Genomic DNA, 57281 nt, shown 5'->3' with positions numbered 1-57281 from the left:
GAAGCTACTTACGCTCAGTCAGTCCGTACAAACAAAGCGATTGTATCTGTTTTTCGCCAGTTTTTATGATCATGCCTGGTTCAGGCGCGTAGATACCAGCAAAATCGACCTGGGATCGGGTAACCGACAGGTTGTTGTTAATGGCAAGCTGGATACGCAGTACATGATTACTGTGCCCGAAAATTTTACCAGGAAGGGAATAAGCCATGGATAAAACCTCCCCCTACTACCGCCAGGTCTCCCTGCTGGTTAGAGCATTACCCTATGTCGCTAACGAGACCTGTTTTGCGCTGAAAGGGGGAACCGCGATCAACTTATTCATTCGCGATTTTCCCCGATTGTCCGTTGATATCGATCTGGCTTATATACCACTGGAAAGCAGAGAGGTCGCCTTACCCAACGTGCGGGAGGCGCTAAGCCGCATCGCCGCTGAACTGGAAGTAAAAGCCAGGATCAGTGCAGTGCTGCAAACCCATAATCCCGATGAGATGCGTATCATAGCCACTACGGACGACGCGCAAATTAAAATCGAGGTTTCACCCGTTGCCCGGGGAACATTGTATCCACCGCAAGAACGCGACGTCGTGGAAGCTGTGGAAGAAGAGTTTGGTTTTGCCGCGATCCCGGTAGTCTCACTGCCTGATCTATATGGCGGCAAGCTATGTGCTGCGTTAGATCGACAACATCCCAGAGATTTCTACGACGTTAAAATGCTCCTTGATACACAAGGAATCGACCGCGCAATATTCAATGGCTTTATCGCTTATTTGCTTAGCCATAATCGCCCCTTATCCGAAGTGCTTAGCCCACGCTGGAAAGATATTAACGAACCCTTTCAAAATGAATTCAGCGGCATGACCCTTGAGGAGGTCTCACTGGAAGCGCTGGGAGAGGTCCCGGAAAGAATGCTTAGCGCGCTGAAAGCGCATTTCACTCAACAGGATTTCGACTTCCTGATGTCATTTAAACGCGGAGAACCTGACTGGAATTTAGCACCAGAATCCCACATTCAGAATTTACCAGCCGTTCAATGGAAGCTGCGAAATATAGGGCGGATGAATGAGGAAAAGCGCGTGCAGTCGCTGGATAAACTGGAAAAGGTCATGACAGAATGGCTAAGGTAGTTTACTTTTTTTGTTATAGTTAAACCAATAGTGTAACTATATGATTTTAGATAAACCAGAAAATCCCTTTGAGGATAACTTTCCCTCCTACATTTAAAAATAAGACTGCTGTTGGCCTCGCAGGCGATGTGGTTTTCGGGATCTGCCGGTTTTTGATGCAGGCCATAAGTCCGGGTTTGTTTATCATCATGTCAGACAGTAACGGGATTAGCAGTACGTTTTTCGCCCCAATTTATCTAGGAGCCGGGAACGATAATGAGCTGAAATGTCAAATCTATCGTAACAGGGCGTTCTCAAACCAGATGTGAACGCCCAATAACTAAAAAATCATTCAGAGGAGCTATTATATTGAGTCTGTAGAATCTCACTTAACACTTTGCATTCCTTAGGCAGCGGTATCATTCTCAAAAAGGCGATAAAGAAAAGAAACAAAATCACAGCAAAGGTGTATAGCATTAAATGCTCCCAAAAAGGAATGTATTCATGCCTGTAAATAGACAGTATTAAAGATAAAATAGCAAGAAACAGGAATTGAAGTGAAAAAAGAGCATACATAATATTCTCAAACCAGAAAGAAAATCCTTTTTTGAACACAAGATTTCCATCTTCAATATGTAAGAACGTTCTAAACTTCTTGAAGAAGCTGACAGGTATTATATTTCTATGCCCTACGAACAACCGTAAAACAATCTTTTGACTGGCGACATCAGAAATCCCTGTCATGCGATAACTGGTTATTCTTAAAATATCTTCTTCGATACAAATATTCACCTCCTTCGATAGCTTGTAGCTATCCAAAAGGTGCTGCAACTCGTTTAACTTAGAGTTTCTGACTTCATTAAAAAATTCGATAATCCCTCGTATTTTCCAGATAATAAGAGCAAGCGGCCCCGCAATAAAAATAAAAAGTAGAACCTGCTCTGTCTGCAATGCTCCACTTGATACGGCAGCTGCAATCCATCCGTTTACTATATCCAGTATTTTATCCATAACCTATTCCCAAAAAATCCGATACAAGGATAAACAACCCCATATAAATCTGGTAGTTGTATTTTCAATTCCAAGCTGAAATCCAGCAGACCATCACAGATGAGTGCATTGATACGCTCACTGATGACTTCATTATCATTCACGGCACTGAGTTGAGCAGCCTGCTCAGGATGAAGTACAGCCAGTTGAACGGAATGGCTCAACGCATGCACCGGTCGTTCTCAAAGGCACGAACGATGCCGACACGCTGTACCGAACATCTATCCTGAACCTTATTAAGCACTGGACGGTTGTAAATCAGCTGCTGATGTTCCGTGCTGAGCGTGAGCGATGCGCATCCTTTCCGGGGAGCCAGAACCGATCGCAACAAGCGTAAACTCTTATGAGCCGCAGACAAAGAAACTCAACAAAGCCCGGCATGGCCCGGGCTTTTTTACGTCCATTACGTGAGTGCATGTCTATGCTGCCATACTTCTTGCGACAGATGTAAAAGGTGGCGTCGGAAATGGCGTGCTTACGGCAGAATTCACGGGCAGAAACCCCAGCTTCAGCCTCGCGGAGAATACTGATGATCTGTTCGTCGGAAAAACGCTTCTTCATGGGGATGTCCTCATGTGGCTTATGAAGACATTACTAACATCGGGGTGTACTAATCAACGGGGAGCAGGTCACACCCACAAAAATCAGCTCACGGTTTCCACTCATACTTTTGTTCTTTTCCAGAATGGCTAACGCCTGCCGCGACAAAGGAACAAGGTCAGGTGTCCGCATCTTCGAACCTCGCTGAGAATGTTTAACACCTTCCAGTGGTTCACGTTCCCCTGGAATCGTCCACATAGCCGTTTCAAAATCTACTTCAGACCAGCGAGCAAAACGCAGTTCGCTTGAACGGATGAAAACTAGTAACGTGAGTTCGACAGCCAGTCGGGTTAACGGTCTGCCAGAGTAGTGATCGATTCGGTGAAGTAATTCAGGAATGCGGTTAAGTTCCAATGCAGCACGATGCTGTCTTTTCGCCGTAGCAACCGCACCGGCAATTTCTTGCGCGGGGTTATAATCGATTAGGCCGCTCTGCACAGAAAAGCGCATAATCGCTGTAGTACGCTGCTGTAAACGGGCGGCGACTTCAAAACGCCCGGATGACTCCACCGCTTTGATGGGGGACAAGCAGATCCCGTGTATTCAGAGTAGAATTGTTCCGCTAACCGATAGCAGCAAAGAGATTATCCTTCCGGCTTTTCAATACACGAGCACTATGCGATGTGGGCCACTTCTGATTGCTGGTGTGCTAGTCTCTGACGACCACTTCAAACGTTATCGCCAGTTGTCCCTGCTCTACCTTATCGGCTTTCTTGTTATCACTGGGATCGACGCCGTTAGCTAACTACTTACGTGTTTCGTCTCGCCGTGCCCCTGGCAGTCACTAAGGATACTTCAGGGTATTTCCCCAACGCCAGCATCTTTCTTTGCCGCGAAAGCGATAACGCAGTAGCCAGTATTTGGAGCCGTTAGGGTGAACCAGCAAAATCATACCGTTGCCGTCAGTAGGTTTATAAGCTTTTTCTTAGGGATTAGCCGAACGAACCTTCACATCACTCAGAGCCATGATGAGTACCCTTTCAAGGGTTCTGGATGGGTACAAACATTATCGAGCCACGATATACCCGCAGTTTTACCCGCATCAGTAAGTTGATGTAGATTGAATCAGGTTGGCTTAAGTTGAGTGAAAAGAGAGGAAAGGCTTGCGGATACTGGCTTCCAGACACAAAAAAAGCCGCCCTTAAGCGACTCTAATTTGCATACTGTTGGTGCCGAAGGCCGGAATCGAACCGGCACGCCTCGCGGCGGTTGATTTTGAATCAACTGCGTCTACCGATTTCGCCACTTCGGCACTAAAGGGTATGCGGAAAACGTTGAGGATTATACCGTTAACCCCTGTTTCCGCAACCCTTATCCGCAGGCAGAGATGCAACTGCTGAAAAAACCGTCTTTCAGGTTCTCCGGGACGCAGCATGACATCCTTGTCAGAAATTCTTCACTCCCCTCGCCCACTGCAAAGCACTCACGTCAGCCAGCATGTTTCACTGGCATTACGATCTAACCCGAAACAGGCTTCACATCCGTCACCAGCGTCGGCAGATCCCAGGTGCCGCCCGCATGGATATAACGGCACATGCCGGTCCCGCCGTCATAGCTTTTGCGGAAAGCCTTGCCGTCCCATACCCAGTTTTCCTGGCTCATGCAGTCGCCGATGCCACGGCCTTTCTGCACGCTGGTAATCTCGCCCTTGTCGTAATCCGACCCGGAAATGGTCACCAGCTCAGGCTTGCCTTTTAGCTGGTTATCAATGACCCAGTAGCCATAGCCTTCGTTATACGCGGCCCGCCAGCAGAGCGATGAAAGCAAAGCATGTGTATCATCCAGTGGCGTAAGCGTAAGTCCGTCAGTTTCAGGATCGCTGTTTTCTGCCGGTGAATAGAGGCTGTCGCACGTGTCATCGTCATTGTGATTGACCGTTGCAAGCAGCCGGGTTTTCAGTGCGTCGCTTTCCGAAGCGGTCAGCAAACGGGGTTCGCCGCCGAGGGTTTTAGCCGCCTGAATAACCGGTGTAGGCACAGCCTTAGCCACGCTGCTTTCCGGTTTATTGCCCTTTTTAGTAAGCGCACCTGGCGTGCCGATACGGCCCTGCACGTCGTCCGCTTTCAGCAGCACAGCGTAAGCGCCCTCACCGGAAAGCAGAAATGGTTTGGTGCCGCCTTTAAACTCGACTTTACCGCTGCCTTTGACGGCGCTGATGACCGCTGAGGTCTGACTTGCCGACATTCGCCAGTTGTCGTCAGCCGCCACCAGATCACCTGCTGATTTCCCGTTAATCCAGAGCGTCAGCTTTTCCGCCGGTTCGCTGTCATCTTCGGTGTCGCCCAGCGTCACTTCTCCCACTGTCTCAGTTCCAGGTCCAGCGGCACGGGTGAGCAGGATGGAGCCGGAGGGATCCTCTTCTTTGCCATAACCCGCAATGCGGCAGGTCAGGGTGTTATCACAGACAACTTCCCAGTCTTTGTGCTCAAGCGTTTTTCCGCTCTGGGCGGCCTGAGCCGACAGGGAGAGCATCGCCAGCACAAAAAGCATCGGTTTACAGTTCACTTTATTTCCTTATGTTTTATTTCTGACATCAGCACTGGTATCACTCTTACATCACGAGTGCGAGAAAACCAACAGCCATTGTTAATTGCCGCCAGGCTTTAACGAAAGGCTGAGCCACGTTCCTGGGCGATGCAGCTATAGGGTAACTCTCTCTTTTTTGTTACGCGCTTCAACCAGCACACGGTGCAACTGGCCGACTGAAAGGTCGCGGATAACGGGCGCAGGAATGCCGCGCAGACGTCTGCAAAGATAAACAATGCACAAGAAGTCGATGCCTTCACTATGGAAAAGATATTCGTTTTCTTTCAGAGAGAACGTCTTACGGAAATCCTCTTCTTCTGTAGAAAAACTCACGTCGAAAATTTTTTCCGCTTCCTCCAGCAACTCAACACCATCATCGCCGGTAATCCCCAGATCCTTTTCCAACCAGGTATTTTCATTGATGGTTTCACGTTTACATCCTGCAAACTCGCGAACAAAAGCGATAACGTCCGCCATTGAGGGTTCCATATCATTGCTCATGCTAAAGCGCTCCGCGCTATCCTGCCAATTTACAGTCGTCCTAAGGTCATTTCCTGCACCTCAGCCGCTGGATTGGCCTCTTTCACGGCGGCAAGAAAACCGACAAAATCCCGATTAAAAAGGGTGTAGTTGTTCAGGACTCTGAACTCCCTTTCGGTGCTATAAGACCCGGTGACGTAACGAACAAGCCATACCCGGCGATTGCTGACTTCAGTTCCGGTAACTTTTATCCTGATAATATTCTTCAGCGGAACTTTGCAAATCGTTTCGCCTTCGCGCTGCTGATACAGGAAGTCGCAGTCATAGTAATAATCTTCCGTGTTCATGCCCAATTTTTTCAATATCGGCGTATTAGCCGATATCTTTTTCATCTCGCCTGGAGAAGGAGGGAGCCCTTTTTTGAGGGGCAAAGGCTTGAAGCAATACCAGATGAGCAAAATGAAGAAAACTAACGACAGCAGTGAGAAAATAAAATAAACAAACTGATGCATTTAAATGACCCGATCTGTTCGGATAGCTCCTGATTATATCGAAGAAGATATGACGCCGTTATCCGTTTTTATTGCCCTGCCAGCTCATCTTTCAGTGCACTACGATCTGTCTGGCGAGTGCCAGAAACAGGCAGTGCCGAGCGCCAGCCCCACAACTGAGTTGCCTGAATAAATCCGGCTATGACCCAACGTTTTAACCTGAGCATCCTCCCTCAACTTATCTCTTACGCTGATGTTGTCTTGATTGTCTTACAGCGCCTGCTCGCCTTTAAAAACTCCCAAATCCCTCCCCACCTTTACGGTTTACATTTACCTGCATTTGTTATGTGATCCTGTTACATGAATTTCTCGAGCTGTCTCGCAAAACAGGATCCTGCATGCGCTTTTACCAGGCCGATCCCCGCCTCGAAAACTACTGGCGCGGCGTTATTCTTTTTGGCAAAAACGTCGCGTCCTATAAATTTGCTCTTGCCCATGCGCTATACGACCTGAAGCAGCCGGACAACGATTTGATTACGCTGGAAGCGCTGGCCGTGCCTTTTGTCCGGCATTTGTGCGCTCACCTGCGTCATGCGCCAAAGCAGATTACCAGCAAAAGCAGCGAGTTTCTGGAGGCGTGCAGGCAATTCAACGCAGGCGAAATCAACGAAGAACAGTTAATCGCTATTACCGTTAAGCGCGGTTTTGCTAACGTCATCGATGCTTTTCATAATGTGAATCATGCCGAGATCGACAAACGCTTTTTCCTGGATGAACGGCGAAGTCATAAAGGCATACGACTTACGGATAATTTTTATCAGCTGACGGAAAACGAACAGTTCGCCAGTCTGGAAGCGGAAACGGATGCAAGATGGCGGCTGGTTGAAGAAGCCTGGGCGATGAATGTTTCACGCAACCTGATTGCGGTTGATTATGACGATAATGACAAAATGCTTTTCAGCCGCCAGAGTGGTCGCCGCGTCGATATTACCAGCTGTCGCAGCAGCCTGAACGGCTACCAGAAAGGACTGTGTTTTTACTGCTTCCGCGCCATTGGCGTGACGGGCGGCGAAGAGAACCTGGCGGATGTCGATCACTTTCTGCCGCTGATACTCAGCGAGCAAATCGGCAACCTCAACGGCGTCTGGAATCTGGTGCTGGCCTGCCAGACCTGTAATCGTGGCGCTCAGGGTAAGTTTGCGCGCATCCCGTCAATAGCGCTGCTGCAGCGACTGCATGATCGAAACGAATACTTTATTAACAGCCATCTGCCATTGCGGGAGACGTTACTCCGCCAGACCGGCGCAACGCCGATACTACGGCACAGCTTCCTGCAAAACAGTTGGGATACGGCAAAATTTTCCCTGCTCCACGAGTGGCAGCCAGCGGCACAGGGAGGCAGCCAGTTTTGAGCAACGAAGATTATTACCGTCAGAACGCTCAACAGTTTTTTACCGACACGGCAAGTGTGGATATGTCTGCGCTTTACCTGACATTTACCGGTTACCTGCCGCCAGGCGCTCGCATTCTTGATGCAGGCTGCGGTTCAGGTCGTGACGTCAAAGCCTTTAGTGAAATGGGTTTTGACGTCGAAGCCTTCGATGCATCAGCAGAGTTGGTTGCGCTGGCTCGTCAGTGGTCCGGAAAGCCTGTAGCGCAGATGCGCTTTCAGGATGTTGATGCGGTTGAAAAATATGACGGTATCTGGTGCTGCGCATCGGTGCTGCATGTTTCCCACACTGAACTCCCTGACGTCATGGCAAAGCTGGCCACAGCGCTAAAGCCTGGTGGCGTCTGGTATCTCTCCTTTAAGCATGGTCACGGCGAACGGGAAAAGGACGGGCGCAGATTTACTGATATGGATGTAACTGGGTTTCAGAAACTGGTTGAAGGAATGAATACTCCCGGCAGGGCCCCCCTGGCTAAAAATAAGCTGGGGATCATAAAAGAGGCTGGATCTAAGGACGCAACGGGGAACAGGTTCGCTTTTGAAACGGCAAAAATCTGGCAGACCGGTGATGTACGTGCGGGACGCAGCAATGAGATCTGGCTGAATGCGATTATCAGGAAAAGTTTAATTTGATAGCTGGCCTGGGAAATCCCTGACTCCTGCTACAACCTTAATCACTCACCCAGCCCCCAAACGCAAAAGAGCCAACCTCGCGGTTGGCCCTTTCTTGCATCTTGCATGCTCAGCATCGAGTATCAGCGGTGCCCGTTTACAGTTCACTTTATTCTCTCGGGTTGTATTTCTTTCCGGCTAGCACGGATATTTTGTGACTATATCGAAGAAAACAGGTCACGGTTATCCGTAGAAACTTTACAGAAAGTTTTTACATAAAATCATTAGCAGCTGTCCTTTCAGTTCAGCCTGCACTGCCAAAAATTTGCCATGACCATTACAATATTTTAAAGTTAATTCATCAATGGACGCGATTTCCGGGGAAAAGCAACGGACGCAACAATGTTCCCCAGCTCAGTCTTATCGGGCATGGTTTCAGTACCGATGGATTTATCTGGGGCTGGAGCGAACCCTCAGGGCGTAATTTCCCGCGCCTGTGAAGCCTCCAGACGACTTCAGATGCAAAACCCTGAACTGTGGAGAAAACTGCGGGTTAACGACTACGACATGCTCTATTTCATGTTTGAAGAACCCCTGCAGAACTTCATCAAAATGGGTGAAATGTTACGTAAAAACCCCTCAGCCTCCAGAGAATTTATTAATGCTATCGAAACTTATTAGACTTCTTCGTAAGCTCATCGCCGAAGTGTCCGGCGGTCTGGTATTAATGGCTATGGTCGTGGGCATATTTTTGGCAGCCACGCTGAATGAAGGTGCCATGCGCATCATTGTTCCGCTGCTCGTTCTTGTCGCTGGACTGGTGGTTTACGGCCTGACCTGGTTGATTGCTGAAAAGCCAGACCGTCGTTAACCCCGCACTGACTTCAGCCCGGACAACAAGCGTAAGTCGTCATGAGTTCAGACCAGATACCTAACGAACACGCTGTCTTTGCCTCTTGCACAATAGGTCAGACAGGACGTGAATATGGCGATTTTTGCAAGGCTGGATAGTAAAAACCTTCCATCCTCAATTTAATTACGGCATTAAATTCATCAACGCGATTATTATTTCCGTGATGATAAAAGTAAAAAAACAATGAAGACAGTTCGGCAAATATAATTTTAAAGATAGACATTAACCAACCCCAGGCAATCGCTAATAAAATATACCGTAAGAAAAGCGGAAAATTTAATTTAAACCAGTATAATCCATGATAGAAGCAGCAAGGATATTAAAAAATTTATTATATGGGCGTCCTTATCACTGACTTCAGAAAATCACTTCACAGAATAATAACACCCACAACCACCTGAATATCTTATCACTTTTATTACTGAAGATTCCCAAAGCGCTATTTAATGAAGAAAGTCAGGAACGTTCAGCTCCTCAGCTTTTTAGGAAAACTGAATAAGCACATAACGAGGTTGCGATGGAACAAGCACAACGCCGTCCGTGGGGATGGGGACTGGCGGCACTTCTGGTCGCAGGCAGTGCATCAGCGGCGAGCTGGCAGGATCATCAGCTGAGCAGTACAGCGTCGCAGCTCAGCACCGGCACCGGCACCACACAGCAGAATAGCGGTATATCGCTCTCTTCTATCACCAGCAGGCAGCCCGGCCTCAATCAGCGCGGGCCACTCGGATAAGGCACGGATCTGCCAGCGCGATACATTCAGTAAGCTTTCGCCAGCGATAGCGCTCAATGCCAGCATCAGAAGCGTCATGGTCAACAACAGTGTGGCGGCTAAAAAAGCTTTGGAATGATCGCCAGTCCGGTAAATGGCAGACAGGCCAGAAACAGAATTGAGGCGACCGCGTGTAAAGGCAGCACCACGTTTACAAGCCGCAACCATAACCGCTCCCCCCCAAACGCAAAAGAGCCAACCTCACGGTTAGCTCTTTCTTGCATCTTGCATGCTCAGCATCGGGCATCAGCAATGCCCATCATCATCATCTGTTGTTGTCAGGATGAGCGCCTCAATGTGAGTGATCATGCAACTTACTTTCAACCTTGTCCTTCACTTCGCTGGCTTTCTCGCTCACCTTCTCAGTCAGGCTCTCTTTGTGGTCGCGATTATGCGCACCGGGTGACTGCGTCGCTGCACCCGCTGCGGCAGGTCTGCCCGCTGCTGTGGTACCCGGCAGTTCGCTCTCCAGACCGCCTCGTGCATGGTCGATATCCACTTCCTGACGACGCACCGTGTCATTAATGGTCTCGGTACGATCGCTGCCGTCGGTACGCACCACCACTTCTTCTTTCACGTGGGTCGTTTTGTTGATCACCGGCTGCTCATGGGTCTCAGCAACTTCGACGGTTTTCTCGGACCAGTCCACTTCTCCCGCCAGCGCCGGTTCATTCACCGAGCGACGGAAGATGTCAGCGTGCTGTTCATGCAATGAAATATTTTCAGAGACGGTATCGGTCACGGTATAGCGGCGTACGCGGGTGGAGCCTTCGCTTACCAGACGTTTACCCACTTCTACCTGCTCTTCGGCCAGACGCAGAATATCGGCTTCGCTCTCGTCACCGGTCAGTGAGGTGCGTCGCGGTTCAACCTGGCGGTCGTTGGTCTCACCGGCAAACTGCTTACCTGCTGTCGGGTTGATGCCCGGCGCGCTGCTGCCATTATTAACTGAGCTTTGCATGCGTGACGGCACATCTACCGAGTCATGAGAATGGAGAATCGTCATGGCGCGGGCCAGTTTCTCCTCCTCAGTACGGATGGTCAGCACGACGCCGCCCTTATCCATGGCTCTGGTGTAGACATCCGCCTCATCTTTATCGACGTCGTGCCCAAACAGACGCTGCCACAGGCTCGGATGGCGGACAGACTGCCCTTCCTGCTGCAAACGTTCTCCACTGATAAGACTGATGTCCCGATCAGAAAAGCCTGCTTTCACGAGATTTCTTTTCGCGGCCTCTGCCTGAATTGCAGAATCGAACAGTGTTACGATTTTTTCCTGTGCCATGATAGGTTCCTCTCTGTTAGCTAATTTGATCGTCATCTCTTTCAACGTTCACCTGCTGCTTACGTCGGGTCACCACTTCCTGAAAAGGAACATTCTCCTGCACTTTTCGGATGTGGATCTCCTCTTTAAGCACCAGCTTTCTGACAATCTGGATTTCTTCCTCTACTACCGGGACAATCAGTACACCGTTCTCTTCCCTGATTTCGGGCATCGTTTCAACGGGATGCGCTTTTGCTACATGCTCAATCTCAACCTTCTCCCGGTTAAGCAGTGTACTGATGACCTCGTCATGCTCAGTTGTGGAACGGGTAACACGGACATGTCCATCCACAATCTTTTGCTTCGTCAGGGCTATTTGCTCTTCAGCGAGTTTAAGCGTGACGTCTGCATTATTATTGTGCTCTGGCTGTCCAGCCATAATATCGCTCCCGTTAAATTAAATAATTACCACAACTGCCTGACACAGTGATTAAGCATGAACACTCTGGCTGATTTCGCAAGCCGGAATAATAAAAAACTCCGCTAACTCAATTTAATTACGGCACAGACACTTGCATCAAAAACAAGCACCCCGGTTTAAATTACCGCTACGTTAAATATAAAAATTACATGAAACACATGATGTTATATTAAAATAGTTTCTCAGGTAAATATTACCAGCCCAGACGCAAGCGCTTAGAAAGCACTCTATAAGCAAAGCGGTAAATTTAATTTAAACCAGGACGATTCCTGATAAAAAACGTGAGGATATTAAATAATGTTTCAGCGAGAGGCACTTATTACTGCCTTCAGCAAATCACTTCACAGAATAATAACACTAACAAGCATCTGAATATTTTATCGCTTCTATTACAGAAGATTCCCAAAGTGCTATTTAAGACGCTATTTATAAAAGGAAGTCAGGAACTTTCTGCTCGTCAGCCTCTCTTAGCAAAACTAAATAAGAAGATACTGAGGTTAAGATGAAGCAGGCACAACGCAGTGCATGGGTTTTGGGCGTGGCAGCACTTCTGGTGGCAGGCAGTGCATCAGCGGCAAGCTGGCAGGATCAGCTGAGCAGTGCAGCGTCGCAGCTCAGCCAGCAGAACAACGGTAGCACCACCAGCACCACGCAGCAGAATGGTGGTCTGTCGCTCTCTTCTATTACCAGCATGCTGGGCGGCGGCGACAAAGCGGTCAGCGCCAACAGCATGACCAACGCGGCTGGTGTAATGCAGTACTGTGTCGAACACAACGTGGTGAAAAACAATGTGCAGTCGGTGAAAGATCAGGTGCTGAGCAAGCTCGGTCTTAACACCACCACCGCGCAGGAACAGAAAACCGATTACACCCAGGGCGTGGCAGGCCTGCTGAATACCGGAAATGGCCAGCAGCTGAATCTGCAAAGCCTGAGCAACTCACCCATGGGTGAGAAGCTCAAAACCAAAGCCTGCGACGTGGTACTGAAGCAGGGTAAAAACTTTATCTCCTGATCCCCCTATTCATCTCTCCCCTCGCAGCACTGAGGGGAGCATTAAACCCCGCCATGCTGTGATGCCTGACATTCCCATAACCTGGGGTTGAGCGCTATAGTGTTGTTTTGGTTTCTACAGGACAGCACGCATGAAAGGCATCAACATCGCACTTTACTTCGACCCCGATCAGATTCAGGCCTGCGTTCACGAACAGGATGACAGCTATCTCAGCAAAAAATTCGAGTATGACGATGGCGTGATAGAAGAGATCTACCAGTGGCTGGAGCAGTATGAACCCAAACGCACGCACATCTGCCTGATTGAGAACGAAACGGCCGAACTGCTGGCCGATGAGCTGGTCGACAGTGGATTCCGCGTCCATCAGGTCACCATGCATCAGCTGCTGAGCTGGTTCGCCACCGAACCGCCGTCCACGCCAGACGGCACGCCTATGCGCGCCATGCTGCGCTTCCTGGAAGATGAACATCCGCGTGAATATGAGTCCCGCACGCCGCAGACCGAAGCACTGATGGAGATGTTCGACGAGCTGGATGCACTGGAGATGGTCGATGACGCCGACGACGAAGACACGCTGCCAGGCGATCTGCTGCGCGCCATGAAGAAGCACAAAATCACCGCCAGTGCTGCGGCTCAGCGTCTGTTGCCGGACGTCAACGAGCGTATCCGCGAACATCTGATGCAGTACCCCGAACTGATGACGCCGGAAATCCTGCAGGACTTCTTCCCGGAGCTGCTTGAGGCGCTGGAGCGCCCGAAACACTAATCAGGGAGTGCAGACATGCTGGAGCTGATTAAAGCCGTTAGTCTGGGGCTTGTCGTGATCCTGCCGCTCGCCAATCCACTCACCACCGTGGCGCTGTTTTTAGGGCTGGCGGGTGATATGAATTACCAGCAGCGGAACCGGCAGGCGCGCCAGGCGTCAATCTATGTTTTTGCCATCATGGTGGTGGCGTGGTACGCAGGCAGCGCGGTGCTGCATACCTTTGGCATCTCGATACCGGGCCTGCGTATGGCCGGTGGGCTGATCGTTGCCTTTATCGGTTTTCGGATGCTGTTTCCGGCCAAGCCTGCGGGCCATTCGGTTGAAGCAAAGCAGAAACTGGATGAGCTGGATGAAGCCAAAGAGCCGGTGAATATCGCCTTTGTGCCACTGGCGATGCCGAGCACGGCGGGACCCGGGACCATTGCGATGATCATCTCGTCCGCCTCGACGGTAAGAAGTGGCGTTGATTTTCCCGCCTGGGTGATTAGCGTGGCGCCAGTGCTGACCTTCCTGCTGGTGAGCCTGATCCTCTGGATCTCACTGCGCAGTTCGGGAGCCATCATGAAGCTGGTGGGCAAAAGCGGCATTGAGGCGATCTCGCGCCTGATGGGATTTTTGCTGGTCTGCATGGGCGTGCAGTTCATCATTAACGGCGTGCTGGAAGTGGTGCGCACCTTTCACTGATCCGGAATGTCCCCTCTCCTGACTGGCAGAGGGGACTGCCTGATTACTTCAGCGTTTTACGCACCTCAGCAACCTGATCTTTACTCACCGCTGGCGCGGTGTTGCTCCAGCCCTGGCGAATAAAAGTCGCCAGCTGCGCGACTTCATCATCGCTCAGACGCTGGGCAAAGCCCGGCATCGCCAGCGTAGACGGTGCTTTCGCTGTAGAAGGCTGCTGCGCACCGGCCAGAATGGTATGGATCAGACCGGTTGGATCCTTCGCATTCACGATGGTTGCCCCATCCAGCTCCGGGAAGATCGCGGGTGCGCCTTTGCCGGTCACGAAATGGCAGGCACCGCAGTTATCCAGATAGAGACGCTCCCCTTCGCTGAGGTTCTTCGCCGCCGTGAGCTTCGCTTCCGTTGCCTGCTGCGCCTGTACGCTGAACGCCTGCAATGGCGGATTGCCGCCCAGGAACTTCAGGTAGGCCGCGATGGCTTTCAGATCGGCATCGGTCATGTGTGAGCTGCTGTGCTCAACCACCGAGGTCATCTCACCGCCCACTGCCGCTTTATCGTTGCGGCCGGTCTGCAGGTAATCCACGATCTCCTGCTCGCTCCAGTGCGGCACACCGCGCAGTGACGGCACATCCCAGTTGTTCAGGCTGCCGCCTGCCAGGAATTTATCATCACCGCTGTCCAGCGCTTTCTCGTTCATGCCCAGACCGCGCGGCGTATGGCAACTGCCGCAGTGGCCCAGACTCTCCACGATATAGGCACCGCGGTTAACCTCGGCTGACGCGCCACCAATCGGCTGGAACGGCTTGTCAGACGCGAACGCCCAGTTCCAGAACCGCATGCCCCAGCGCTGGCTGAACGGGAAGCTCAGATCGGTTTCCGGCGGCTGTTCTGCGCTTGGCTGCACGCCTTTCATGAAATAGGCGTAGAGCGCATGGATATCAGCATCGCTGATTTTGGCGTAATCAGGGTATGGCATCGCCGGATAGAGATGCGATCCATCCGGTAGCACTCCCTTGCGTACCGCGTCAGCGAACTGCTGCTCGCTGTAGTTGCCGATACCGTGCTGCTTATCGGGCGTGATGTTGGTGGAGAAGATGGTGCCGAGGTTCGACTCAATCGCCAGTCCGCCTGAATAAGCAGGCTTGCCGGGCAGTGAGTGGCACGCCATGCAGTCGCCCAGCCGGGAGAGATATTCGCCCTGCTTAATCAGTTGCGCTTCATCTTCGGCGTGAGCCGGCAGCGCAAATCCACTGGCCAGCAGCACCGCGTTGGCAAAAATAAAAGACTTCAGTTTCAGCTTATTCATGCGCTTATGCCTGTACCAGTGGGCCGGGATTTTTCAGGTAGTGATCTTTGATCGCCTGCGCCGCCATCAGGGTAATTGCACCGATGGTATCGGTCGGGTTCGCCTGGAAGTTCTGCGGGAAGGCATTACCGCCCGGCACAAAGACGTTATGCACATCCCAGCTCTGCAGATATTTGTTCAGCGCCGAGGTTTTCGGGTTATCGCCCATCACCGCGCCGCCCACGTTGTGGGTTGAGACATATTTAGTGAGATCGAAATCCGCGCCCATTGGCAGGAAGCTCATGCTCATGCTGTCCGGGTTCAGCTCTTTGGCGATGTTGCCGACGATGCCTTTCAGATGCTGCTGCAGCTTCAGCTCGTTCTCTTTCCAGTTAAACGTCATGCGCAGCAGTGGCAGACCACGGTGATCGTTGTAGTTGGGATCGAGATCCAGATAGATATCGCGGTAAGACTGGCAGGTGGTGGTGATGCTGATCTTCATCGAATGACCGTACCACTCTTCCAGACCTTCCTTGTAGCCCATGCCCCAGGATGGCGTGCCTTTTGGCAGCGCGGTGCTGATTGGCGTACCGGTCGCCTGGGAGCTGTGAATCTTCGCACCGCCCAGGAAGCCGAGCGAAGGACCGTCGAAGTTGCCTGGCGAGATATCGTTAAACATCTGGCCGGTGGCACCCGCGGTGGCGTACGGATTGAAGTTTTTATCTTTGAAGAACAGCGTCGCGCCGCCGTTCGACAGGAACGCGTAGTTACGCCCTACCACGCCCTCTTCGGTAATCGGGTTGTAAGGCTTGCCGATGCCGGAGAGCAGCATCAGACGCACGTTGTAGAGCTGGAAGCTGCTCAGCACCACAATTTTCGCGGGCTGGAAGCACTCGTTGCCCTGCGCATCGATGTAGATCACGCCTTTCGCGGTTTTCTTATCATCGTTCAGCACCACCTTGATCACTTCTGCGTTGACTTCATACGAGAAGTTCGGCATGCGCTTCAGCGAATCCATGACTGCGGTCTGCGGCGATGCTTTGGAATAGTTCAGGCAGGGATATTTACTGCAGTAGCCGCAGTAGTTGCATGGGGCGATCTGGTTGCCGTACGGGTTTTTCCATGCACGCGACACACAGGCTGACGGGTTCGGGAACGGATGGTAACCGAGTCTGGTCGCCACCTCTTTGAACATTACGTTGTTTAACGTGTCATCCAGTGCAGGCAGCGGATAAGGCTCAGAGCGCGGGCCTTCAAACGGATCGCCGCCTTCCATGATTTTGCCGCGCAGGTTGCCGGTGTTGCCCGACTGGCCGCAAATCAGTTCGAATTTGTAGTAATAAGGTTCGATCTCTTCCCAGCTGAACGGGAAGTCCATTACCCGCATATCATCCTGCAGAATGCCCGGCTTATACGCCTCGTCGACATAGGTCTTCAGTTTGATATCGGTTGGCGTCGGACGGATCAGTACCGCTGTCCAGTGCAGGCCAGAACCACCTACGCCGGTGCCCGGTGCAAACGCGCCCCATTTACGGGTGGGTAATGCGGTCTGGCTGCTGTTGTAGCGTACGGTGACCGCCACTTCGGCGGGCGTTGCAAACACTTTGTTGCGCACTGCATAGGCGTATTCATCCGCCGGTTTTGGATAGGCGAACTCGTCGTAATCACGATCGCCGCCACGCTCCAGCGCGCGCACGTCCAGACCGGCCAGCGCCAGCTCGATGCTCATCAGCGAGCCTGCCCAGCCGAGGCCGCAGACCACGACGTCGACTTCTTTTTTAGTAACCTGTGCCATGATAATCCTGTTTCAAATACCTGATGTGGAAGCGCGTTATGCGCGTTCACCTTTGATGCTGACCGGGCCCAGCGGATAAGGCACGTTGTGCTGTTTCACCCATTCGGTGAAGCTGGCACGCGCGCCCGGGAATCCGATGGCGATCCAGGCTTTCATGCCTTTATTACCGCCGTACATCGGGTCGGCCAGGTAGCCATGCTTGGTATCTGAAAGCAGCTGGCTGAAGAAATGGGAAGGTTTAAGATCGGCTTCGCCCAGCGCGGCAAAATCGATCTCGTTTTTGTTGACCTGGGTCAGCACCGCATCTTTCTCTTCCAGCGTCAGTGCATGAAACGCTTTCTGATGTGTGTTCTGCGACCACTGATTAATCAGCCGGATACCGGTCTGATACATCTGCTGTGGGCGGAACGGAATCTGATAACCCATGGTGGCCGGCGCCTGGGTATTAAAAGGCCCCTGCAGGTAGATTTCGCTGCCAAACGCCTCGCTGTGCAGCTGCTGATCGATAAAGATTGGCACGTTGGTTTCCAGCGCGCCCGGCGCTTTGCCTTTGCCGCCCGCCGGAATCAGGCGGTCGGTAGCAGCCAGAATGAATTGCCACTCATCGGCGCTGAAAAAGATCGGTTTGTAATCGGTTAACTCGGGTGCAGCCATCTCTGCAGCCTGTGCCGCAGTCATGCCTTTCAGGACCAGCTCACTTAATGGCAACGCCAGCAGTGAACCGAGCAAAAATTTACGCCTGGTGGTGGGTTTTTCTAAAAGCATATCCGCACGACTCTCATCTGCTAAATACCCGTTTAATTTGTTATGTCGCTGAAAGGCTGAATAGAGTCAGGAAACTCTCCACAGAGATAAATGCATACAGCACTGACGACGGCAAAACAGACAAGGGCGGGTAAAATTATGGTTCGGTGACTAACGGAACTTATCGGTTAATAACCTGGCAATATTAGGGATATAAATATTTCTGAATGTAAAAATTGAATTAAAAAGATGTCGAAGTGAAAGTTTATCATGGTGTTGCAGAAGGGTTATCGAGAGGTAAAAGATTTACATCGCTGAAATCGGGGATAAAACCGCATAAACATCGGGTATTTGGCTGATTCGACGCAGAATGGAGGGTGTTATTTTCACTCTGTCATCATCACGTCTGCTAACCGATAAAAAAAAATCATACTTCCATACAAGAAAAGCGTTTCTGATCGTTAACACTATAGTGGCTTTATCAGCCGCACAATCAGACAGTGCGCAATTTGTGATCGCATGAGTAAAAGCGTATTAATTTTGTGCATTTTAAAGTAACGACGAAATAATTACTGACAGACACTATCTTATTTTGTCTCTTTGCCCAAATCGCTGCGCAAATATTTGTGCAAAGCTCATAACAAACCGGCATTTTGAGATTATCAGGCGCCCGATAGAGTAGAGCAATCAACGGCTCAGGATAATGCTCAATGCGCAAAACACTCTTGTCACTGGTTACTGCTCTGGCACTGGTTCACCCGGCACATGCCGCCACGCCTGCTGACACTCTGGTGGTCGCTGTGCCACTCGATGGCATCATCAGTTTCGATCCGGCGGAAAGTTTTGAAACCGTCAGTAATAGCAGCCTGCGCAATATCTACCAGACGCTGCTGGAGCCGGATCACCAGAACCCGCAGAAGCTCTCGCCACTGGCTGCCACACGCTGGCAGGCCGGGAAAACGCCCCACAGCCTGGTGTTTGACCTCAACCCGCAGGCTCATTTCGCCAGCGGTCATCCGCTCACCGCGCAGGATGTTGTTTTCTCCTTAACCCGCGCCGTCAGACTCAATAAAGCGCCCTCTTTTATCCTGGGCGAGTTTGGCTGGACGCCGGAAAATATCGATCAGCAATTCACGGTGATCAATGACCACCAGTTTGAGCTGCGCTGGCCCGCGGAGATCGGCAGCGATCTGGCGCTGCGCCTGCTTACCGCGCCGGTCGCCTCCATCGTCGACAGTAAACTGGCGCAGGAACACGCCAGCAGCAACGATTACGGCAATGCCTGGCTGAAGAACCACTCCGCTGGCAGTGCGGCTTATGCCATAAAACAGTTTGTGCCGCTGCAGGCGCTGGTGCTGGAGGCCAACCCCCACAGCACGCAGAAGCCGCATCTGAAGCGCGTATTACTGAAAGGTGTGGCCGATCCCGGATCCCGGCGTCTGCTGCTCCAGCAGGGTGATGTGGATGTCGCCTGTCAGCTCGGCCCGGATCAAATTGCCGCACTGAGAAATACTGCCAATGTGCGGGTCGATGCTTTTCCGTCCAGCCTGATCTATTACCTTGGCTTTAACACCCAAAGTCCGCAGCAACCGGCGCTGGGGAACCCGGCGCTGTGGCAGGCGGCACGCTGGCTGGTTGACTATGACAGCCTGGCAAACCAGTTGCTGAAAGGTCAGTACCGCATCCATCAGAGCTTCCTGCCGGACGGCTTTGACGGTGCGCTGAACAGCACGCCGTTCCATTACGATCTGAAAAAGGCGCAGGCGATACTGCAAAAAGGCGGCATTAAACCCGGCACGCATATCGCGCTCACGGTAGTGAACCAGCCGCCTTATATTGATGTGGCGCAGGCGCTGCAGGCGAGTTTTGCCAAAGCGGATGTGAATCTCGATATCCAGCCGGTGGCGGAATCAGAGCTGTGGAGCAAAATGCGCAGTCGCGACTTTCAGGCAATCTTCACCTACTGGGGCGCGGACTACATCGACCCTAACAGTAATGCCAGTACCTTTGCCTCTAACGTGCCAAACGGCGGTAAAACCCTGGCATGGCGCGTCGGCTGGTCCATTCCGGAACTCAGCGCCCAGACCCGCGCCGCCGCTGGTGAAAGCGATGCTGTGAAACGCCGCAACCTCTATACCGGATTGCAAACCCGCATTCAGCAGGATTCACCCTTTGTTGTGCTGCTACAGGGTGCCGTCCAGGTGGCGGTACGCAGCAACCTTAATCACCTGCAGCAGGGCATCGGTGTCAGCCTGCTGAATTTTGAAGAGGTGCAGAAGTAAGTCCTGGTTTGAGGCCGTTGCTTCACGCAGCAACGGCTTTTTTGGTGAATAGTTCTCCTCCTGTGCCGCTCTGGCTTGCTATCCTTCAGGCATAACCTTCAGCCTGAGAGTGGAAAATCATGACTTCCCCGCTACTGATTGCCCGTACGCCAGATGTCGAACTTCATCTGTTACCGCAAATGGCCAACCGCCATGGCCTGATCACCGGCGCAACCGGTACCGGTAAAACCGTCACGCTGCAGAAGCTGGCCGAATCGTTCTCTGCCAGTGGCGTGCCGGTCTTTATGGCCGACGTCAAAGGCGACCTGACCGGCGTGGCAATGGCGGGCCAGTCCAGCGAAAAGCTGCAGGAGAGGCTGGCGAAAATCGGCGTCACCGACTGGCAGCCGCAAAGCAGTCCGGTGGTGCTATGGGATATCTTCGGCGAGAAAGGTCATCCGGTGCGTGCCACTGTCTCCGATCTCGGGCCACTGCTGCTGGCGCGTCTGCTGAACCTCAATGAAGTACAGAGCGGCGTGCTGCAGATTATTTTCCGCATCGCCGATGACCAGGGTTTGCTGCTGCTGGATTTCAAAGATCTGCGCGCCATGACTCAGTACATTGGTGACAACGCCAAAAGTTTCCAGACGCATTACGGCAACATCAACAGCGCCTCGGTCGGCGCGATCCAGCGCGGATTACTGACGCTGGAGCAACAGGGCGCGGAACACTTCTTTGGTGAACCGATGCTGGATATCGCCGACTGGATGCGCGTCGACAGCAATGGCAAAGGGGTGATCAACATCCTTTCCGCCGAGAAGCTTTATCAAATGCCAAAACTCTATGCCACCAGCCTGCTGTGGCTGCTGTCGGAGCTTTATGAGCATCTGCCGGAAGCGGGCGATCTCGATAAGCCAAAGCTGGTGTTCTTCTTTGATGAGGCCCATCTGCTGTTTACCGATGCACCCGCGGTGCTGCTGGAGAAAATCGAACAGGTGATGCGGCTCATCCGCTCCAAAGGCGTCGGCGTCTGGTTTGTCACCCAGAACCCAGGAGATATTCCGGATCGGGTGCTGGGGCAGCTCGGCAACCGGGTGCAGCATGCCCTGCGTGCTTTCACCCCCAAAGATCAGAAAGCAGTAAAAACCGCCGCCGACACCCTGCGTGCCAACCCGTCATTTAACAGTGTTGAGGCGATTCAGGCACTGGGCACCGGCGAAGCGCTGATATCCTTCCTGGATGCCAAAGGCAGCCCGTCGGTAGTGGAACGCGCCATGGTGATTGCGCCCGGCTCGCGCATGGGTCCGGTTACCGGCGATGAACGCAACGGCTTAATCAACCATTCGCCGCTGTATGGCAAATATGATACTGAAATCGATCGCGAATCGGCATTTGAAAAGCTGCAAAAAGGCGTCCAGGCCGCCAGCGATGAAGCCGGTGCACCACCAGCCAAAGGCGACGAGGTTGCGGCAGACGATGGCATTATCGGTGGTCTGAAAGAGATCCTGTTTGGCCGAACCGGTCCGCGCGGCGGTAAGCACGACGGTGTGGTGCAAACCATGGCGAAAAGCGCCACCCGCCAGATCACCAGTCAGATCATTCGTGGGGTACTCGGCAGCCTGCTGGGTGGCCGTCGCCGATGAACCCGGCTCTCTGCTAAGATCAGGTTATGGATAAACAATACGAACTGAAACGGACGAAACGTCTGGCACTGTTGCTGTTACTGCTCGCCGCAGCCACTTTTATCGTCACCCTTTTTCTGCCTCCTGGCTTTTGGGTCAGCGGCGTCAAAGCGATTACGGAGGCCGCAATGGTCGGCGCACTGGCGGACTGGTTTGCGGTGGTGGCGCTGTTCCGGCGCGTGCCGGTGCCCTTTATCTCACGCCATACCGCCATCATCCCGCGCAACAAAGATCGTATCGGCGAGAACCTCGGGCGCTTTGTGCAGGAGAAGTTTCTTGATACCGATTCACTGCTGAATCTCATTCGCCGTCACGATCCTTCAAACCTGCTGGCGCAGTGGCTGAATGCGCCGGGCAACGCGGACCGCATCGGCCGCCATCTGCTGCAGGTGATGCGTGGTTTCCTCGATCTGACCGATGACGCGCGGATCCAGACCTTTATGCGCCGCGCCGTGCATCGTGCGATTGACAAGGTCGACCTCAGCCAGACCAGCGCCATGGTGCTGGAGAGCCTGACCAAAAATAACCGTCATCAGGCGCTGCTGGATGCGGCCATCGAACAGCTGCTGAAGTTGCTGCATAAACCCGCGACCCGCGAGTTTATTGCCATGCAGCTGGTACGCTGGCTGAAACGCGAGCATCCGATCAAAGCCAAAATGTTGCCGACCGAATGGCTGGGTGAACACAGCGCCGAGCTGGTGGCAAACGCGGTCGATTCGCTGCTGGATGATGTGGCTCTGGATCAGGGCCATGAGCTGCGTCTCGGCTTTAACCGGGCGGTAGACAAGCTGATCGTTAAGTTGCAGAACGATCCGGAAATGGCCCAGCGCGCCGAAGAGATCAAAGGCTGGCTGAAAGAGGATGCCTCATTCAACCGCTATATCGGCGAGCTGTGGAATGACATGCGCAACTGGCTCAAAGCCGATCTCAGCAGTGATGATTCGCGGGTGCAGGAGAAAGTACGCGGTGCCGCGATGTGGCTGGGTGAAACCCTGGCGGCCGACCCGGCGCTGCGGGACTCAATGAATCAGCATCTGGAGCAGGCGGCGCGCAGCGTGGCGCCGGAGTTTGCCAGCTTCCTGACGCGTCACATCAGCGACACCGTCAAGAGCTGGGATGCACGCGACATGTCGCAGCAGATCGAGCTGAACATTGGCAAAGACCTGCAGTTCATCCGCATCAACGGCACGCTGGTGGGCGGCACCATCGGGTTGATTCTCTATCTGCTGTCGCAGCTACCCCAGTTAATCCCGCTGCTGAGCCGCTAACCGCCTGGTTTAGCCGGATGCAGGTGGATAGAGGCCAAACCCGGTGATGATGGCCTTAACAAAGCTGCGGATTTTCACCGTCTGGCGACGGCCCGCTGGGATTAGCACATGCATGGGACGTGCTGGCCCGGCATAATCGGGCAGCACCTGGACCAGCCTGCCCAGCCTGATCTCTTCAGACAGAATGGTGGCGGGTCCCAGGGTAATGCCGTAGCCCTCCAGCGCTGCGTGCAGGAGCGCTTTCCAGTCATTCGATCGCATTCTTCCCTGCGGATGCACTTCTTCGACTTTCCCGGCCTGAGTAAACACCCAGCGGCAGGGTTTTGAAGGCGACCATATCCCATAAACGAGACAGGCGTGGTTCTCCAGATCTGCTGGCGTGGCAGGAAAACCGTGCCGCGCCAGATAGGCGGGTGACGCGCAGGCTATCAGCTCATAGGGCTGCAACGGATGGGCGATAATCGAACTATCGGGCAGCGCACCAATCCGGATCACCACCTCATATCCCTCTTCAAACGGATCAACCAGCCGATCGCTGAGTTCAAGATCAACCTGCGTATCAGGAAACCGATCAAGATAGCGGGTGACAAACGGTGCCAGGCTAAAAGAACCAAAGGTGACCGGCGCGCTGACCTTTAGCGTACCGGACGGACGCTGCTGCATATCCAGCGCAATTGCATCTGCTTCCTGCACGTCTGCCAGCACGATTTTGCAGCGTTCGTAATAATTGCGGCCCACATCCGTCAGGCTTTGTCGTCGCGTGGTGCGATGCAGAAGTAGCGTGCCGAGATGCCTCTCCAGCGCCGCGATATGCTTCGCCACCATTTGCGGTGAGATGAGCAATTTCCCGGCGGCGGCGGCAAACGAACCTGATTCCGCGACGGTAACAAATACGTTCATGCTGGTAAGTCGATCCATGATTCCCTCCTGTTGGTTGTTTATATTGCGTCCGTTTGTCGGTTTATTCACCTCCTGTTTTTAATTAAGGTCAGGACGTGAAAACTCATTGAGGAACAACCCATGAAAATAGGCATTATTGGCGCAGGTTTTGTTGGCCGGGCGATAGCAAAACTGGCAATTAAAGCGGGACATGAGGTGATGCTCAGCAACTCGCGTGATCCACGAACGCTGTTCAGTCTGAAACCGATGATTGGTTGCGAAACCGGTACTGCCACCGAGGCTGCAAACTTCGGCGAAGTGGTCGTGATCGCTGTGCCGCTCACGGCAACTGAGCAACTTCCGGCAGCGGAGTTACGGGGAAAAATCGTGCTTGATGCGGTCAATTACTATCCCGACCGCGATGGCGACATCGAAGAGCTACTTAGTGGTGGCATCAGCACCAGTGAACGGCTTGCCCGCCAGTTTCCCGGCAGCCGGATCACCAAGGCATTTAATGCCATCCGCATGACCGATCTGGAAACCCAGGGCCTGCCCCCGGGCGATGCGAACCGTCAGGCGCTACCGCTGGCGGGAGATGACAGCGAAGGAAAGGCTATCGTCACGGCGCTTTATGATGCCTTTGGGTTTGATGCGGTGGATGCGGGCGCGTTAGCGGAAGGCTGGCGTTTCGAGCGTGCGACACCCGCCTATTGTGTCGCACTCAGCAGAGAACAACTTATCAGGACACTTTTGGAGACCACCCGGCGCTAAGCATAAACAGCCTGTGGGTATAGAGAAAAGCGGCTGAAACCGTCATTCGCAGACGGCTAATAAACGTATGCTCCCTGAGCTGGCACGGTTAGCCAACTAAAAAGGCCGCTTTCGCGTAATGCCGATCAGTTAAGACAGAAATGATCGGTTGAACGATCCAGTGGCTGAGTGAAAATCCTTAAAGAAGCATTATCCGCGGGCGGTAAAAAAGAAACCGCAGCGTTACCCGCTGCGGCGTTCTTAAAAGCTTAACTGACAAGCATTACGCCTCATCAGCAGGGTTTTTTGTGGTCTGCGCCAGGTGATAAACGGTGGTTAAGCCGGATCCAGCGCAGCCTGTGCGATCGCCATAAAGTGTTTTACCCTCTCGCGATCCACATCGTTCCACCAGACACCATCCACCTTAAGTGCACTGGCCACAATTACGGCCTGCGTGCGGCCCAGAATCTGGCAGACGTTAGCGGGTGTGACGCCCGACCCCACCAGCAGGGGTAAGGTGGTGGCGGCGCGGATCTCGTCGATTTCCTCCAGTGTGGCGCTGTCACCGGTGCGCTGTCCGGTGGCGATAACTGCATCTGCTTCAAAGAAATCAACATCGCGTGTCAGTTCCTGAATGGAGCGATCGGCCACTATCGCATGGCTGCCGTGTTTAACGTGACTGTCGGCAAACACCCGAATATGTTCGGCGCGCAGCTGGCTGCGGTAGCGCAGCGCTTTCGCGGCAGCCCCTTCAATAAAACCTTCGTTGGCGATATAAGCATTGGCCCACTGATTGACGCGGATAAAATCCGCCCCGCCCGCCAGCGCGGTGGCAAAAGCAGGTAATGCAGCGTTCGCCAGCACATTAATACCCAGCGGCACGCCGAAACGTTCGCGTACTTTTTCCGTAATCACCGCCATCAGCGCCGGCGTTTCCGGGCCGATATCCTCAGGTTTGGAAAAAGGAATATCGCCATGATTTTCCACAATCAGGCCGTGAACGCCGCCCAGAATATAGTTTTCCGCATCACGTAATGCTCGATCAATTATCGCGCTGACGGGTTTACCGCGATATTTAGGCGAACCCGGAAAAGGGTCACAGTGAATAACACCAATAACAGCTTTAGGACGGGAAAATATCGCTTGTATTGCATCAATTTTTTCTGCTGATATAGCAACCATCGCTTCTTAATCCTGTTCAGGAAAACACTATGCGTGTTTATGTGGCTGGTAATATTACTGTCGATGAAACCTGGTCTGTTACCGATATTCCAGCTAAGGGCGCCTCTGTTCACGGTTATCAACGTTCGCAGGATATCGGCGGCAAAGGCGCGAACCAGGCGATCGTATTATCCCGCTGCGGCATCGAGACCTGTTTACTTGCCGCGACCGGTCATGACAGCAATGGAAAATGGATCCGTCAGCAGCTCATGAACGAGCCCGTGACGTTATTGCCCACGCAGTCCATTACCGCGTTGAGCGACACCTCACTTATTCTGCACAGCGCCGATGGCGATAACGCCATTATTACCAGTAAGACGGCGGCCGAGGCGCTGGATATTGATACGCTTCGCCACCATCTTGCCAGCGCGCGTCCGGGCGATCTGCTGGTGCAGCAGGGCAATTTCTCCCCTGAGAAAACCCATGCGCTGTTCAGTCTGGCTAAGTCCCAGGGACTGATTACCGTCTTTAACCCCTCGCCAGTGCACGCCGGTTTTGCCGCATGCTGGTCGCTGGTGGATATCGCCGTGGTCAATCAGCACGAAGCGCAACAGTTACAGCCCGACGCAGTAAACACAGTGGTGACTACGCTCGGAAGTGCAGGTGTCTGGCTCACTCAGGGCGACCAGCGAATATTCTGCCCGGCGCACCCCGCCGATGCAGTAGATACCACCGGCGCAGGCGATACTTTTCTGGCCGTGATGCTGGCTTCCGCGATCCTGCGCGAGGGTGACATTGATGCATTAGCACTCGCGCATGCCAGTCAGGCTGCTGCGCTGACCGTCAGCCGTTATGGCACACGTCAGGCCTTTCCCACTGCAGAAGAGCTCGCCGCACTGCTCCAGTCAGGCGGCGAGTCAGCGATTACTTAAACATCGCGCGGTAGCTGTCCACGTTAGCTTTGGTTACCACTGTGGCCGGCACCAGAATGGTTTTTGCCACCGTTTTGCCCGACGTAAGCGCGTTCAGCGCTTTTACTGCCTCTTCACCCATCTTTTTCGGATCCTGCTGCAGCACGGCCGTGACATAACCGCCATCAATGCCGCTGATGGCTTTTGAGGTCAGATCCCAGCCAAAGACTTTGATTTCCTTCTGGCGCCCCTGATTTTCAACGGCAGCAATCGCACCCAGCAGAGCGGGTTCACCGGTCGCGTAGATAGCCGTTAAATCCGGGTTACCGGTAATCAGGTTTTCTGCTGCTGTCATCGCAGTATCCTGCACGTTCTGACCATCAACCACATCCGCCACGGTGATACCCGGATTGCTCTTGATGGTTTCTTCAAACCCTTTCTGACGCTGGTTCTGTACGGCCGAATTCAGTGCGCCCACAATGCCCAGCCGCGCTTTGCCGCCCATATCTTTCGCCACGTAGTCGACAAAATATTTACCAATAATTTTGCCGCCTTCCAGGTTATCCACGCCCACCTGTGCTGCCTGCGGCCCCGCTGGTAATACCGCATCAATGGCAATCACCGGTATTTTAGCTGCCGCTGCTTCTTTTATGGCTGGCATAATGCCGTTGACGTCAATTGCATCCACCATAATGCCCTTCACGCCCTGCTGAATATAATTTTCTATCGCATCGTTCTGCGACACGGGATTATCGTTGGCATTGAAGATCACTAAATTTTTACCACTTGCTTTCGCTGCTTCCTGGGCGCCCTTGTTCATCTGATTAAAAAACAGGGCCTGCTGATTAATCTGAACCAGCGCATATGTGGAAGCGGCTTGCGCCAATGAAAATAACGAACCCGCAGACAGTAAGCCGGTTGCCAGTGCAACAGCGCGCAGTTTTCTGGTGTTAAATGCCATCATCTTAAAATTCCTCGTCGGGAATGAGAGATAACCAGTCGATCTCCGCATCGAAATGCAGAGGGATTATTGTTGGCGGGCAAATATCGTCTGAATGGCTGCTTCAGCCAGGACCTGAATAATCGACTTTCTGCACACCGTCCATTATGGTGCACGTATGAAAGAGAGTAATCGGGCTTGGGAGTGACTCCCGGGTAATGCGGTAAACTGCCTCTAACATTCGCTTCTGCTTAAATTTTGTCAAGCGATTATTTTATCGTCAGCGGTCAGGGAAAAAACTGTATTCGCTGCGCGCAACTGTGTTACTGATAGCCGATTCCGGGCAAGATGGCAGATGATATGAGTAAAAAACGGGTGCTGTTATCCGATGTTGCAGCGCTGGCCGGACTGTCAAAAGCGACCGTTTCCCGCTATATGAATCAAAGCATTATCCTGCCGCAGGAGACGATCGACCGCATTGAAGCGGCGATTCGCCAGCTGGATTATCGCGGTAATAGCCTGGCTCGTCGCCTGAGCAAGGGCGGCAGTGAAACCCTGGGGCTGGTGCTACCCGATATTACCAACCCCTTCTTTGCCGAACTGGCGGATGCCGCCGAAGAAGCCGCCTCTGCCCATGGCTACAGCCTGGTGCTCTGCATTACCCGAAACCACCCTGGCAAAGAGAGTCAGTTTATCCGCTGGCTGGATACCTGCCAGGTGGACGGCCTGCTGTTTACCACCAACCATCCTGATAACGGCCTGTTACGTAAAGAAATTAACCGCCACCAGCGCATCGTGCTGCTGGATGAAGATATTCCGGGTAGCGTGGTGCCTAAGGTCTTTGCCGACAACGTTCAGGGAGGCCGGATTGCTACCGAAAACCTGATCGCCGCAGGTCACCGGCACATTGCCTTTGTCGGCGGTCCGGATGAACTGATGAGTGTGCGTGAACGCTACCAGGGCTTTTGCACCGCCATGGAGCAGGCTGGCCTGCATGTCCTGCCTGAATGGGTGATGTATGGCGAATACCAGCGCGAGTTCGGTAAACAGGCGCTGGAACGGCTGTTTAGCTGCGCTGAGCGCCCTACCGCCGTCTTTGCTGCCAGTGATTTTCTCGTGCTGGGATTGATGGATGGCCTGCGCGCGCGCGGACTCAAAGCACCCGAAGCGCTGTCGCTGGTTGGCTTTGATGACGCGACCTATGCCGACTTCACCCTACCCCGTATTTCAACCATCCGCCAGCCCGCACGGGAGCTGGGCCGCACGGCGGTAGAGATTATGTTGCGTATTCTGAATGATGACCTGTCGATCCCCGCCGAAACCCGCCTGCCGGTAGAGTGGGTGGCGCGTGACTCGATCCAAATTTGTTAACAACGTCCCAGAATGGCGCAAAAGCGCACAGCTTTGGCGCAAATAATGAGCTTTTTAATTTCTCAGGTTTATAGTAAGTAAACCGGTTTACCTAAAGTAAAATGTTAAATGCATTTTATTACAGTTAGTTAGACCGCGAGTGTAGCGCCTGTTCACAGGCTGGCACGGAAGCTGCAATGTCGTACCTGGCAAACAAATATCGTTGTAGCGTGTTGTTCTGTGTGTTGAGACAAAGGTTTTATCCTGCAGGTAAACCGGTTTACAAGGGTGTAAACCGTGCCGGATAACCCTTTTACATGCAGATTGACAGTCCTGTTAGCGGTGATGGGAGTAATCACATGCAGCAAGCACAAACTGCCCAGACACGGGTAGAGATGGTGAATATTACCAAGACCTACGGCGCGATACGGTCGCTTCGCGGCGTAAACCTGCAACTGGCTAAAGGTGAAGTGCTGGGGCTGGTGGGCGACAACGGCGCGGGCAAATCGACCCTGACCAAGGTGCTGTCAGGGGCTGTCGTGCCAACCAGCGGTACGATTCGTATTGATGGTGAGGACCAGCATTTCAGTAACCCGGCGGATTCTCGCCGCTGCCATATCGAGATGGTTTATCAGGACCTGTCGCTGTGCGATACCGTCGATGTGGCAGGCAACCTGTTTATGGGACGTGAGCCGATGAAGTCCATTCTCGGCATTCCGTTTCTGGATGAAGAGAAAATGCACGCTGATGCACGGGAGATGCTGAAAGGGCTGGGGATTTCTATCCCGGACACCCGGCTGCTGGTGCGCAATTTATCCGGCGGGCAGCGCCAGGCGATTGCCATTGCGCGCGCGGCCGCTTTCGATCCCAAAGTGCTGATCATGGATGAACCTACCGCCGCGCTGGCCGTCGCCGAAGTGGAGGCGGTACTGGAGTTGATCCGCCGGGTGTCAGCACGTGGCGTGAGCGTCATCCTGATCACTCATCGCCTGCAGGATCTGTTCCTGGTCTGCGATCGCATCATGGTGATGTACGAGGGCACCAACGTGGCGGAACGCCGGGTGGCCGATACGGACCTGACTGAGATCGTCAATTTGATCGTGGGTGAAAAATTTGTCGCCCGCTCGGCCGCAGCGCACTGAGCGAGGTAACAGGATGACTATTATGAATCTGAGCAGTTCCCGTATGGCACAGCACTCGCTGCCGCGTCGCCTTCTGCATAACCACTCTGGCGTAGTCAGCATCGCGCTGTTTTTCGTATTCTGCTGCGTGGTGTTTTCCCTGATCACCGGCAACTTTCTCAGTAGCGCTAACTGGCTGAATATCATCCGTCAGAGTGCGCCATTACTGATCGTCGCCACGGCAATGACGCTGGTGATCACCACGGGTGGGATCGATCTTTCCGTGGGGTCAACACTGGCCCTTGTCGGCGCCTTGTCCGCTATCGCCCTGAATAACTGGGGCCTGCCCTGGCCGGTGGTCTTGCTGGGCGGCCTGCTGCTGGGTGCGCTGGTCGGTGCTATCAACGGCTTTTTTATCGCCTATGAAGGCATTCCTGCCTTTATCGTCACGCTGGCGACGCTGGCGGTGGTGCGCGGCGTGGCGCTGCTGATCACTCAGGGTTACTCCATTCCCATCCCCGCTGACAGCCTGTTCGCCTTTATGGGACGCGCATGGGTGCTGGGTGTGCCGATGCCTGCGCTGATTGGCATCGTGGTGCTGGTGGTCGGCCATATCGTGCTGAACCATATGCGTTTTGGTCGCTATGTCACGGCCATTGGCGCAAATGCAGAAGGTGCGCGCCGTAGCGGGATTAATACCAAAGCCGTCACCATGAAAGTCTACATTATCAGCGGTATGGCGGCGGCGCTGGCGGGCATGATCATCACTGCTCGCCTGGGCAGCGGCTCTTCTAACCAGGGCGAAGGCTTTGAGCTGCAGGTCATCGCTGCGGTGGTGCTGGGCAGTACCAGCCTGTTCGGCGGCTTCGGCACCGTTGTTGGCACGCTGTTAGGCGCGCTGTCGATTGCCATCATCCAGAACGGCCTGATTTTGTCGCATATCTCCCCGTTTTATACGCAGATCGCCACCGGTACGATTATTCTGCTGGCCATCTGGCTGAACACCCGCATTCTCAACCCGACGCGGTCGGCGGCGAAAGGATAGCGCATGAAACATTCTATTTTTCGCCATCCCGATCCGCTGCCACTGGGTATCAGTAGCGGCTATGTGATGACCGTGCTCGGCCCATTGCCGGTGAGTGAAATGGGCGTAACGCTGATGCACGAACATATCCTGCTGGATGCCTCAGGCAAATGGGTGCCGCCCTGCTGCTGCGGCGATCGTCATCTGGCGGAAATGCCGGTCAGCATTGAAAACCTGGGCGAACTGTCACTCAACCCGCTTATCAGCCGCGACAACTGTCAGCTGTTTGATGTGGATTTGGCGATTGAAGAGCTGATGAAGTTCCGGGCGCTGGGCGGCGATACGGTGGTGGATCCCACGAATATCGGCATTGGCCGCGATCCCAAAGCCCTGCAGCGGATCGCGCGCCTGACCGGGCTGAATATCATCATGAGCACCGGGCTGTATCTGGAACCGTCACATCCGGACTGGATGAAAACGATCAGCATTGAAGCACTGACCGACAAGCTGATTTACGACCTGGGCGGCAGAGAAGATAAACCCGACGTGCTGGCAGGTCTTATTGGTGAGATCGGCGTTTCCAGCCGCTTTACCCCCAATGAAGAGAAATCCCTGCGGGCTGCAGGCCGCGCCAGCGCTGCGACAAATGTGCCGATTGAGGTGCATCTGCCCGGCTGGGAGCGTCTGGGTCATCGTGTCCTGGATATTCTTGAAGAAGAAGGGGCTGACCTGCGCCATGTCGTGCTGTGCCATATGAACCCCAGCTTTGCGGATAAGCGTTACCAGCGCGAGCTTGCAGAGCGCGGAGCCTTCCTAGAGTACGACATGATCGGCATGAGTTATTACTACGCCGATGAATCTGCGCAGTCGCCGTCCGATGAGGAGAATGCCCGCGCCATTCGCGAGCTGATTGATGACGGCTTTATTGAACAGGTGTTGTTGTCGCAGGACGTGTTCCTGAAAACCATGCTGACCCGCTACGGCGGTCATGGCTATGGCTACATCCTTAAACATTTTGTTCCGCGCCTGAAACGCCATGGCGTCAGCGGCGAACAACTTGAAACCTTACTGATTGCTAACCCACAGCGCGTTTTTGGTGGGTAAGGGAGAACCGTAATGCAGAAGAAAATTTTACTGGTCGGTGAGTCCTGGACCAGCACGTCCGTTCACGTCAAAGGCTTCGATCAGTTTGCCACTGCTACCTGGCATAATGGCGCAACCGACTTTATGGCAGCGCTGGCCGACAGTGATTATGCCATCACCTACATGCCCGCTCATGCTGCCGCCACCGAGTTTCCACTCACGCCTGATGGGCTTTCGCAGTGGGACGCGATCATTCTGTCCGACATCGGTGCGAATACGTTGCTGCTGCACCCGGATACCTGGCTAAAGAGCCAGCGCACAGCGAACCGCCTGACACTGATCCACGACTATGTGGCCGCAGGCGGCGCACTAATGATGATTGGCGGCTACTTTAGTTTTCAGGGTATCAATGGCGGTGCGCGCTATCGCAACACGGCCGTGGAGAAAGTCTTACCAGTGCGCTGCCTGGCCTGGGATGACCGCATTGAAACGCCTGAAGGGGCTTATCCCAGCGTCACGGAATCTCACCCGCTATTTAGTGATATCCCCCACGAATGGCCATGGTTACTGGGTTATAACGAGGTGGAAATGCACCCTGAAGGCAAACTGCTGGCGACCATTGCCGGCACGGAACATCCGCTGCTGGCAGTGCGCGAATATCAGCAGGGCCGTTCACTGGTCTGGACCAGTGATATGTCGGCGCACTGGCTGCCGCAGGAATTTGCACAGTGGCCGGGTTATCGCCAGCTGTGGATCAACTGTCTGGACTGGTTAACGGTGCGTGGCGAATGAGCCAGAGCCTGATACTGGCGCAGCAACTGCTGCGTTTTGACACCATTAATCCCCCGGGCAATGAAGCAGCCTGCATGCAGTTCCTGGCAGACTGGCTGACGCAGCGTGGCTTCGACGTCACCCTGTCGACCTTCGGTGAAAACCGCCTGAACCTTATTGCCAGCCTGCCTGGCAGCCTGCCTGGACCGAAGTTAGCGTTTACCGGCCATCTGGATACGGTTCCTCTCGGCAACGCCGACTGGCAGTACGATCCGTTTGGGGAAGTTGTGGGCGACAGGCTATATGGGCGGGGATCGAGTGACATGAAGGCCGCCGTCGCGGCCTTTGCCGTCGCCTGCGTGACGCACCAGCCGGCAATTCAGCAAGGGTCGGGGGTTGTCCTGTTGATCACAGGCGGGGAAGAGACGGGGTGCGACGGCGCGCAAGCACTGATTGATACCACCGACCTGCCCGAGGTTGGCGCATTGATTGTCGGCGAGCCTACCAGCAACTATCCGGTTATCGGCCACAAAGGCGCACTCTGGCTACGCTGTGAAACCCGGGGCAAAACAGCGCACGGCGCGATGCCTGAGCTGGGTATTAATGCCATTTATCTGGCGGCGGAGGCACTGGGCAAGATTCAGCACTTCTCACCCGGCGCACCTCATCCGCTGATGAAGCAGCCAACCATTAACGTCGGACGCATTGCCGGCGGTCTGAACATTAATTCCGTGCCCGATCGTACGCAGTTTGACGTGGATATCCGTAGCGCGCCCAATCTGCATCACGCAGCAATTCGTCAGCAATTGACAACATTACTGGGAGAGAGCGTCACGGTGACGACGCTGGTGGATCTGCCAGCGGTGTTGAGCGAAGAGAATCAGGCCTGGATTCAGTCGGTTTATCAGCACTGTCAGGCATTACATGACGCCCCGCTGACACCGCGCATTGTGCCCTACTTTACCGATGCATCATTACTGCTGCCCGCGCTGGGCACGCCGCCCTGTATTATCCTGGGTCCCGGCGAGCCCTCAATGGCACATCAGACCGATGAGTATTGCCTGCTGACCCGGTTAGCAGAAGCGGAAACGCTGTATGGTGCAGTGATAAACGACTGGATGCGTTGATGCATTAATGAAGGGATTTATGACACTGCGGGATGACTGAAATGGCACAGGGTGCGTGCCATGAAAAAGGCCGCCCTGAGAGGCGGCCTTTTTGCGGCTGACTGTTAGCGCCGCTTAATCAACATAAACATACTGATCGCGAAGAACGCAAAGCTCGGCAGAATTGCGCCCAGAATCGGCGGCAAGCCATAAACCAGGCTTAACGGGCCGAAAATCTGATCCAGCACGTAGAACAGGAAGCCAAAGCTGATACCGGTGACGACACGCACACCCATCGACACGCTGCGCAGCGGACCAAAGATAAATGACAGCGCCATCAGCATCATCACCGCGACGGACAGCGGCTGGAAGATTTTGCTCCACATATTCAGCTCATATCTTCCCGCTTCCTGACCACTCTGCTTCAGATATTTACTGTAGCTATGGAGACCGCGAATCGATAATGCGTCTGGATCCAGCGCGACGACACCCAGCTTATCTGGCGTCAGATTGGTTTTCCATTCGCCAGTCAGACTCTGTGAACCGGTAATCTGCTTTGGATCGGTGAGGTTCGACTCATCGACCTGGGAGAGCAACCAGCGTTTTTTGTCTTTGTCCCATGTGGCCGTCGCCGCGTAACGTACACTCTGCAGACGACGCTGGTCATTGAAATTGTAGATGCTGACGCCATCAATTTCGTTGTCGCCTTTAATGCGCTCAATATAGATGAAGCTATTGCCATCTTTCGCCCACAGACCATTCTGCGTCGAGACCAGTGCACCACCGTAAAGCTGCTGCGCCCGGTAGTTACGTGCCATCTGCTCGCCCGACGGCGCGACAAACTCGCCAATCGCCATGGTCAGCAGCACCAGCGGAATCGCCGTTTTCATGACTGACAGCGCCACCTGCATACGGGTAAAGCCCGCCGCCTGCATCACTACCAGCTCACTGCGCTGCGCCAGCGCGCCCAGTCCCAGCAGCGCCCCCAGCAGCGCCGCCATCGGGAAGAAAATCTCAATATCTTTAGGCACGCTCAGCAGAGTGTAATAACCGGCGCTCAGCGCGCTGTAGCTGCCCTGGCCGGTTTTACGCAGCTGGTCCACGAACTTGATGATGCCGGACAGCGACACCAGCATGAACAGCGTCAGCATGATGGTATTGAAGATGGTTTTACCAATATAGCGGTCAAGTACGCGAAACATCAGACCGACCCTCCGCGGGTAAAGCGGGCGCGAATCCGACGCATCGGCACCGTATCCCACAGGTTAAGGAGCACCGCCAGCACCAGATAGCTGATATTCACTACCCACATCCAGAGCGCCGGATCGAGCCGCCCTTTCGCCCCGCTCGATTTAAGCGAGCTCTGCAGCAGGAAGAAGATCAGATAGAGCAGCATCGCAGGCAGCATTGACAGCACGCGCCCCTGACGTGGATTCACCACACTGAGCGGCACGACCATCAGCGCCATCACCAGCACCGCGAACACCAGCGTCAGACGCCAGTGCAGCTCAGCCTGGAAATCAGGTGTTTTATTCGCGACCAGGTCGCTCAGGCTCGCCTGCTCTGAATCGTTAGGGTCAAGCGTTGCCGCTTTATAGCCCACAATCGCCTGATAGTTGGTGAAGTCGGTAATACGGAAATCACGCAGCAGTGCGGTGCCCTCAAAGCGGGTGCCTTTATCCAGCGTCACCACCTGCGAGCCATCTTTACGCTGTTCCATGTGGCCGCTGTCAGCCAGCACCACCGAAGGGCGCGCGTTGCCTTTTGGCCGTAACTGCGCCAGGAACACGTTACCAAAGTTGTTGCCCTTCACATTCTCGACAAACAGCACGGCGCTGCCGTCGCCGGAGGTCTGGAACTGTCCGGCGGCCATGGCTGCCGCACCCGGATTGGCTTTGGCGTTCTGTGTCACCTCATCCTGATAACGGGATGACCATGGTCCCAGCCAGATGACATTAACCGCTGCCACCACGGAGGTGAACAGCATCAATATCATCGCGGCTTTCACCAGGACGGCTTTACTCAGGCCGCAGGCGTGCATCACGGTAATTTCACTTTCCGTGTAGAGACGCCCCAGCGTCATCAGAATTGCCAGAAACAGACTTAAGGGCAGTATAAGTTGTGCCATTTGAGGCACACCGAGTCCTAACAATGTCAGAACGAGGTTTGTCGGCACTTCGCCATCCACCGCGGCACCCAGGATCCTGACTAACTTCTGACAAAAGAAGATGAGTAACAGGATAAACAGGATAGCCAGCTGGCTTTTGAGCGTTTCCCGAACCAGATATCTAATGATGATCACGCTTAGTACGCCTGTGAAAACTTGTCTTTTTGCAGGAAAATCGCTAGTTTCAACGCTTATCAGCCATTTTTCTTCATCAATGGCCGTCGCCGTAGCTAAATTTGTATGAAAAACGCGTCCGGGTGGTGAAAAAACAACATCTTGTCACCCTGATTCATTATGACCTCCAGCGGCAGAATGTCATGCTGCGACAATGAATAAATGGGTCATGAGCGCGCTACATTCTAGCGGCAGCAGCGGCCGTTGTCTTTAAGATTCAGGAGAGTGCATGGAGTTCAGTGTAAAAAGCGGAAGCCCGGAAAAACAACGCAGTGCCTGCATTGTCGTTGGCGTTTTCGAACCGCGTCGTCTGTCACCGATTGCCGAGCAGCTGGATAAAATCAGCGACGGCTATATCAGCGCCCTGCTGCGCCGCGGCGAGCTGGAAGGAAAAGTGGGCCAGACACTGCTGCTGCATCATGTGCCAAATATCCTGTCAGAGCGTATTCTGCTGATTGGCTGCGGTAAAGAGCGTGAGCTGGATGAACGCCAGTACAAGCAAGTCATTCAAAAAACCATTAATACACTGAACGATACCGGCTCAATGGAAGCGGTCTGCTTCCTGACCGAGTTGCATGTCAAAGGCCGCAATACTTACTGGAAAGTGCGTCAGGCGGTGGAGACCTCTAAAGAGGCACTCTACAACTTTGATCAGCTGAAAAGTAACAAAGCAGAGCCGCGTCGTCCGCTGCGCAAACTGGTGTTTAACGTGCCGACCCGCCGTGAACTGACCAGCGGCGAACGCGCAATCCAGCATGGCTTAGCGGTTGCAGCCGGTATGAAAGCAGCGAAAGATCTCGGCAACATGCCACCCAATATCTGTAACGCCGCTTATCTGGCGTCACAGGCACGTCAGCTGGCGGACGCTTTCAGTAAAAATGTCACAACCCGCGTGATCGGCGAACAGCAGATGAAAGAGCTGGGCATGAACGCCTATCTTGCGGTCGGTGCCGGTTCACAAAACGAATCGCTGATGTCGGTGATTGAATACAAAGGCAATCCGGATGCGGAAGCGCGGCCGATTGTGCTGGTAGGCAAAGGGCTGACCTTTGACTCCGGGGGCATCTCCATCAAGCCTGCCGACAGCATGGACGAAATGAAGTATGACATGTGCGGCGCAGCCGCCGTCTATGGTGTGATGCGTATGGTGGCCGAGCTGAATCTCCCACTGAACGTGGTCGGCGTGCTGGCGGGCTGTGAAAACATGCCGGACGGACGTTCAATGCGTCCGGGCGATGTGCTGACCACCATGTCTGGCCAGACCGTTGAAGTGCTGAATACCGACGCCGAAGGCCGACTGGTCCTGTGCGATGCGCTGACCTATGTCGAACGTTTCGACCCGGAAGTGGTGATTGACGTGGCGACACTGACCGGCGCCTGCGTGATTGCGCTGGGTCATCACATCAGCGGCCTGCTGTCGAACCACAATCCGCTGGCACATGAGCTGATTAGCGCTTCGGAGCAGTCGGGCGATCGCGCCTGGCGTCTGCCGATGGCGGATGAGTTCCAGGAGCAGCTGGAGTCCAACTTTGCCGATATGGCGAACATTGGTGGCCGTCCTGGTGGCGCGATTACCGCCGCCTGCTTCCTGGCACGTTTCGCCCGCAAATATAACTGGGCGCACCTGGATATCGCCGGCACCGCCTGGCGCTCCGGTAAAGCCAAAGGCGCCACCGGACGACCGGTGCCGATGCTGTCGCAGTTTCTGTTGAATCGGGCAGGATTGAACGGCGACGACTAAGCGCCCTCTTTTCTGACAGCAAGGGCGGATCTGATTCCGCCCTTGATCTTCTGATGAGCAAACCGATGAAAAACGCAACCTTCTACGTGCTGGAAACCGATGCAACGAGCGATGGCCTTAGCGCCGTTGAAGCGCTGGTGTGCAATCTGGCGGAAACACGCTGGCGGGCCGGAAAGCGGGTGTTGATCGCCTGCGAAGATGAGCAGCAAGCCATTCGTCTTGATGAAGCGCTGTGGCAACGGCCAGCAAATGCCTTTGTGCCGCACAACCTGGCAGGCGAAGGCCCGCGCTACGGTGCGCCGGTCGAACTGGCCTGGCCCCAGCGTCGCGGCAGTTCACAGCGCGACCTGCTGATTAGCCTGCTGCCCCACTTCGCAGATTTTGCTACTGCTTTCCATGAAGTGATAGACTTCGTTCCTTACGAAGACGCTCTCAAACAACTGGCGCGCGACCGCTATAAAGCGTATCGCAGCGTTGGATTCCAATTGAATACGGCAGCGCCACCACAGCCGCAAACGACATAGCAGAAATGGAAAAGACATATAACCCGCAAGATATCGAGCAGCCGCTTTACGAGCATTGGGAAAAGCAGGGCTACTTCAAACCGAATGGCGATACCAGCCAGGAAAGCTTTTGCATCATGATCCCGCCGCCGAACGTCACCGGTAGCTTGCACATGGGTCACGCCTTCCAGCAAACCATCATGGACACCATGATCCGTTACCAGCGCATGCAGGGGAAAAATACCCTGTGGCAGGCGGGTACTGACCACGCGGGCATCGCCACGCAGATGGTGGTTGAGCGCAAAATTGCGGCTGAAGAAGGCAAAACGCGCCAGGACTATGGCCGCGATGCATTCATCGACAAAATCTGGCAGTGGAAAGCAGAATCTGGCGGCACCATTACCCGTCAGATGCGCCGTCTGGGTAACTCCGTCGACTGGGAGCGCGAGCGCTTCACCATGGACGATGGCCTCTCCAATGCCGTTAAAGAAGTGTTTGTTCGCCTCTATAAAGAGAACCTGATCTACCGTGGCAAGCGCCTGGTAAACTGGGATCCTAAGCTGCGCACGGCGATCTCCGATCTGGAAGTGGAAAACCGCGAGAGCAAAGGCTCAATGTGGCATATCCGCTATCCGCTGGCTGACGGCGCAAAAACCGCTGACGGCAAAGATTACCTGGTGGTCGCCACTACCCGTCCGGAAACCCTGCTGGGCGATACCGGCGTGGCGGTTAACCCGGAAGATCCACGTTATAAAGATCTGATCGGCAAATTTGTAATGCTGCCGCTGGTGGGTCGTCTGATTCCGATCGTGGGCGATGAACATGCCGACATGGAAAAAGGCACCGGCTGCGTCAAGATCACCCCGGCGCATGACTTCAACGACTACGAAGTCGGTCGTCGTCACAAACTGCCAATGATCAACATTCTGACCTTCGACGGTGATATCCGCGACCGCGCTCAGGTGTATGACACCAACGGCGAAGCCAGCGATGCCTGTTCCGATGAGATCCCGGCTGCTTTCCAGCACATGGAGCGCTTTGCCGCGCGTAAAGCGATTGTCGCCGCCGTCGATGAACTGGGTCTGCTTGAAGAGATCAAACCGCACGACCTGACCGTACCTTACGGCGACCGTGGCGGTGTGGTTATCGAGCCGATGCTGACCGACCAGTGGTATGTGCGTACCGCACCGCTGGCGAAAGTGGCGGTTGAAGCCGTTGAGAATGGCGACATCCAGTTCGTGCCGAAGCAGTATGAAAACATGTACTTCTCCTGGATGCGTGATATTCAGGACTGGTGTATTTCCCGTCAGCTCTGGTGGGGTCACCGCATCCCGGCGTGGTATGACGACAACGGTAACGTCTACGTTGGCCGTACCGAAGAGGAAGTCCGCGCTGAGAACAACCTGGCCGCCGATGTGGCGCTGCGTCAGGATGACGACGTGCTGGATACCTGGTTCTCATCCGGTTTGTGGACCTTCTCCACCCTGGGCTGGCCGGAAAACACCGAAGCGCTGCGTACCTTCCATCCGACCAGCGTGCTGGTCAGCGGCTTCGACATCATCTTCTTCTGGATTGCCCGCATGATCATGCTGACCATGCACTTCATTAAAGATGAAAACGGCAAACCGCAGGTGCCGTTTAAAACCGTCTACATGACCGGTCTGATCCGTGATGAAGAAGGTCAGAAGATGTCGAAATCCAAGGGCAACGTGATTGACCCACTGGATATGGTCGACGGCATTTCGCTGGAAGCGCTGCTGGAAAAACGCACCGGCAACATGATGCAGCCACAGCTGGCTGAGAAGATCCGCAAACGTACCGAGAAGCAGTTCCCGGACGGCATCGAGCCATCAGGCACCGATGCGCTGCGTTTCACGCTGGCAGCACTGGCCTCAACCGGTCGCGACATCAACTGGGACATGAAGCGCCTGGAAGGGTATCGCAACTTCTGTAACAAGCTGTGGAACGCCAGCCGCTTTGTGCTGATGAACACCGAGGACCAGGATTGCGGACAGAACGGCGGCGATATGACGCTGTCGCTGGCGGATCGCTGGATTCTGACCGAGTTCAACAACACCGTGAAAGCCTACCGTGAAGCGCTGGATAGCTACCGTTTCGATATCGCGGCTAACCTGCTGTATGACTTCACCTGGAACCAGTTCTGCGACTGGTATCTGGAGCTGACCAAGCCGGTGATGAACAGCGGCAGTGAATCTGAATTGCGTGGCACCCGCCATACGCTGGTTCACGTGCTGGAAGCGCTGCTGCGCCTGGCGCATCCGATCATTCCGTTTATCACTGAAACCATCTGGCAGCGCGTGAAGGGACTGAAAAATATCAGCGACGACACCATTATGCTGCAGCCTTTCCCGCACTACGATGCGTCGAAAGAAGATGCCGAAGCGAAAGCGGACATTGAGTGGATGAAGCAGGCGATCGTCGCGGTGCGTAATATCCGTGCCGAGATGAACATCGCGCTGAGCAAGCCACTGGATGTGCTGCTGCGTGACTGCTCGCCTGCTGCGCTGCGTCGCGTTGAAGCTAACCGCAACTTCCTGTCGCGCCTGGCGCGTCTGGAAAGCCTGACCATTCTGCCTGCGGGCGAGAAAGGCCCGGTGTCGGTGACCAAACTGGTTGAAGGCGCAGAGCTGCTGATCCCGATGGCGGATCTGGTGGATAAAACCGCTGAGCTGGAGCGTCTGGCGAAAGAGCTGGTTAAGCTGGATGTGGAGATTGAGAAGATCGAGACCAAGCTGGCGAACGAAGGCTTTGTTTCACGCGCGCCGGAAGCGGTCGTTGCGAAAGAGCGCGAACGCGTGGCAGACCTGCAACAATCAAAAGCAAAACTGATTGAACAGCAGGCGGTCATTGCGGCGCTCTGATTAATTCATTGCTCTGAAAAAAACCCTGCGCGCTGGCGCGGGGTTTTTTTATGGATAAAAATGTAACGTGTAGGGTAACGACCTAAAGAGTGCGCTAATCGCGGCACCAGACCGGACCTGATCGCTCTTCGCTAGCAAACAGTACTGACTCATTTCGACAAGTTCTGCTTTGGCTTTTTCATCGACCTGCCAGGTGAAGGCATTATTTTTTAATGCGATCTCCCTCAATGCGCCCAACTGTTTTGGGCAGATCAGATACGTTTCACCGTTTGAAAAAGCCTTGATCCCTACTATCATGCGTTCTGTGCCCCTCATATTATTTACTCCCCAAATATTCTGGGGGAAATAATAGGCTGGAAAGCTCTCCGTTTTAAAAGCAAAAACCTGATCATGCCAGGAAGCCATGCCGACGATTTCAATCGCGCGTTGATTAATCTGTATAAGCTGAACGGAAAATAGCCAGAAAATGGCAATTACCAGCGCCGGAAAGAAAGCCATGACAGCTTTAAAACCATGCTGAGCTTTGACCTTATTCGTCAAAAGAGAAAGTAAAGACGGCATAAAAAGAAGAATATAAATTGCGACTACAATAAAATATTGCACCCACGGTTTCTCATGTGTGAAATAGATATTTCCTTGCACCAGAAACCTAAGCGGCAAAACGGAAAAAAGAGCGACCGTTAATGCAAATAGGGTGTAAATTAAATTAATAAACGCCTTACTCGCTTTTATCTTTTCCCAAATGAATCGCCACCTGATTTTTGGCGTCAGAGGCGCAGAGCAACTTCTTATTCTTTTACTACGCGCTATCAGGAAACGACGATGCTGTTGTCTGTGCCCATTGAACTTGTTATTAACATAAACATGTAATAGAAAGGCGATGATAGCTGCCGCTCCTGCAACCCACCAGATAGATAATTTATCCAAAAAGAGAAGTGCAAAAAAAGCAACCAATATCGCGGTCAGCGCGCTAATTGCACAGCATCCCTCATTATATCTGATTTTTAGTTTTGTTTTCTTCTTACTCAGCGTGCCTGAAAGTGTGCAAAATCCAGAAGGCAGGAGTAGCGTCATAGAAAAGACACTAAAGAAAAGTAGTGAAGTAATTAACACAGCAATTACGCCAGACACATTATTAATAATAAGCGGAAAAACATCCAGTCTGCCTATCCATTTTAAATAGCCCCATACGTTAATAAAACCTGCGATAATAAAAAGAGGAAATAGCTCTTTGATGATTTTAAAAAATCGAGAGAAAATCACTTAATGCCTCCATGCACGTCAATCAATATTGCTTTTCCCTGACGATAATGCTATTTCTGGTGAATGTCTAACCGATTTTAACCACGCTATTTTGCCATGACCCCTGAAACCCAGCCCTCATTCATAATACGGCCGATTACTGTCGCCGATAATCCGCATATTGCCCAGGTGATTCGCGACGTTTCTGCGGAGTTCGGCCTGACGGCTGACAAGGGCTACACCGTCTCCGATCCCCAGCTGGATCACCTGTTTGAGCTCTACAGTGCCGACCAGAGCGCCTACTGGATTATTGAATATCAGGGCAAGGTGGTCGGTGGCGGCGGTGTTGCGCCTCTCGCCTGCAGCGCGCCCGATATCTGCGAGTTGCAAAAGATGTACTTTCTGCCGGAGGTGCGCGGGCAGGGTCTGGCGCGCGAACTGGCGCTGAGGGCGATGGAGCATGCACGCGGCCACGGCTTCCGTCGTTGCTATCTGGAAACCACCGCCAGCCTGACGCGGGCCATTAAACTCTATGAGTCGCTGGGCTTTGAGCATATCGATAGCGCGATGGGTTGTACCGGCCATGTCGACTGCGAAGTGCGGATGCTTAAACAGCTATGACAATCGGGGCTGCCAGCCCCGCTGCCAGGATTGGTTCAGAACGCCGGAACGCCGCTGTGAAAGCGTAATTCGGTGTCAGGTTCGCTGATTAACCGCCCTTCTGTTATCCCAATCGCCTGCACGCGTGGCGTAATGTCTTTAGTGGCAATCTGCGCCGCCAGCGTTAAATAATCCTGATAGTGCCGCGCCTCTGAGCGCAGCAGCGACAGATAGAACTTTGCCAGTTCGTCATCAAGATAGGGTGCCAGACTGGCGAAGCGCTCGCAGGAGCGCGCCTCAATGTAAGCGCCACAAATCAGCTTATCCACCAGGGTTTCCGGCTCATGCGTCGTCACTTCACGCAGCAGCGATTTGGCGTAGCGGCTGGAGGTGATCTTCTGATAAACCAGCCCGCGCGACTGCATAATTTCCCACACCTGATAGAAGTGATGCAGCTCCTCTTTAATCAGCAACACCATCTTCTCCACCAGCTCATCCGCCCAGGGCAGCGCATTGCGCACGATGATGCGTTTCGTCAGGTTTTTATGGGCATTGATAAAGTCGCTGTCGCCATCTTCGCGGAAGATAAAATCTTCATAGGGCTTCAGCCACGCCAGAATAGCGTCGCCGCTGGGTTTGTCGGCGACATATTTGCGGATCAACCACACCGCAGTCTGCGCGGCTTTCAGTTCGCACACCAGATGGTCGGTTAACAGCAGAGTCAGATTTTCTGGTTTGCGCGCCTCATCAATCCAGGCCTGTGGCGTGCGACAGTGCAGAAACTGATAGATCGGTTCAAGTAACGGTGCGTAGTTCATGATGTCAAAACAGGTGTGGCAGAGGTGACAGGCGGAGAACTCTCCGCCCCGGCTACTTAGTGGCGAATACCATTATCATCTTCATCTTCGATGGCGTCGTCATCTTCGTCTTCATCTTCGGCATCGGGATCTTCGAAATAGGTGCCCCAGCCGTCATAATCGACGTTGTACTTGCCAATCAGGTTCACCAGCTGTTCAACCTGCGCATCAATCAGCTCCGGCTTCAGTGCAGATTCGCTGATAATATCGACACACATCACCGTGGTGCCATCTTCCAGCTCCAGCTCTTCCGGCTCGGTCACTTCATAACCCAGCTTGAAGGCGTCAACCGCGGCTTTTTCCAGTGAATCAAAATTATTGCATGAGAGATGATGCTCGATGGTATAGAGCGCATCAGGATCGCTGCCATCCTCCAGCAGCTCTTCAATAACCTGCCGCGTCTCTTCCTGCTGCTCTTCCAGTAATGCTTCATATGCCATGACAATGTCCTCTCTGAGTTCGGCAATAATCAATTATTTTCCCACACTGCCTGTCGCGCCACTACACAAAACGAAAAGTTTATTCAGCTCACACTTGAAAATGAATATTCATACGGTTAAATTGAATTTTAATTCATTTTAATGCTTACCGGAGTGTTGTATGAGTCAGCTGTATCAGCGCCATTTCCTCAGACTTCTGGATTTTACCCCCGCCGAAATTGATCATCTGCTGTCCCTTTCCGCTGAATTAAAACAGGCGAAAAAAAGCGCCAGCGAAGCGCAGTATCTGAAAGGTAAAAACATCGCGCTCATCTTCGAAAAAGACTCGACCCGTACACGATGCTCTTTCGAAGTTGCCGCTTACGATCAGGGTGCAAACGTCACTTATCTGGGCCCGAGCGGCAGTCAGATCGGCCATAAAGAGTCGATGCGCGACACTGCAAGGGTGCTGGGACGCATGTACGATGGTATTCAGTATCGCGGCTACGGTCAGGCGCTGGTGGAGACGCTGGCGGAACATGCGGGCGTGCCGGTGTGGAACGGTCTGACTACCGAGTTTCACCCGACCCAGTTGCTGGCTGATCTGCTGACCATGCAGGAACATCTGCCGGGCAAAAAGCTCAGTGAGATGACGCTGGTTTATGTGGGCGATGCGCGCAACAACATGGGTAACACTATGTTGGAAGCGGCGGCACAGGTGGGTCTGGATCTGCGTCTGGTGGCACCGAAAAGCTGCTGGCCAGAGGACGAACTGGTGGCGCAGTGCCGTCACGCCGCGCAGCAGACCGGGGGTAAAATCACCCTTACCGAACATATTGCCGACGGTGTGAAAGGCGCTGACTTTATCTACACCGACGTCTGGGTGTCGATGGGCGAAGCCAAAGAAGTCTGGGCCGAGCGTATTGCCCTGCTGCGTGACTACCAGGTTAACCGTGCGATGCTCGATCTGACCGGCAATCCGCAGGTTAAATTCCTGCACTGCCTGCCCGCTTTCCACGATGATCAGACCACGCTGGGTCAGCAGATGGCCGAGCAGTACGATCTGCCCAACGGCATGGAAGTGAGCAACGAGGTGTTTGAGTCGCCGCACAGCATTGTGTTCGACCAGGCTGAGAATCGGATGCACACCATTAAAGCCGTGATGGTCGCCACGCTCTCGGACCAACATTAACGGCTGAACTGTGGGTCAGCCTGGCTGGCCCACAGTAACCTCCCAGTTTCTGATCCGAAATAATTATCTCCGCCCCCCCACTTCTGCTGAATTCATTTCAAAATAATTATTCATCACCTGAACATATTCCCGACTTACCCGCTTCGGTTTTATTTTTAACTCTTTGAACCACGACTTAAAAAAATTAAAACCACGAGAGGGTCACAGGAATAGATTTCTGTTTACCCATAACGCGATTGAATATCCATTTTACTTTCATCATTTAATTAAAAATATTTACTCAGTCATAAAATATAAAAATTCAAATCAAGAATAAATCCTATTAAATTCATATACATAAGATGAATAAAAAAGGCAAAAACGGCTCTAAAAAGGGAATGCACCTTAAAATAAGGCATCAATAACCCTTAAATATTCACTCACGCATAAAACTTAAATCTGTTATTGATGACGTTTATCAACTTCATTGAGATTCCTTCACCCTACTGTTTGTAACGTGATAAAAATCACGTTCAGCATTTCATCAACGCTTATTATCCCCCCGAAACTTAATCGCTAAGCGGGTCAAACAAGGTGAAAAGAAATATTCACCCGGGCCCACTATTGCTTAAAACGTAGGGAACTGAAGATGAACAGACATTATGTCGGATCTGAGATTGGGCAGCTGCGATCCGTGATGCTGCACCGCCCCAATTTAAGCCTGAAAAGATTAACACCTTCCAACTGTCAGTCGCTGCTGTTTGACGACGTGCTTTCGGTAGAGAAAGCCGGAGAAGAACACGACGTGTTCTCTAAAACACTGCGTCAGCAGGGTGTTGAAGTACTGCTTTTTACCGATCTGCTGGCTGAAACGCTCGGCATTCCCCAGGCGAAAGCCTGGCTGCTGGATAATCAGGTTTCAGATTATAACCTCGGCCCCTCTTTCGCTGCCGATATCCGCGGCTGGTTGGCAGATGTCGACCATCGCCAGCTAGCGCGCTACCTCTCTGGCGGCCTGACCTACGGTGAAATTCCAGCGGCTTTCAGCAATATGGCCATCGATCTGCATTCGCCGGATGATTTCATCATGGTGCCTCTCCCCAACCATCTTTTTACCCGCGACACCTCTTGCTGGATCTACAACGGCGTCTCAATCAATCCGATGGCGAAAACCGCCCGCCAGCGGGAAACCAATAACCTGCGGGCGATTTATCGCTGGCACCCCGCATTTTCCCACGGCGACTTTATTAAATATTTCGGCGATGAAACCACCAATTATGAGCATGCCACACTGGAAGGCGGCGACGTGCTGGTTCTGGGCAATGGCACGGTAATGATTGGCATGTCGGAACGCACTACCTCCTGCGGCATCGAGTTCCTCGCCTGTTCGCTCTTTCAGCATAAACAGGCCAGCAGGGTGATTGCCATCGAGCTGCCAAAACACCGCGCCTGTATGCATCTCGATACCGTGATGACCCAGCTCGACCATAGTATTTTCTCCGTCTACCCGGAGGTCATCGATCAGCAAACCCGCTGCTGGACCCTGACCAGCAACGGACGCGGTGGCCTGAACCGCAAAGAAGAGAGCAGTTTTATGCAGGCTATTGAGCAGGCACTCCATCTCGACCAGCTGTGCCTGATCACCACCGGAGGCGACCGCTTTGAAGCCGAACGCGAGCAGTGGAACGATGCCAACAACGTGCTGACTGTGCGTCCTGGCGTGGTAATTGGCTACGAGCGTAATACCTATACCAATGAAAAATATGACAAAGCAGGCATCACGGTGCTGCCGATTCCCGGCAACGAGCTGGGCAGAGGTCGCGGCGGCGCACGCTGTATGAGTTGTCCGCTGGAACGTGACGACCTTTGAACAGGGAGAGAGCAATGAAAAAACCTTTACTGGTAGTCGCGCTGGGCGGCAATGCCCTGCTGAAGCGGGGCGAGCCGTTGGAAGCCGATGTTCAGCGCAGAAATATCGAACAGGCGGCAGAAGCCATTGCCGCCCTCACCGCTGAATGGCGGGTGATTCTGGTACACGGCAACGGGCCACAGGTGGGCTTACTGGCTCTGCAGAACAGTGCCTGCGATGCGGCAGCCCCCTATCCACTGGATATTCTTGTGGCCGAGACCCAGGGAATGATCGGCTATCTGCTGCAGCAGGCGCTGCAAAACCATCTGCCGGATGTCCAAATCAGTATGCTGCTTACCCAGGTCGAAATCGCTGTCAGCGATCCCGCCTTCCTCAACCCAACCAAATATATCGGCCCGGTTTATTCCCCTCAGCAGGCCAGGCAACTGGCGAAAGAACAGGGCTGGACGATGAAAGCCGATGGCGAGTACGTCCGCCGGGTGGTGCCTTCTCCCCTGCCAGTTCACATCGTAGAGCACGAAGCGATCCTCGCGCTGACGGAGTTGGGACATCTGGTGATCTGCAATGGCGGCGGCGGCATTCCGGTGATCCGGAACCAGCAAGGCCAGCGCCACGGAGCCGAAGCCGTTATTGATAAAGATCTCTCAAGCGCACTGCTGGCGACCCAACTTTCCGCCGATGCTCTGCTGATCCTCACCGATGCGGATGCCGTGTACCTCAACTGGGGAAAAGCTGACTGCCGCGCATTGCATCACGTGACGCCTGCCGACTTGCTGGGTATTCCGTTTGATGCCGGATCGATGGGTCCGAAAATCGCCGCCGCCTGTGAGTTTGTGACACAACGCGCAGGGATAGCCGGGATTGGCTCTCTCGCCGATGCCACAGAGATTCTCCGGGGCCATAAAGGCACCCTTATTGCCACCCATTCAACAAAATAAAAGGAAAAAATCATGCCTGTTTCATTACATAACCGCCATTTTCTCAAGCTGCTTGATTTCAGCCGCACAGAGATTCAGTTCCTGATTGATCTTTCCTTCTCGCTTAAAAAAGCCAAATACAGCGGCCACGAGGAGCAGAAGCTGATTGGGAAAAATATCGCGCTGATTTTTGAGAAGACTTCCACCCGTACTCGTTGCGCATTCGAGGGGGCGGCCTTCGATCAGGGCGCTAAGGTGACCTATCTCGGCCCCAGCGGCTCGCAGATTGGCCATAAAGAGTCGATGAAAGATACCGCCCGTGTGCTGGGCAGGATGTATGACGGTATTGAGTACCGCGGCTTTGGGCAGCAAATCGTCGAGGAGCTAGCCGCCTTTGCCGGCGTGCCGGTCTGGAACGGCCTGACCAACGAATTTCACCCCACGCAAATCCTGGCCGATCTGATGACCATGCTGGAACACGCGCCGGGCAAACAGCTGCATCAAATCGCCTTTGCCTATCTCGGCGACGCCCGCAACAATATGGGAAATTCCCTGATGGTGGGGGCTGCGAAGATGGGGATGGATATTCGCCTGGTAGCCCCACGGTCCTTCTGGCCGGAGGAAGAGCTGGTTGCGCAATGTCGCGAGCTGGCGAAGGAGAGCGGCGCAAGGATCGTACTGACTGAGGATGTGGCAGAAGGCGTGGCAGGTGTGGATTTCCTCTACACCGATGTGTGGGTCTCAATGGGAGAGAGCAAGGACGCCTGGGCCGAGCGAGTGGCGCTGATGACCCCTTATCAGGTGAATGCTGCCGTACTGAAGGCCACGCAAAGCCCGCAGGTGAAATTTATGCACTGCCTGCCTGCTTTCCACAATGAGCAGACACAAACAGGTCGCGAAATCGAAATGGCTTACGGGCTGAAGGGGCTGGAGGTCACCGATGACGTGTTCGAATCCTCTCATTCGATTGTTTTTGACCAAGCGGAAAATCGTATGCACACCATCAAAGCGGTGATGGTGGCGACTCTGGGCAGTTAACTCCCTCAGCCGCCGCCGTACCTGGTGCGGGGGCGGCTGGCTGACGACAAAGGATAAGACGTTATGCATAAATTCAGCTTTCCTTCGGCCTATACCATTTTGCTGGTGCTGATTGCCCTGGTGGCTGGCCTGACCTGGGTTATTCCTGCCGGGCAATACCGGATGGAGATGAACCCGGCCCTGAATAAAGAGGTGCCCATTGCCGGAACCTGGCAGCCAACGGCCCCGCAACCACAGGGGCTGGTGGCAATAGTACTGGCCCCAGGCGACGGTTTTTATAATCACAAGACCGACCAGGCCGGGGCGATTGATGTCGCGCTATTTATTCTGGTGATTGGCGGGTTTCTTGGCGTGGTGACCAAAACCGGGGCAATTGATGCCGGTATTGAGCGGGTGACGCAGCGCCTGCGGGGCAAAGAAGAGTGGATGATCCCGATACTGATGGCGCTGTTTGCCGCAGGCGGCACCATTTATGGCATGGCCGAAGAGTCGCTACCTTTCTATTCTCTGCTAGTGCCGGTGATGCTTACCGCCCGTTTCGACTCGGTGGTTGCCGCTGCTGTAGTAATGCTGGGAGCCGGAATCGGCACCCTGGGATCGACGATCAATCCCTTTGCTACCGTAATAGCCTCCAATGCTGCGGGGATCCCATTTACCGCCGGGATCGGGCTGCGTCTGATCATTCTGTTGCTCGGCTGGCTGATCTGCGTCGCCTGGGTGATGCGCTATGCGATCGGTATCCGTAAAGATCCAGCCAGGTCGATTGTGGCAGATCTGCAGGAAGAACACCGATCGTTTTTCCTGCGTAATCAACCCAGCGGCAACATGCTGGCCTTCACGCCGGTGCGTAAAGTGATCCTGCTGCTGTTTGCTTTAGCCTTTGCCATCATGATTTATGGCGTCTCCGTGCAGGGGTGGTGGATGGCGCAAATCTCCGGCGTGTTTCTGGTGGCTGCGATTATGATTGGACTGATTGCCCGGATGAGCGAGAAAGAGCTGACCACCACCTTTATCGACGGTGCGCGAGATCTGTTGGGGGTGGCACTGATTATTGGTATCGCCCGCGGCATCGTGGTGGTCATGGATAACGGGATGATTACCCATACCGTTCTGCATGCTGCTGAAGAGATTGTCACCGGCCTCTCATCCGTCGCTTTTATCAGCGTGATGTTCCTCCTCGAGGTGATCTTATCATTTCTGGTACCTTCCTCTTCCGGGTTGGCAGTGTTAACCATGCCGATCCTCGCCCCGCTGGCCGATTTCGCCAGTATCAACCGGGATCTGGTCGTGACGGCCTATCAGTCAGCTTCCGGGTTGGTTAATCTGATCACCCCCACTTCCGCCGTGGTGATGGGCGGCCTGGCGATTGCTCGCGTGCCCTACGTGCGCTGGGTGAAATGGATCGCCCCGCTGCTGCTGATCCTCTTCGTGCTGCTGATGGCGGTAATTGGCCTCGGGGCAGCATTATAACCTCATAATTAATAGAAACTTTATTGATTCACTACGGCCTTATTCCCCACCCACCACAGCGTAAAATAATGCGATGGTAAAAAAATCCAGGGCAACATTAGAGAGAGAACAGCAGCAACTGGCACTTTGCCGCCAGCTTATCGCCAACCACAGCTTTCACAGTCAGCAGGAGATCAGGCTGGCCTTCCAGCAGCGTGGCTGGCCTGATATCAGTCAGTCAACGATCTCAAAGCTGATAACCTTGCTGGACGTGATTAAAATAGCCAATGCCAGAGGAGAGAGAATCTACGCTTTAAACCCGTTAACGCAGGCGAAACCCGATGCAATCAGCCCGCTTTGCGCGATGGTGATCGACGCTGATTTTAACGATAATTTTGTTATAGTTCATGTGGTTGCAGGATATGCCCGTGCGATAGCCCGGGTGATTGAACACGGCGAACTGCCGGGGATACTGGGTATTGTTGCCACCAACAACAGTATCTGGATTGCCCCACGTAACACGCAGCAAACCCGTCAGTTGCATCGCCGGATCCTCAGACTGTTAAATCCCCCTGCAGATGAGGAAACGTGGTCCGATATGTCAACAAGAAGCGGGATCACGTCTTGAAGTCACTGCGGAACCGCGTATACTTTGCGGCGATTTGCCGGGAGGAAGTATGTTGTTAAACACCGCTGACATTGTCGCCCAGACGCGCCTCACCGCAGGCGGGCAGTGTCGTTTTTCCTTACCTGGCGTCACCGATCTTAAAAAAAGCCCCTCATTGAGGGGTTTTTTTTTGTCCGCAATCCGGCCGCGCAGAGGAGAGAGCTATGCCTAACCCGCTATATCGCAAGCACATCATTTCAATCAACGACCTCAGTCGTGAAGAGCTGGAACTGGCACTGGACACCGCCGCCAGGCTGAAAGCCCATCCGCAGCCGGAACTGCTGAAGCACAAGGTTATTGCCAGTTGCTTCTTTGAAGCCTCGACCCGTACCCGCCTGTCGTTTGAGACCGCGATTCATCGCCTTGGCGCATCAGCGGTAGGCTTTGCTGACGGCAGTAATACCTCGCTGGGCAAGAAAGGCGAAACCCTGGCCGATACCATTTCCGTGATCAGCACCTACGTTGATGCGATTGTGATGCGTCATCCGCAGGAAGGCGCGGCGCGGCTGGCAACGGAGTTCTCTGGCGGCATTCCGATTCTCAACGCCGGTGACGGCGCGAACCAGCATCCGACCCAGACCCTGCTCGATCTCTTCACCATTCAGGAGACCCAGGGCCGTCTTGGTCAGCTGAATGTGGCGATGGTCGGTGACCTGAAATATGGCCGCACGGTGCACTCTCTGACGCAGGCGCTGGCGAAGTTTGATGGTAACCGCTTCTTCTTTATCGCGCCCGATGCGCTGGCAATGCCGGCTTATATCACTGACATGCTGGATGAGAAGAATATCGCCTGGTCACGTCACGACAGCTTTGAAGAAGTGATGCCGCAGCTTGATATTCTTTACATGACGCGGGTGCAGAAAGAGCGGCTCGATCCGTCAGAATATGCCAACGTAAAAGCGCAGTTTATTCTGCGCGCCACCGATCTCACGACGGCACGTGACAACATGAAAGTGCTGCATCCGCTGCCGCGCATCGATGAGATCACCACCGATGTCGACAAAACCCCTTACGCCTGGTATTTCCAGCAGGCGGGTAACGGCATCTATGCGCGCCAGGCTCTGCTGGCACTGGTTTTAAACAGCGAACTCGCCCTGTAAGGAGATTTCCCATGACGCAAGACAACAAATTGCAGGTCGAAGCGATCAAACGCGGCACGGTCATCGACCACATTCCGGCACAGATTGGCTTTAAACTGCTCTCCCTGTTCCGGCTGACCGAAACCGATCAGCGCATTACCATCGGTCTGAATCTGCCGTCGGGTGAGATGGGCCGCAAAGACCTGATTAAGATTGAAAATACGTTTCTCACTGACGATCAGGTCAATCAGCTGGCGGTCTATGCGCCCCATGCCACGGTTAACCGCATCGACAATTATGAAGTAGTGGCGAAGATCGCCCCGACGCTGCCGGATCATGTTGAACGGGTGCTGACCTGCCCCAACAGCAACTGTATCAGCCGAAGTGAGCCGGTCTTCTCCAGCTTTACCGTGAAGCAGCGCGCCGACGATGTGCATCTGAAGTGCAAATATTGCGAGAAAGAGTTCGCCCGCCATGTGGTGCTCGGTCACTGGTAATCGCCCTGCCCGACCTTATAATGGGCAACACTGGCGGCATCGCCGCCTGACGACGTAATCAAAGGAGCCATGATGTCTCGTGAAATCAGTACTGAAAAAGCCCCTGCCGCTATCGGTCCCTATGTTCAGGGTGTCGATCTGGGCAGCATGATCATGACCTCCGGTCAGATTCCGGTTGATCCGGCGACCGGCCAGGTGGCAGATGACATTGCCGCACAGGCGCGTCAGTCACTGGAAAATGTGAAGGCGATTGTTGAAGCTGCGGGTCTGAAGGTTGGCGACATCGTGAAGACCACGGTGTTCGTAAAGGACCTGAATGATTTCGCCACGGTCAACGCGACCTATGAAGCGTTTTTCACCGAGCATGAAGCTCACTTCCCGGCGCGTTCCTGTGTCGAAGTGGCGCGTCTGCCAAAAGATGTGAAAATCGAAATCGAAGCGATTGCGATTCGTCGCTAAAGCGTAAGCCGCCGCTCTCCGGGGATACAGGAGAGCGGCGGTGAATCACTTAACGCTTAGCAGGTCGCCACAGCCACAACACGGCGATCGCAAGCGCAAACAGCACGCCAAAGCCGACGCCCGTCGCTACCGCAGGCGCGCCCGCCTTAATCGCCAGCGTATAGAGCCCCAGCATAATCAGCATGGCGCTGTTCTCACCCAGGTTCTGTACCGCAATGGCGTTGCCTGAACCGACACTCTCTTTGCCCCGCGCCTGTAACAGCGCATTCAGCGGCACCACAAAGAAACCGCCCAGTGCACCAATCAGCATCAGCACTAAATAAGCATTCAGCAGAGAGTGCTGCAGCGCAAAGACCACCACCATGACACCAATCAGCACACCAGCCGGCATACAGCGACGCACGGTCTCCAGCGTCACCAGCTTCGCCGCCGCCGCTGCGCCAATCACAATGCCGATTGCCACCATGGCATTCAGCGTGGTTGGCGTGGTGTTGTCATTGATCCCCAGCGCCACCGGCACCCAGAGCACCAGCAGGAAACGCAGCGTTACGCCTGCGCCCCAGAACAGACTGGTGCCGAGCAGCGAGAAGCGGGTTTCTGCGTCACGCCAGAGCAGCGCGGCAGCACTGAAAAAGCTGCGTACCATCACGCCAAACTGCCAGCTCTGACCAGGCCGTGCCGCCTGCAGTTTCGGGATGAACAGGTTCGCGACCACAGCGATGCCGTAGGTCAGCGCACAGATGCCCAGCGCCGCCAGAATATGCCAGTCAGCCAGCATGCCGCCCGCCACCGAACCCAGCAGAATAGCGGCGATAGTCGAAGCCTCCATCAGCCCGTTGGCTTTCACCAGCTTCTCGCCGTGGGTGATCTCACCGAGGATGCCATATTTGGCCGGCGAGTAAGCCGCTGCGCCCGCGCCCACCAGGGTATAGCCAATGAAAGGATTGAAGCCGAAGCAGATCACCAGCGCGCCCAGCAGCTTCAGGCTGTTAGCGAGCATCATCACCCGCCCTTTCGCCATGCTGTCCGCCACCTGACCGACAAACGGCGCCAGCAGAATATAGGCCGCGACAAACAGCATCTGTAAGACCGGCTGGCTCCAGTCGGGATAGAACTGACTTTTCAGTACCGCCAGCGTGGCAAACAGTAGCGCGTTATCGCCAAACGCCGAAAAGAACTGGGCGATAATCACGGCAATCATGCCGCGCGACATCAGCGGCGCATTACGATCAAGGCTCATGCCTGCTCCTCTTCCGCCATTTTTTTCAGCGTGACGTAATCGGGTTTACCACTGCCCAGCTGCGGCAACTGCTTCATGACGCGGATATCACGCGGCAGTGCCAGCTCTGGCGCACCCAGCTCGCGGGCTGCTTTCTGCAGCCTGTCGCGCACCAGTTCAGCGTCCGTGGTGAACAGCACCAGTGCCTCGCCGCGCTGTCCATCCGGACGCAGCGACGCCGCATGTTGTTTCTCCGGCGACGCCTTCAGCGCGATCTGCTCGACGATCTCCAGCGACACCATCTCACCCGCAATCTTCGCAAAGCGTTTGGCACGTCCCTGAATCTGGCAGAAACCGCCTTCATCGAAGCTGACGATATCACCGGTGTCATACCAGCCCGCTTCCAGATTACCTTCGCCGTCGTCGGCGGCCGGGGCTTCCAGCACGCCAGGATTTTCGACCCGCAGATAGCCCTTCATCACGTTTGGTCCACGCAGTTGCAGGCGTCCGCCCTGCTCAATGCCCGGCACTGACATCAGGCGTGAATCCATGCCCGGCAGAATGCGTCCCACAGTGTGTGTCTTCGCTGCCATCGGCACATTAATCGCCACAACCGGCGCGCACTCGGTGACGCCGTAGCCTTCGAGAATGCGAATGCCATACTTCTCGATATAGAGCTGACGGGTGTTCTCCTGCAGCTTCTCCGCACCCGCAACGACATAGCGCAGACGGGCAAAATCATAGGGCGCGGCAAAGCGCGCGTAGTTACCCAGGAAGGTTGAGGTGCCGAACAGCACGGTGCAGTTACGGTCATAAACCAGCTCCGGCACGATGCGATAGTGCAGCGGGCTGGGATAGAGGAAGACCTGAGCACCGGTCATCAGCGGCGTAAACAGCCCGACGGTCAGACCAAACGCATGGAACAGCGGCAGCGCCGACATAAAGCGGTCGCGCGGCGTGAAGTCGGCGATGGTGCGGATCTGCTCGACGTTCGCCAGCAGACTTTTATGGGAATGCACCACGCCTTTAGGGTTGCCTTCAGAGCCGGAGGTAAACAGCACCATCGCGGCATCTTCCGGCTGTTGAGGTAACTGGGCGCGATGCGGCATCAGCAGATGGGCAAGGATCCACAGCTTGTCTTTGCCCGTGACGGTATCTTTCAGATCTTCCAGGTAGATCCACTGCACATCGTCCAGCCCCTGCGGCAGATGCCACAGATTGCCTTTGTCCAGGAACTGCCGCGACGTGAAGACGGTTTTAATCTGCGCCGCGGTCAGTGCTGCACGCATGCCGTTAACGCCCGCGCTATAGTTGAGCATGGCCGGAACGCGCCCGCGCAGTGTGGCACCGAAAATCGCCGCCGCCGTCACGGTGGTATTAGGCAGCAGGAGCCCCACCACTTCACGCGGCTGGCTGTAACGCTCCAGAATACGGCCTACGCCCAGCGACTTCTTCAGCAGGCCGTTATAGCTGTCGGGTTTGAAATTCACATCTTCGATGCAGCGCTTAAACGCGCCGTAACGCGTCCGCGCCGCCAGAAACGCCTCAAACAGGGTTTCACGCGGACGCACTGCCATGCGCGCTTCCATCATCACATGATGCAGATGCTCACCGGCCAGCACGCGGCGATCGCGCGCCCGTTTCGCCTCTGGCATCGGAATGCGGGTGGCGGGCAGAACGGTGAGAGTGATGCGCGGGAACAGGCGACGTTTAAACACGCCCGCCAGACGACCAAACGGCGTGTATTCAGCGCCTTCAATGCGCATTGGCACGACGTTAGCGCCGGAACGCGCCGCGACAAAGCCTGCCCCGCTGTAGATTTTCATCAGCGAGCCGGTAACAGTAATTCGTCCTTCCGGGAAGATGACCACCGGACGGCCCGTATCAATCAGCCGAACCAGCTGCTTCAGCGCCATGGGCCGGGTGGGATCCAGCGGCACAAAGTCGATAAAGGGTTTAACCAGACGCATAAACCAGCTTTCGCTGATGGTCGAG

Annotated in this window: 53 protein-coding genes, 1 tRNA gene and 2 pseudogenes (2 of these 56 running past the window's edge); 34 read left to right on the top strand and 22 right to left on the bottom strand. The window is 54.0% G+C overall.

Annotation, left to right across the window (positions count from 1 at the left end):
• Both LQK91_RS11835 and LQK91_RS11830 read left to right on the top strand, forming a co-directional pair.
• On the top strand, nt 1–214 hold the 3' portion of the coding sequence (locus tag LQK91_RS11835; RefSeq protein ID WP_105099519.1) for a type IV toxin-antitoxin system AbiEi family antitoxin. It extends 560 nt beyond the left edge of the window; 214 of the gene's 774 nt are visible here — the last part of the coding sequence; its start codon lies off the left edge, out of view; its stop codon occupies nt 212–214.
• Complete coding sequence (locus LQK91_RS11830) at nt 207–1124, top strand: nucleotidyl transferase AbiEii/AbiGii toxin family protein (protein WP_105099518.1); 918 nt, start codon at nt 207–209, stop codon at nt 1122–1124. The genes LQK91_RS11835 and LQK91_RS11830 overlap by 8 nt, the downstream gene beginning before the upstream one ends.
• A gap of 327 nt (nt 1125–1451) precedes the next feature.
• Here LQK91_RS11830 and LQK91_RS11825 read toward each other — a convergent pair whose 3' ends face one another.
• The 7 genes and pseudogenes from LQK91_RS11825 to LQK91_RS11795 all read right to left on the bottom strand — a co-directional run bounded on the left by LQK91_RS11825 (nt 1452) and on the right by LQK91_RS11795 (nt 6271).
• On the bottom strand, nt 1452–2114 hold the full coding sequence (locus tag LQK91_RS11825) for a hypothetical protein (protein ID WP_039658881.1): 663 nt from the start codon (nt 2112–2114) through the stop codon (nt 1452–1454).
• A gap of 297 nt (nt 2115–2411) precedes the next feature.
• Nucleotides 2412–2714, bottom strand: a complete 303-nt coding sequence (locus LQK91_RS22085; protein WP_369700121.1) for a transposase — start codon at nt 2712–2714, stop codon at nt 2412–2414.
• A gap of 72 nt (nt 2715–2786) precedes the next feature.
• Nucleotides 2787–3720 (bottom strand): annotated as a pseudogene (locus tag LQK91_RS11815) (tyrosine-type recombinase/integrase); the annotation flags it as partial.
• Nucleotides 3721–3920: 200 nt separating this feature from the next.
• Nucleotides 3921–4005 (bottom strand) — tRNA-Leu (locus LQK91_RS11810).
• A gap of 206 nt (nt 4006–4211) precedes the next feature.
• Nucleotides 4212–5243 (bottom strand): DUF1176 domain-containing protein, encoded by a 1032-nt coding sequence (locus LQK91_RS11805; protein WP_078804902.1) that lies wholly within the window; start codon nt 5241–5243, stop codon nt 4212–4214.
• A 150-nt stretch (nt 5244–5393) separates the two neighbouring features.
• A complete protein-coding gene (locus tag LQK91_RS11800) occupies nt 5394–5780 on the bottom strand; it encodes a hypothetical protein (RefSeq protein ID WP_078804803.1) in 387 nt (128 codons plus the stop codon).
• A 29-nt stretch (nt 5781–5809) separates the two neighbouring features.
• Nucleotides 5810–6271 (bottom strand): hypothetical protein, encoded by a 462-nt coding sequence (locus LQK91_RS11795; protein ID WP_033762272.1) that lies wholly within the window; start codon nt 6269–6271, stop codon nt 5810–5812.
• Between the two features lie 377 nt (nt 6272–6648).
• Here LQK91_RS11795 and LQK91_RS11790 point away from each other — a divergent pair, with 377 nt between their 5' ends.
• From LQK91_RS11790 to LQK91_RS11770, 5 genes and pseudogenes are all read left to right on the top strand, one after another.
• Nucleotides 6649–7662: an HNH endonuclease domain-containing protein gene (locus tag LQK91_RS11790; protein WP_003850950.1), complete on the top strand. Its 1014-nt coding sequence runs from the start codon at nt 6649–6651 to the stop codon at nt 7660–7662.
• Complete coding sequence (locus LQK91_RS11785) at nt 7659–8333, top strand: class I SAM-dependent methyltransferase (protein WP_003850952.1); 675 nt, start codon at nt 7659–7661, stop codon at nt 8331–8333. Before LQK91_RS11790 ends, LQK91_RS11785 begins: the two co-directional genes overlap by 4 nt.
• Nucleotides 8334–8714: 381 nt before the next feature.
• On the top strand, nt 8715–8993 hold the full coding sequence (locus LQK91_RS11780; RefSeq protein WP_231001619.1) for a hypothetical protein: 279 nt from the start codon (nt 8715–8717) through the stop codon (nt 8991–8993).
• Nucleotides 8974–9183, top strand: coding sequence for a hypothetical protein (locus LQK91_RS11775; protein ID WP_033762275.1), 210 nt, complete (start codon nt 8974–8976; stop codon nt 9181–9183). Before LQK91_RS11780 ends, LQK91_RS11775 begins: the two co-directional genes overlap by 20 nt.
• 559 nt (nt 9184–9742) lie before the next feature.
• Nucleotides 9743–9931 (top strand): annotated as a pseudogene (locus LQK91_RS11770) (DUF2501 domain-containing protein); the annotation flags it as partial.
• Between the two features lie 358 nt (nt 9932–10289).
• Here LQK91_RS11770 and LQK91_RS11765 read toward each other — a convergent pair.
• Nucleotides 10290–11282, bottom strand: a complete 993-nt coding sequence (locus tag LQK91_RS11765) for a YsnF/AvaK domain-containing protein (RefSeq protein ID WP_105099516.1) — start codon at nt 11280–11282, stop codon at nt 10290–10292.
• Nucleotides 11283–11298: 16 nt separating this feature from the next.
• On the bottom strand, nt 11299–11700 hold the full coding sequence (locus tag LQK91_RS11760) for a YsnF/AvaK domain-containing protein (protein ID WP_003850961.1): 402 nt from the start codon (nt 11698–11700) through the stop codon (nt 11299–11301).
• A gap of 544 nt (nt 11701–12244) precedes the next feature.
• Here LQK91_RS11760 and LQK91_RS11755 point away from each other — a divergent pair.
• From LQK91_RS11755 to LQK91_RS11745, 3 genes are all read left to right on the top strand, one after another.
• Nucleotides 12245–12754 carry a DUF2501 domain-containing protein gene (locus LQK91_RS11755; protein ID WP_105099515.1) on the top strand — a complete coding sequence of 170 codons (510 nt, stop codon included), beginning with the start codon at nt 12245–12247 and terminating at the stop codon, nt 12752–12754.
• Between the two features lie 130 nt (nt 12755–12884).
• On the top strand, nt 12885–13520 hold the full coding sequence (locus tag LQK91_RS11750; protein ID WP_003850964.1) for a hypothetical protein: 636 nt from the start codon (nt 12885–12887) through the stop codon (nt 13518–13520).
• A gap of 15 nt (nt 13521–13535) precedes the next feature.
• Nucleotides 13536–14204, top strand: a complete 669-nt coding sequence (locus LQK91_RS11745; protein ID WP_003850965.1) for a MarC family NAAT transporter — start codon at nt 13536–13538, stop codon at nt 14202–14204.
• A 43-nt stretch (nt 14205–14247) separates the two neighbouring features.
• Here LQK91_RS11745 and LQK91_RS11740 read toward each other — a convergent pair whose 3' ends face one another.
• The 3 genes from LQK91_RS11740 to LQK91_RS11730 are packed head-to-tail and all read right to left on the bottom strand — an operon-like array spanning nt 14248 to nt 18049.
• Entirely contained in the window at nt 14248–15510 is a 1263-nt protein-coding gene (locus LQK91_RS11740; RefSeq protein WP_105099514.1) for a c-type cytochrome, read from the bottom strand.
• A 4-nt stretch (nt 15511–15514) separates the two neighbouring features.
• Nucleotides 15515–17284, bottom strand: coding sequence for a GMC family oxidoreductase (locus LQK91_RS11735; RefSeq protein WP_033762281.1), 1770 nt, complete (start codon nt 17282–17284; stop codon nt 15515–15517).
• A 36-nt stretch (nt 17285–17320) separates the two neighbouring features.
• Nucleotides 17321–18049, bottom strand: a complete 729-nt coding sequence (locus tag LQK91_RS11730) for a gluconate 2-dehydrogenase subunit 3 family protein (protein ID WP_008925470.1) — start codon at nt 18047–18049, stop codon at nt 17321–17323.
• Between the two features lie 689 nt (nt 18050–18738).
• Between LQK91_RS11730 and LQK91_RS11725 the strand changes: the two genes are divergently transcribed.
• The 3 genes from LQK91_RS11725 (at nt 18739) to LQK91_RS11715 (ending at nt 23239) form a co-directional block, all read left to right on the top strand.
• Nucleotides 18739–20310 (top strand): ABC transporter substrate-binding protein, encoded by a 1572-nt coding sequence (locus LQK91_RS11725; RefSeq protein ID WP_003850967.1) that lies wholly within the window; start codon nt 18739–18741, stop codon nt 20308–20310.
• Between the two features lie 119 nt (nt 20311–20429).
• Nucleotides 20430–21932, top strand: a complete 1503-nt coding sequence (locus LQK91_RS11720) for a helicase HerA-like C-terminal domain-containing protein (protein ID WP_003850968.1) — start codon at nt 20430–20432, stop codon at nt 21930–21932.
• 26 nt (nt 21933–21958) lie between these two features.
• Nucleotides 21959–23239, top strand: coding sequence for a DUF445 domain-containing protein (locus LQK91_RS11715; RefSeq protein WP_003850970.1), 1281 nt, complete (start codon nt 21959–21961; stop codon nt 23237–23239).
• Between the two features lie 9 nt (nt 23240–23248).
• Here the strand turns inward: LQK91_RS11715 and LQK91_RS11710 are convergent, their stop codons facing one another.
• Nucleotides 23249–24157 carry a LysR family transcriptional regulator gene (locus tag LQK91_RS11710; protein ID WP_003850972.1) on the bottom strand — a complete coding sequence of 303 codons (909 nt, stop codon included), beginning with the start codon at nt 24155–24157 and terminating at the stop codon, nt 23249–23251.
• Nucleotides 24158–24259: 102 nt separating this feature from the next.
• Between LQK91_RS11710 and LQK91_RS11705 the strand changes: the two genes are divergently transcribed.
• On the top strand, nt 24260–24889 hold the full coding sequence (locus tag LQK91_RS11705; RefSeq protein WP_003850975.1) for an NADPH-dependent F420 reductase: 630 nt from the start codon (nt 24260–24262) through the stop codon (nt 24887–24889).
• 315 nt (nt 24890–25204) lie between these two features.
• On the opposite strand, the gene LQK91_RS11700 is transcribed toward LQK91_RS11705, so the two are convergent.
• Complete coding sequence (locus LQK91_RS11700) at nt 25205–26050, bottom strand: BtpA/SgcQ family protein (protein ID WP_003850977.1); 846 nt, start codon at nt 26048–26050, stop codon at nt 25205–25207.
• A gap of 29 nt (nt 26051–26079) precedes the next feature.
• On the opposite strand from LQK91_RS11700, the gene LQK91_RS11695 reads away from it, so the two are divergent.
• Nucleotides 26080–26961 carry a PfkB family carbohydrate kinase gene (locus tag LQK91_RS11695; RefSeq protein ID WP_078804815.1) on the top strand — a complete coding sequence of 294 codons (882 nt, stop codon included), beginning with the start codon at nt 26080–26082 and terminating at the stop codon, nt 26959–26961.
• Here LQK91_RS11695 and LQK91_RS11690 read toward each other — a convergent pair.
• Nucleotides 26954–27904 carry an ABC transporter substrate-binding protein gene (locus LQK91_RS11690; RefSeq protein ID WP_003850981.1) on the bottom strand — a complete coding sequence of 317 codons (951 nt, stop codon included), beginning with the start codon at nt 27902–27904 and terminating at the stop codon, nt 26954–26956. The genes LQK91_RS11695 and LQK91_RS11690 overlap by 8 nt on opposite strands.
• A gap of 324 nt (nt 27905–28228) precedes the next feature.
• Between LQK91_RS11690 and LQK91_RS11685 the strand changes: the two genes are divergently transcribed.
• The 6 genes from LQK91_RS11685 (at nt 28229) to LQK91_RS11660 (ending at nt 34356) form a co-directional block, all read left to right on the top strand.
• Nucleotides 28229–29251 carry a LacI family DNA-binding transcriptional regulator gene (locus tag LQK91_RS11685; RefSeq protein WP_008925461.1) on the top strand — a complete coding sequence of 341 codons (1023 nt, stop codon included), beginning with the start codon at nt 28229–28231 and terminating at the stop codon, nt 29249–29251.
• 374 nt (nt 29252–29625) lie between these two features.
• Nucleotides 29626–30372, top strand: coding sequence for an ATP-binding cassette domain-containing protein (locus LQK91_RS11680; protein WP_003850984.1), 747 nt, complete (start codon nt 29626–29628; stop codon nt 30370–30372).
• A 22-nt stretch (nt 30373–30394) separates the two neighbouring features.
• Nucleotides 30395–31396, top strand: coding sequence for an ABC transporter permease (locus tag LQK91_RS11675; RefSeq protein ID WP_164913091.1), 1002 nt, complete (start codon nt 30395–30397; stop codon nt 31394–31396).
• A 3-nt stretch (nt 31397–31399) separates the two neighbouring features.
• Entirely contained in the window at nt 31400–32479 is a 1080-nt protein-coding gene (locus LQK91_RS11670; RefSeq protein ID WP_008925458.1) for a phosphotriesterase family protein, read from the top strand.
• A 12-nt stretch (nt 32480–32491) separates the two neighbouring features.
• Nucleotides 32492–33250 carry a glutamine amidotransferase gene (locus LQK91_RS11665; RefSeq protein WP_105099513.1) on the top strand — a complete coding sequence of 253 codons (759 nt, stop codon included), beginning with the start codon at nt 32492–32494 and terminating at the stop codon, nt 33248–33250.
• The gene (locus LQK91_RS11660; RefSeq protein WP_105099512.1) at nt 33247–34356 is read left to right on the top strand and encodes a M20 family metallopeptidase; all 1110 of its coding nucleotides are present in this window, start codon (nt 33247–33249) and stop codon (nt 34354–34356) included. The genes LQK91_RS11665 and LQK91_RS11660 overlap by 4 nt, the downstream gene beginning before the upstream one ends.
• A 104-nt stretch (nt 34357–34460) precedes the next feature.
• Here the strand turns inward: LQK91_RS11660 and lptG are convergent, their stop codons facing one another.
• Both lptG and lptF read right to left on the bottom strand, forming a co-directional pair.
• A complete protein-coding gene (gene lptG / locus LQK91_RS11655; RefSeq protein ID WP_033762287.1) occupies nt 34461–35537 on the bottom strand; it encodes an LPS export ABC transporter permease LptG in 1077 nt (358 codons plus the stop codon).
• Nucleotides 35537–36637 carry an LPS export ABC transporter permease LptF gene (lptF, locus tag LQK91_RS11650; protein ID WP_033762289.1) on the bottom strand — a complete coding sequence of 367 codons (1101 nt, stop codon included), beginning with the start codon at nt 36635–36637 and terminating at the stop codon, nt 35537–35539. Before lptF ends, lptG begins: the two co-directional genes overlap by 1 nt.
• A gap of 268 nt (nt 36638–36905) precedes the next feature.
• Between lptF and pepA the strand changes: the two genes are divergently transcribed.
• The 3 genes from pepA to LQK91_RS11635 all read left to right on the top strand — a co-directional run bounded on the left by pepA (nt 36906) and on the right by LQK91_RS11635 (nt 41802).
• Nucleotides 36906–38417 carry a leucyl aminopeptidase gene (gene pepA / locus LQK91_RS11645; RefSeq protein ID WP_010251654.1) on the top strand — a complete coding sequence of 504 codons (1512 nt, stop codon included), beginning with the start codon at nt 36906–36908 and terminating at the stop codon, nt 38415–38417.
• A 65-nt stretch (nt 38418–38482) separates the two neighbouring features.
• A complete protein-coding gene (locus LQK91_RS11640) occupies nt 38483–38941 on the top strand; it encodes a DNA polymerase III subunit chi (RefSeq protein ID WP_008925453.1) in 459 nt (152 codons plus the stop codon).
• A gap of 5 nt (nt 38942–38946) precedes the next feature.
• Nucleotides 38947–41802 (top strand): valine--tRNA ligase, encoded by a 2856-nt coding sequence (locus tag LQK91_RS11635; protein ID WP_003850996.1) that lies wholly within the window; start codon nt 38947–38949, stop codon nt 41800–41802.
• A gap of 48 nt (nt 41803–41850) precedes the next feature.
• Here LQK91_RS11635 and LQK91_RS11630 read toward each other — a convergent pair whose 3' ends face one another.
• On the bottom strand, nt 41851–43065 hold the full coding sequence (locus tag LQK91_RS11630; protein ID WP_105099511.1) for a hypothetical protein: 1215 nt from the start codon (nt 43063–43065) through the stop codon (nt 41851–41853).
• Between the two features lie 96 nt (nt 43066–43161).
• Between LQK91_RS11630 and LQK91_RS11625 the strand changes: the two genes are divergently transcribed.
• Nucleotides 43162–43665, top strand: a complete 504-nt coding sequence (locus tag LQK91_RS11625) for a GNAT family N-acetyltransferase (protein WP_105099510.1) — start codon at nt 43162–43164, stop codon at nt 43663–43665.
• Between the two features lie 35 nt (nt 43666–43700).
• On the opposite strand, the gene miaE is transcribed toward LQK91_RS11625, so the two are convergent.
• Both miaE and rraB read right to left on the bottom strand, forming a co-directional pair.
• Nucleotides 43701–44462 (bottom strand): tRNA isopentenyl-2-thiomethyl-A-37 hydroxylase MiaE, encoded by a 762-nt coding sequence (gene miaE / locus LQK91_RS11620; protein WP_039658912.1) that lies wholly within the window; start codon nt 44460–44462, stop codon nt 43701–43703.
• Between the two features lie 56 nt (nt 44463–44518).
• The gene (gene rraB, locus LQK91_RS11615) at nt 44519–44941 is read right to left on the bottom strand and encodes a ribonuclease E inhibitor RraB (RefSeq protein ID WP_003851004.1); all 423 of its coding nucleotides are present in this window, start codon (nt 44939–44941) and stop codon (nt 44519–44521) included.
• A gap of 160 nt (nt 44942–45101) precedes the next feature.
• Between rraB and argF (LQK91_RS11610) the strand changes: the two genes are divergently transcribed.
• The 9 genes from argF (LQK91_RS11610) to ridA all read left to right on the top strand — a co-directional run bounded on the left by argF (LQK91_RS11610) (nt 45102) and on the right by ridA (nt 54067).
• Entirely contained in the window at nt 45102–46112 is a 1011-nt protein-coding gene (argF, locus tag LQK91_RS11610) for an ornithine carbamoyltransferase (protein WP_105099509.1), read from the top strand.
• 628 nt (nt 46113–46740) lie between these two features.
• The gene (gene arcA, locus LQK91_RS11605) at nt 46741–47961 is read left to right on the top strand and encodes an arginine deiminase (protein ID WP_078804825.1); all 1221 of its coding nucleotides are present in this window, start codon (nt 46741–46743) and stop codon (nt 47959–47961) included.
• Nucleotides 47962–47975: 14 nt separating this feature from the next.
• A complete protein-coding gene (gene arcC / locus LQK91_RS11600; protein WP_003851011.1) occupies nt 47976–48899 on the top strand; it encodes a carbamate kinase in 924 nt (307 codons plus the stop codon).
• A gap of 12 nt (nt 48900–48911) precedes the next feature.
• Entirely contained in the window at nt 48912–49916 is a 1005-nt protein-coding gene (gene argF / locus LQK91_RS11595) for an ornithine carbamoyltransferase (RefSeq protein WP_105099508.1), read from the top strand.
• 63 nt (nt 49917–49979) lie between these two features.
• The gene (locus LQK91_RS11590) at nt 49980–51386 is read left to right on the top strand and encodes a YfcC family protein (RefSeq protein WP_008925446.1); all 1407 of its coding nucleotides are present in this window, start codon (nt 49980–49982) and stop codon (nt 51384–51386) included.
• Between the two features lie 73 nt (nt 51387–51459).
• Nucleotides 51460–51993, top strand: a complete 534-nt coding sequence (locus tag LQK91_RS11585; protein ID WP_003851014.1) for an arginine repressor — start codon at nt 51460–51462, stop codon at nt 51991–51993.
• 203 nt (nt 51994–52196) lie between these two features.
• Nucleotides 52197–53132 (top strand): aspartate carbamoyltransferase, encoded by a 936-nt coding sequence (pyrB, locus tag LQK91_RS11580; RefSeq protein WP_008925443.1) that lies wholly within the window; start codon nt 52197–52199, stop codon nt 53130–53132.
• A gap of 11 nt (nt 53133–53143) precedes the next feature.
• Complete coding sequence (gene pyrI, locus LQK91_RS11575; RefSeq protein WP_078804827.1) at nt 53144–53608, top strand: aspartate carbamoyltransferase regulatory subunit; 465 nt, start codon at nt 53144–53146, stop codon at nt 53606–53608.
• Between the two features lie 72 nt (nt 53609–53680).
• A complete protein-coding gene (gene ridA, locus LQK91_RS11570; protein ID WP_003851016.1) occupies nt 53681–54067 on the top strand; it encodes a 2-iminobutanoate/2-iminopropanoate deaminase in 387 nt (128 codons plus the stop codon).
• A 49-nt stretch (nt 54068–54116) separates the two neighbouring features.
• Here the strand turns inward: ridA and lplT are convergent, their stop codons facing one another.
• Together lplT and aas are read right to left on the bottom strand one after the other, a co-directional pair.
• The gene (gene lplT, locus LQK91_RS11565) at nt 54117–55307 is read right to left on the bottom strand and encodes a lysophospholipid transporter LplT (protein ID WP_003851018.1); all 1191 of its coding nucleotides are present in this window, start codon (nt 55305–55307) and stop codon (nt 54117–54119) included.
• Nucleotides 55304–57281: the 3' portion of a bifunctional acyl-ACP--phospholipid O-acyltransferase/long-chain-fatty-acid--ACP ligase gene (aas, locus tag LQK91_RS11560; protein WP_003851019.1), read on the bottom strand. The gene runs 173 nt beyond the window's last position; only the last 1978 of its 2151 coding nucleotides appear in the window; its start codon lies off the right edge, out of view; it ends in the stop codon at nt 55304–55306. The genes lplT and aas overlap by 4 nt, the downstream gene beginning before the upstream one ends.

Origin of the sequence: Pantoea sp. MHSD4, from assembly GCF_021043305.1 — a bacterium.
In the GTDB taxonomy this organism is placed as follows: domain Bacteria; phylum Pseudomonadota; class Gammaproteobacteria; order Enterobacterales; family Enterobacteriaceae; genus Pantoea; species Pantoea eucalypti.
Note: the sequence above shows the minus strand (reverse complement) of the source record. Positions and strands in the feature narration are given on the sequence as shown.

Excerpts from the sequence above, each read along its gene's own strand:
- LQK91_RS11795 (WP_033762272.1), bottom strand. The coding sequence starts at position 6,271 with ATGCATCAGTTTGTTTATTTTATTTTCTCACTGCTGTCGTTAGTTTTC.
- LQK91_RS11665 (WP_105099513.1), top strand. The coding sequence starts at position 32,492 with ATGCAGAAGAAAATTTTACTGGTCGGTGAGTCCTGGACCAGCACGTCC.
- LQK91_RS11750 (WP_003850964.1), top strand. The coding sequence starts at position 12,885 with ATGAAAGGCATCAACATCGCACTTTACTTCGACCCCGATCAGATTCAG.
- LQK91_RS11675 (WP_164913091.1), top strand. The coding sequence starts at position 30,395 with ATGAATCTGAGCAGTTCCCGTATGGCACAGCACTCGCTGCCGCGTCGC.
- arcC (WP_003851011.1), top strand. The coding sequence starts at position 47,976 with ATGAAAAAACCTTTACTGGTAGTCGCGCTGGGCGGCAATGCCCTGCTG.
- LQK91_RS11700 (WP_003850977.1), bottom strand. The coding sequence starts at position 26,050 with ATGGTTGCTATATCAGCAGAAAAAATTGATGCAATACAAGCGATATTT.
- LQK91_RS11790 (WP_003850950.1), top strand. The coding sequence starts at position 6,649 with ATGCGCTTTTACCAGGCCGATCCCCGCCTCGAAAACTACTGGCGCGGC.
- miaE (WP_039658912.1), bottom strand. The coding sequence starts at position 44,462 with ATGAACTACGCACCGTTACTTGAACCGATCTATCAGTTTCTGCACTGT.
- LQK91_RS11695 (WP_078804815.1), top strand. The coding sequence starts at position 26,080 with ATGCGTGTTTATGTGGCTGGTAATATTACTGTCGATGAAACCTGGTCT.
- pyrB (WP_008925443.1), top strand. The coding sequence starts at position 52,197 with ATGCCTAACCCGCTATATCGCAAGCACATCATTTCAATCAACGACCTC.
- LQK91_RS11690 (WP_003850981.1), bottom strand. The coding sequence starts at position 27,904 with ATGATGGCATTTAACACCAGAAAACTGCGCGCTGTTGCACTGGCAACC.
- LQK91_RS11735 (WP_033762281.1), bottom strand. The coding sequence starts at position 17,284 with ATGGCACAGGTTACTAAAAAAGAAGTCGACGTCGTGGTCTGCGGCCTC.
- arcA (WP_078804825.1), top strand. The coding sequence starts at position 46,741 with ATGAACAGACATTATGTCGGATCTGAGATTGGGCAGCTGCGATCCGTG.
- LQK91_RS11805 (WP_078804902.1), bottom strand. The coding sequence starts at position 5,243 with ATGCTTTTTGTGCTGGCGATGCTCTCCCTGTCGGCTCAGGCCGCCCAG.
- argF (WP_105099509.1), top strand. The coding sequence starts at position 45,102 with ATGAGTCAGCTGTATCAGCGCCATTTCCTCAGACTTCTGGATTTTACC.
- LQK91_RS11635 (WP_003850996.1), top strand. The coding sequence starts at position 38,947 with ATGGAAAAGACATATAACCCGCAAGATATCGAGCAGCCGCTTTACGAG.
- lplT (WP_003851018.1), bottom strand. The coding sequence starts at position 55,307 with ATGAGCCTTGATCGTAATGCGCCGCTGATGTCGCGCGGCATGATTGCC.
- argF (WP_105099508.1), top strand. The coding sequence starts at position 48,912 with ATGCCTGTTTCATTACATAACCGCCATTTTCTCAAGCTGCTTGATTTC.
- LQK91_RS11755 (WP_105099515.1), top strand. The coding sequence starts at position 12,245 with ATGAAGCAGGCACAACGCAGTGCATGGGTTTTGGGCGTGGCAGCACTT.
- LQK91_RS11825 (WP_039658881.1), bottom strand. The coding sequence starts at position 2,114 with ATGGATAAAATACTGGATATAGTAAACGGATGGATTGCAGCTGCCGTA.
- ridA (WP_003851016.1), top strand. The coding sequence starts at position 53,681 with ATGTCTCGTGAAATCAGTACTGAAAAAGCCCCTGCCGCTATCGGTCCC.
- LQK91_RS11760 (WP_003850961.1), bottom strand. The coding sequence starts at position 11,700 with ATGGCTGGACAGCCAGAGCACAATAATAATGCAGACGTCACGCTTAAA.
- LQK91_RS11710 (WP_003850972.1), bottom strand. The coding sequence starts at position 24,157 with ATGGATCGACTTACCAGCATGAACGTATTTGTTACCGTCGCGGAATCA.
- LQK91_RS11625 (WP_105099510.1), top strand. The coding sequence starts at position 43,162 with ATGACCCCTGAAACCCAGCCCTCATTCATAATACGGCCGATTACTGTC.
- LQK91_RS11775 (WP_033762275.1), top strand. The coding sequence starts at position 8,974 with ATGCTATCGAAACTTATTAGACTTCTTCGTAAGCTCATCGCCGAAGTG.
- LQK91_RS11780 (WP_231001619.1), top strand. The coding sequence starts at position 8,715 with ATGTTCCCCAGCTCAGTCTTATCGGGCATGGTTTCAGTACCGATGGAT.
- LQK91_RS11640 (WP_008925453.1), top strand. The coding sequence starts at position 38,483 with ATGAAAAACGCAACCTTCTACGTGCTGGAAACCGATGCAACGAGCGAT.
- LQK91_RS11740 (WP_105099514.1), bottom strand. The coding sequence starts at position 15,510 with ATGAATAAGCTGAAACTGAAGTCTTTTATTTTTGCCAACGCGGTGCTG.
- lptG (WP_033762287.1), bottom strand. The coding sequence starts at position 35,537 with ATGTTTCGCGTACTTGACCGCTATATTGGTAAAACCATCTTCAATACC.
- LQK91_RS11715 (WP_003850970.1), top strand. The coding sequence starts at position 21,959 with ATGGATAAACAATACGAACTGAAACGGACGAAACGTCTGGCACTGTTG.
- LQK91_RS11765 (WP_105099516.1), bottom strand. The coding sequence starts at position 11,282 with ATGGCACAGGAAAAAATCGTAACACTGTTCGATTCTGCAATTCAGGCA.
- LQK91_RS11685 (WP_008925461.1), top strand. The coding sequence starts at position 28,229 with ATGGCAGATGATATGAGTAAAAAACGGGTGCTGTTATCCGATGTTGCA.
- pyrI (WP_078804827.1), top strand. The coding sequence starts at position 53,144 with ATGACGCAAGACAACAAATTGCAGGTCGAAGCGATCAAACGCGGCACG.
- LQK91_RS11725 (WP_003850967.1), top strand. The coding sequence starts at position 18,739 with ATGCGCAAAACACTCTTGTCACTGGTTACTGCTCTGGCACTGGTTCAC.
- LQK91_RS22085 (WP_369700121.1), bottom strand. The coding sequence starts at position 2,714 with ATGAAGAAGCGTTTTTCCGACGAACAGATCATCAGTATTCTCCGCGAG.
- LQK91_RS11670 (WP_008925458.1), top strand. The coding sequence starts at position 31,400 with ATGAAACATTCTATTTTTCGCCATCCCGATCCGCTGCCACTGGGTATC.
- LQK91_RS11800 (WP_078804803.1), bottom strand. The coding sequence starts at position 5,780 with ATGAGCAATGATATGGAACCCTCAATGGCGGACGTTATCGCTTTTGTT.
- LQK91_RS11720 (WP_003850968.1), top strand. The coding sequence starts at position 20,430 with ATGACTTCCCCGCTACTGATTGCCCGTACGCCAGATGTCGAACTTCAT.
- LQK91_RS11730 (WP_008925470.1), bottom strand. The coding sequence starts at position 18,049 with ATGCTTTTAGAAAAACCCACCACCAGGCGTAAATTTTTGCTCGGTTCA.
- LQK91_RS11660 (WP_105099512.1), top strand. The coding sequence starts at position 33,247 with ATGAGCCAGAGCCTGATACTGGCGCAGCAACTGCTGCGTTTTGACACC.
- pepA (WP_010251654.1), top strand. The coding sequence starts at position 36,906 with ATGGAGTTCAGTGTAAAAAGCGGAAGCCCGGAAAAACAACGCAGTGCC.
- LQK91_RS11745 (WP_003850965.1), top strand. The coding sequence starts at position 13,536 with ATGCTGGAGCTGATTAAAGCCGTTAGTCTGGGGCTTGTCGTGATCCTG.
- LQK91_RS11585 (WP_003851014.1), top strand. The coding sequence starts at position 51,460 with ATGGTAAAAAAATCCAGGGCAACATTAGAGAGAGAACAGCAGCAACTG.
- LQK91_RS11680 (WP_003850984.1), top strand. The coding sequence starts at position 29,626 with ATGGTGAATATTACCAAGACCTACGGCGCGATACGGTCGCTTCGCGGC.
- LQK91_RS11590 (WP_008925446.1), top strand. The coding sequence starts at position 49,980 with ATGCATAAATTCAGCTTTCCTTCGGCCTATACCATTTTGCTGGTGCTG.
- rraB (WP_003851004.1), bottom strand. The coding sequence starts at position 44,941 with ATGGCATATGAAGCATTACTGGAAGAGCAGCAGGAAGAGACGCGGCAG.
- LQK91_RS11830 (WP_105099518.1), top strand. The coding sequence starts at position 207 with ATGGATAAAACCTCCCCCTACTACCGCCAGGTCTCCCTGCTGGTTAGA.
- LQK91_RS11705 (WP_003850975.1), top strand. The coding sequence starts at position 24,260 with ATGAAAATAGGCATTATTGGCGCAGGTTTTGTTGGCCGGGCGATAGCA.